This is a genomic window from Variovorax sp. P1_H2, assembly GCF_056405295.1.
Genome location: NZ_JBFUCJ010000025.1, coordinates 1 through 57,671, shown reverse-complemented (window position 1 = coordinate 57,671; position 57,671 = coordinate 1). Strand labels below are relative to the sequence as shown.

At 65.6% G+C, this 57,671-nt stretch carries 50 protein-coding genes and 1 pseudogene (1 of these 51 running past the window's edge); 35 read left to right on the top strand and 16 right to left on the bottom strand.

The features are described 5' to 3' along the window. The 24 genes and pseudogenes from AC1D2E_RS11665 to AC1D2E_RS11550 form a co-directional block, all read left to right on the top strand. Positions 1 to 308 carry the end of an FHA domain-containing protein gene (locus AC1D2E_RS11665; protein ID WP_478197551.1) on the top strand. 346 nt of this gene lie to the left of the window's left edge, so the window shows 308 of its 654 coding nt (coding positions 347-654); the start codon falls outside the window, past its left edge; the stop codon is at positions 306 to 308. 39 nt (positions 309 to 347) lie between these two features. Continuing rightward, entirely contained in the window at positions 348 to 2,615 is a 2,268-nt protein-coding gene (locus AC1D2E_RS11660; RefSeq protein ID WP_478197550.1) for a CHASE2 domain-containing protein, read from the top strand. 36 nt (positions 2,616 to 2,651) lie between these two features. Further along, a complete protein-coding gene (locus AC1D2E_RS11655; protein ID WP_478197549.1) occupies positions 2,652 to 3,464 on the top strand; it encodes a 3',5'-cyclic-nucleotide phosphodiesterase in 813 nt (270 codons plus the stop codon). A 50-nt stretch (positions 3,465 to 3,514) separates the two neighbouring features. Next, positions 3,515 to 3,808: a helix-turn-helix domain-containing protein gene (locus AC1D2E_RS11650; protein WP_478171388.1), complete on the top strand. Its 294-nt coding sequence runs from the start codon at positions 3,515 to 3,517 to the stop codon at positions 3,806 to 3,808. Then, entirely contained in the window at positions 3,805 to 5,079 is a 1,275-nt protein-coding gene (locus tag AC1D2E_RS11645; RefSeq protein ID WP_478197548.1) for a type II toxin-antitoxin system HipA family toxin, read from the top strand. Before AC1D2E_RS11650 ends, AC1D2E_RS11645 begins: the two co-directional genes overlap by 4 nt. 204 nt (positions 5,080 to 5,283) lie before the next feature. Continuing rightward, complete coding sequence (locus AC1D2E_RS11640; protein ID WP_478197547.1) at positions 5,284 to 5,784, top strand: pilin; 501 nt, start codon at positions 5,284 to 5,286, stop codon at positions 5,782 to 5,784. 132 nt (positions 5,785 to 5,916) lie between these two features. Beyond that, complete coding sequence (locus AC1D2E_RS11635; protein WP_478197546.1) at positions 5,917 to 7,617, top strand: PglL family O-oligosaccharyltransferase; 1,701 nt, start codon at positions 5,917 to 5,919, stop codon at positions 7,615 to 7,617. Between the two features lie 59 nt (positions 7,618 to 7,676). Further along, on the top strand, positions 7,677 to 9,647 hold the full coding sequence (locus AC1D2E_RS11630) for a polysaccharide biosynthesis protein (protein ID WP_478197545.1): 1,971 nt from the start codon (positions 7,677 to 7,679) through the stop codon (positions 9,645 to 9,647). 17 nt (positions 9,648 to 9,664) lie between these two features. Continuing rightward, a complete protein-coding gene (gene pseB / locus AC1D2E_RS11625) occupies positions 9,665 to 10,663 on the top strand; it encodes a UDP-N-acetylglucosamine 4,6-dehydratase (inverting) (RefSeq protein ID WP_478197544.1) in 999 nt (332 codons plus the stop codon). After that, the gene (gene pseC, locus AC1D2E_RS11620; RefSeq protein WP_478197543.1) at positions 10,663 to 11,817 is read left to right on the top strand and encodes a UDP-4-amino-4,6-dideoxy-N-acetyl-beta-L-altrosamine transaminase; all 1,155 of its coding nucleotides are present in this window, start codon (positions 10,663 to 10,665) and stop codon (positions 11,815 to 11,817) included. The genes pseB and pseC overlap by 1 nt, the downstream gene beginning before the upstream one ends. After that, complete coding sequence (gene pseF, locus AC1D2E_RS11615; protein WP_478197542.1) at positions 11,814 to 12,506, top strand: pseudaminic acid cytidylyltransferase; 693 nt, start codon at positions 11,814 to 11,816, stop codon at positions 12,504 to 12,506. Before pseC ends, pseF begins: the two co-directional genes overlap by 4 nt. Next, entirely contained in the window at positions 12,473 to 13,615 is a 1,143-nt protein-coding gene (gene pseG / locus AC1D2E_RS11610; RefSeq protein WP_478197541.1) for a UDP-2,4-diacetamido-2,4,6-trideoxy-beta-L-altropyranose hydrolase, read from the top strand. Before pseF ends, pseG begins: the two co-directional genes overlap by 34 nt. Beyond that, positions 13,608 to 14,135, top strand: a complete 528-nt coding sequence (gene pseH, locus AC1D2E_RS11605; RefSeq protein WP_478197540.1) for a UDP-4-amino-4,6-dideoxy-N-acetyl-beta-L-altrosamine N-acetyltransferase — start codon at positions 13,608 to 13,610, stop codon at positions 14,133 to 14,135. The genes pseG and pseH overlap by 8 nt, the downstream gene beginning before the upstream one ends. A 4-nt stretch (positions 14,136 to 14,139) precedes the next feature. Next, positions 14,140 to 15,195: a pseudaminic acid synthase gene (pseI, locus tag AC1D2E_RS11600; protein WP_478197539.1), complete on the top strand. Its 1,056-nt coding sequence runs from the start codon at positions 14,140 to 14,142 to the stop codon at positions 15,193 to 15,195. Further along, the gene (locus AC1D2E_RS11595; RefSeq protein WP_478197538.1) at positions 15,192 to 16,772 is read left to right on the top strand and encodes a hypothetical protein; all 1,581 of its coding nucleotides are present in this window, start codon (positions 15,192 to 15,194) and stop codon (positions 16,770 to 16,772) included. The genes pseI and AC1D2E_RS11595 overlap by 4 nt, the downstream gene beginning before the upstream one ends. A gap of 36 nt (positions 16,773 to 16,808) precedes the next feature. Further along, positions 16,809 to 17,594 (top strand): AAC(3) family N-acetyltransferase, encoded by a 786-nt coding sequence (locus tag AC1D2E_RS11590; protein WP_478197537.1) that lies wholly within the window; start codon positions 16,809 to 16,811, stop codon positions 17,592 to 17,594. Continuing rightward, complete coding sequence (locus AC1D2E_RS11585) at positions 17,578 to 18,903, top strand: DUF4910 domain-containing protein (RefSeq protein WP_478197536.1); 1,326 nt, start codon at positions 17,578 to 17,580, stop codon at positions 18,901 to 18,903. Before AC1D2E_RS11590 ends, AC1D2E_RS11585 begins: the two co-directional genes overlap by 17 nt. Before the next feature lie 116 nt (positions 18,904 to 19,019). Then, complete coding sequence (locus tag AC1D2E_RS11580; protein WP_478197535.1) at positions 19,020 to 20,276, top strand: lipopolysaccharide biosynthesis protein; 1,257 nt, start codon at positions 19,020 to 19,022, stop codon at positions 20,274 to 20,276. Positions 20,277 to 20,321: 45 nt separating this feature from the next. Then, positions 20,322 to 21,128 carry a glycosyltransferase family 2 protein gene (locus tag AC1D2E_RS11575; RefSeq protein WP_478197534.1) on the top strand — a complete coding sequence of 269 codons (807 nt, stop codon included), beginning with the start codon at positions 20,322 to 20,324 and terminating at the stop codon, positions 21,126 to 21,128. Between the two features lie 22 nt (positions 21,129 to 21,150). Then, a complete protein-coding gene (locus tag AC1D2E_RS11570; RefSeq protein ID WP_478197533.1) occupies positions 21,151 to 21,873 on the top strand; it encodes a class I SAM-dependent methyltransferase in 723 nt (240 codons plus the stop codon). Positions 21,874 to 21,877: 4 nt separating this feature from the next. Continuing rightward, on the top strand, positions 21,878 to 23,041 hold the full coding sequence (locus AC1D2E_RS11565) for a DegT/DnrJ/EryC1/StrS family aminotransferase (RefSeq protein ID WP_478197532.1): 1,164 nt from the start codon (positions 21,878 to 21,880) through the stop codon (positions 23,039 to 23,041). Further along, the gene (locus tag AC1D2E_RS11560; RefSeq protein ID WP_478197531.1) at positions 23,041 to 23,649 is read left to right on the top strand and encodes a sugar transferase; all 609 of its coding nucleotides are present in this window, start codon (positions 23,041 to 23,043) and stop codon (positions 23,647 to 23,649) included. The genes AC1D2E_RS11565 and AC1D2E_RS11560 overlap by 1 nt, the downstream gene beginning before the upstream one ends. Positions 23,650 to 23,981: 332 nt before the next feature. Further along, a complete protein-coding gene (locus AC1D2E_RS11555) occupies positions 23,982 to 24,314 on the top strand; it encodes a hypothetical protein (RefSeq protein ID WP_478197530.1) in 333 nt (110 codons plus the stop codon). Positions 24,315 to 24,452: 138 nt separating this feature from the next. Next, positions 24,453 to 24,991, top strand: a pseudogene (locus AC1D2E_RS11550) (helix-turn-helix domain-containing protein). A gap of 35 nt (positions 24,992 to 25,026) precedes the next feature. Here AC1D2E_RS11550 and AC1D2E_RS11545 read toward each other — a convergent pair. From AC1D2E_RS11545 to AC1D2E_RS11515, 7 genes are all read right to left on the bottom strand, one after another. Then, positions 25,027 to 25,812 carry an energy transducer TonB gene (locus tag AC1D2E_RS11545; protein ID WP_478197529.1) on the bottom strand — a complete coding sequence of 262 codons (786 nt, stop codon included), beginning with the start codon at positions 25,810 to 25,812 and terminating at the stop codon, positions 25,027 to 25,029. A 13-nt stretch (positions 25,813 to 25,825) separates the two neighbouring features. Continuing rightward, on the bottom strand, positions 25,826 to 29,758 hold the full coding sequence (locus AC1D2E_RS11540; RefSeq protein WP_478197528.1) for a pilus assembly protein: 3,933 nt from the start codon (positions 29,756 to 29,758) through the stop codon (positions 25,826 to 25,828). A 42-nt stretch (positions 29,759 to 29,800) separates the two neighbouring features. Next, positions 29,801 to 30,505, bottom strand: coding sequence for a pilus assembly PilX family protein (locus AC1D2E_RS11535; RefSeq protein ID WP_478197527.1), 705 nt, complete (start codon positions 30,503 to 30,505; stop codon positions 29,801 to 29,803). Next, on the bottom strand, positions 30,506 to 31,636 hold the full coding sequence (locus AC1D2E_RS11530) for a PilW family protein (RefSeq protein ID WP_478197526.1): 1,131 nt from the start codon (positions 31,634 to 31,636) through the stop codon (positions 30,506 to 30,508). A 1-nt stretch (position 31,637) separates the two neighbouring features. After that, on the bottom strand, positions 31,638 to 32,015 hold the full coding sequence (locus AC1D2E_RS11525) for a type IV pilus modification PilV family protein (protein ID WP_478197525.1): 378 nt from the start codon (positions 32,013 to 32,015) through the stop codon (positions 31,638 to 31,640). 98 nt (positions 32,016 to 32,113) lie between these two features. Further along, positions 32,114 to 32,716 carry a GspH/FimT family pseudopilin gene (locus AC1D2E_RS11520; RefSeq protein WP_478197524.1) on the bottom strand — a complete coding sequence of 201 codons (603 nt, stop codon included), beginning with the start codon at positions 32,714 to 32,716 and terminating at the stop codon, positions 32,114 to 32,116. A 16-nt stretch (positions 32,717 to 32,732) separates the two neighbouring features. Further along, entirely contained in the window at positions 32,733 to 33,215 is a 483-nt protein-coding gene (locus AC1D2E_RS11515) for a type IV pilin protein (RefSeq protein WP_478197523.1), read from the bottom strand. A gap of 126 nt (positions 33,216 to 33,341) precedes the next feature. Here AC1D2E_RS11515 and AC1D2E_RS11510 point away from each other — a divergent pair, with 126 nt between their 5' ends. Together AC1D2E_RS11510 and AC1D2E_RS11505 are read left to right on the top strand one after the other, a co-directional pair. Then, the gene (locus AC1D2E_RS11510; protein ID WP_478197522.1) at positions 33,342 to 35,051 is read left to right on the top strand and encodes a PglL family O-oligosaccharyltransferase; all 1,710 of its coding nucleotides are present in this window, start codon (positions 33,342 to 33,344) and stop codon (positions 35,049 to 35,051) included. Positions 35,052 to 35,175: 124 nt separating this feature from the next. After that, positions 35,176 to 36,084, top strand: a complete 909-nt coding sequence (locus AC1D2E_RS11505; RefSeq protein WP_478197521.1) for a hypothetical protein — start codon at positions 35,176 to 35,178, stop codon at positions 36,082 to 36,084. Positions 36,085 to 36,092: 8 nt separating this feature from the next. Here the strand turns inward: AC1D2E_RS11505 and moaC are convergent, their stop codons facing one another. Next, on the bottom strand, positions 36,093 to 36,572 hold the full coding sequence (gene moaC, locus AC1D2E_RS11500) for a cyclic pyranopterin monophosphate synthase MoaC (RefSeq protein WP_478197520.1): 480 nt from the start codon (positions 36,570 to 36,572) through the stop codon (positions 36,093 to 36,095). A gap of 143 nt (positions 36,573 to 36,715) precedes the next feature. Here moaC and AC1D2E_RS11495 point away from each other — a divergent pair, with 143 nt between their 5' ends. Continuing rightward, positions 36,716 to 38,206 (top strand): M48 family metalloprotease, encoded by a 1,491-nt coding sequence (locus AC1D2E_RS11495; RefSeq protein WP_478197559.1) that lies wholly within the window; start codon positions 36,716 to 36,718, stop codon positions 38,204 to 38,206. A gap of 35 nt (positions 38,207 to 38,241) precedes the next feature. On the opposite strand, the gene AC1D2E_RS11490 is transcribed toward AC1D2E_RS11495, so the two are convergent. The 3 genes from AC1D2E_RS11490 to AC1D2E_RS11480 are packed head-to-tail and all read right to left on the bottom strand — an operon-like array spanning position 38,242 to position 39,862. After that, positions 38,242 to 38,598 (bottom strand): phage holin family protein, encoded by a 357-nt coding sequence (locus AC1D2E_RS11490; protein WP_478197519.1) that lies wholly within the window; start codon positions 38,596 to 38,598, stop codon positions 38,242 to 38,244. An 18-nt stretch (positions 38,599 to 38,616) separates the two neighbouring features. After that, a complete protein-coding gene (locus tag AC1D2E_RS11485; RefSeq protein ID WP_478197518.1) occupies positions 38,617 to 39,072 on the bottom strand; it encodes a hypothetical protein in 456 nt (151 codons plus the stop codon). A gap of 52 nt (positions 39,073 to 39,124) precedes the next feature. Continuing rightward, complete coding sequence (locus AC1D2E_RS11480; protein WP_478171420.1) at positions 39,125 to 39,862, bottom strand: TerC family protein; 738 nt, start codon at positions 39,860 to 39,862, stop codon at positions 39,125 to 39,127. Between the two features lie 414 nt (positions 39,863 to 40,276). On the opposite strand from AC1D2E_RS11480, the gene AC1D2E_RS11475 reads away from it, so the two are divergent. After that, positions 40,277 to 40,726: a DUF3717 domain-containing protein gene (locus AC1D2E_RS11475; RefSeq protein WP_478197517.1), complete on the top strand. Its 450-nt coding sequence runs from the start codon at positions 40,277 to 40,279 to the stop codon at positions 40,724 to 40,726. Positions 40,727 to 40,731: 5 nt separating this feature from the next. After that, positions 40,732 to 41,031 (top strand): DUF2007 domain-containing protein, encoded by a 300-nt coding sequence (locus AC1D2E_RS11470; protein ID WP_478171422.1) that lies wholly within the window; start codon positions 40,732 to 40,734, stop codon positions 41,029 to 41,031. 233 nt (positions 41,032 to 41,264) lie between these two features. Here the strand turns inward: AC1D2E_RS11470 and AC1D2E_RS11465 are convergent, their stop codons facing one another. Next, positions 41,265 to 41,825, bottom strand: coding sequence for a YaeQ family protein (locus tag AC1D2E_RS11465; protein ID WP_478171423.1), 561 nt, complete (start codon positions 41,823 to 41,825; stop codon positions 41,265 to 41,267). Positions 41,826 to 41,847: 22 nt separating this feature from the next. Further along, complete coding sequence (gene purB / locus AC1D2E_RS11460) at positions 41,848 to 43,227, bottom strand: adenylosuccinate lyase (protein WP_478197516.1); 1,380 nt, start codon at positions 43,225 to 43,227, stop codon at positions 41,848 to 41,850. Positions 43,228 to 43,349: 122 nt separating this feature from the next. Between purB and AC1D2E_RS11455 the strand changes: the two genes are divergently transcribed. Then, a complete protein-coding gene (locus AC1D2E_RS11455; protein WP_478171425.1) occupies positions 43,350 to 43,961 on the top strand; it encodes a glutathione S-transferase N-terminal domain-containing protein in 612 nt (203 codons plus the stop codon). Positions 43,962 to 44,330: 369 nt separating this feature from the next. Here AC1D2E_RS11455 and AC1D2E_RS11450 read toward each other — a convergent pair whose 3' ends face one another. Beyond that, entirely contained in the window at positions 44,331 to 44,963 is a 633-nt protein-coding gene (locus AC1D2E_RS11450; protein WP_478197558.1) for a glutathione peroxidase, read from the bottom strand. Between the two features lie 130 nt (positions 44,964 to 45,093). Between AC1D2E_RS11450 and AC1D2E_RS11445 the strand changes: the two genes are divergently transcribed. Next, entirely contained in the window at positions 45,094 to 45,951 is an 858-nt protein-coding gene (locus AC1D2E_RS11445; protein ID WP_478171426.1) for a ferritin family protein, read from the top strand. 16 nt (positions 45,952 to 45,967) lie between these two features. On the opposite strand, the gene AC1D2E_RS11440 is transcribed toward AC1D2E_RS11445, so the two are convergent. Next, positions 45,968 to 47,050, bottom strand: a complete 1,083-nt coding sequence (locus AC1D2E_RS11440; protein WP_478197515.1) for a septal ring lytic transglycosylase RlpA family protein — start codon at positions 47,048 to 47,050, stop codon at positions 45,968 to 45,970. A 64-nt stretch (positions 47,051 to 47,114) separates the two neighbouring features. After that, a complete protein-coding gene (gene glnE / locus AC1D2E_RS11435) occupies positions 47,115 to 49,898 on the bottom strand; it encodes a bifunctional [glutamate--ammonia ligase]-adenylyl-L-tyrosine phosphorylase/[glutamate--ammonia-ligase] adenylyltransferase (RefSeq protein ID WP_478197514.1) in 2,784 nt (927 codons plus the stop codon). A 25-nt stretch (positions 49,899 to 49,923) separates the two neighbouring features. On the opposite strand from glnE, the gene AC1D2E_RS11430 reads away from it, so the two are divergent. From AC1D2E_RS11430 to AC1D2E_RS11415, 4 genes are all read left to right on the top strand, one after another. Next, positions 49,924 to 54,024: a YhdP family protein gene (locus AC1D2E_RS11430; protein WP_478197513.1), complete on the top strand. Its 4,101-nt coding sequence runs from the start codon at positions 49,924 to 49,926 to the stop codon at positions 54,022 to 54,024. Between the two features lie 24 nt (positions 54,025 to 54,048). Continuing rightward, positions 54,049 to 54,864 (top strand): carbon-nitrogen hydrolase family protein, encoded by an 816-nt coding sequence (locus AC1D2E_RS11425; RefSeq protein ID WP_478197512.1) that lies wholly within the window; start codon positions 54,049 to 54,051, stop codon positions 54,862 to 54,864. 113 nt (positions 54,865 to 54,977) lie between these two features. After that, the gene (locus AC1D2E_RS11420) at positions 54,978 to 56,915 is read left to right on the top strand and encodes a two-component system sensor histidine kinase NtrB (protein WP_478197557.1); all 1,938 of its coding nucleotides are present in this window, start codon (positions 54,978 to 54,980) and stop codon (positions 56,913 to 56,915) included. Between the two features lie 14 nt (positions 56,916 to 56,929). After that, positions 56,930 to 57,556 carry a response regulator transcription factor gene (locus AC1D2E_RS11415; protein WP_478173875.1) on the top strand — a complete coding sequence of 209 codons (627 nt, stop codon included), beginning with the start codon at positions 56,930 to 56,932 and terminating at the stop codon, positions 57,554 to 57,556. The last annotated feature ends 115 nt before the right edge of the window (positions 57,557 to 57,671 follow it).

The window sequence follows — 57,671 nt, the reverse complement described above, 5'->3', positions numbered from 1 at the left end:
TTTCCCTGTCGTCCGAACCCACGGTCCAGTCGCCGCTCGGCGGCGGCACGGCCGGTGCGGCGGTCATGCGGGTGCTCAGCGGTTCCGCGACCGGGCGAGAGCTGTCGCTGCAGAAGGTCGTCACCACCGTCGGCAAGCCCGGCCTGGCGGTCGCCGCGATCACGCGCCGGCTGCACGGCTACGTGGTGGCGCCGATCGACGGCGAGACGCAGCTCAACGGCGAGCCGCTCGGCAGCGAGGCCGTGGCGCTGCAGGACGGCGACGTGCTCGAACTCGGCGGCACGCGGATGCAGTTCGTCATCAGCTGACCGCGCCCTGAGCCTGCTGCTGGCCCGGAGGCCGGGGCGATGAATGTGTTGCGACGCCATGGCGCCCGCATCGCGATCACGCTGCTGCCCGTGCTGCTGGCCCTGGTGCATGTGCTGGGCGGCTGGCAGCTGCCCTTTCTCGACCGGCTCGACCGCTTCATCTACGACGTGCGGCTGCGCGCGACGCTGCCGGGCACGCTCGACCCGCGCATCGTCATCGTCGACATCGACGACCCGAGCCTGCAGCGACTCGGGCAATGGCCCTGGGGCCGCGACCAGCTAGCCCGACTCACCACCGAGATCATGGAGCGCCAGCAGGCCCGGGTGCTCGGGTTCGACGTGCTGTTCGTCGAGCCCGATGCCGGTTCGGGGCTCGACACGCTGCGCCAGCTCGCGACCGGGCCCTTGCGGGACCGGGCCGGTTTCGCCGAGGAGATCGAGCGGCTCGCGCCCCTGCTCGACCGCGACGCGGCCTTCGCGAAGACGCTCGCCGGCCGGCGGGTGGCGCTCGGCTTCTATTTCACCCAGACCGCGGAGCCCCGCGCCAAGGGCCGGTTGCCGGCCCCGGTGCTGCCGGCCGGCGCCTTCCCCGAGGGCCGGTCGTACACGACCCGCTGGAACGGTTTCGTCGGCAGCCTTCCGCTGCTGGCCGAGGCGGCACCCGCCGGCGGCTTCCTGAACGTGGTGCTCGACGGGAGCGTGGATGGCGTGGTGCGCTCCGTGCCGTTGATCGCGCGCTACGAGGGGAACAACGCGCGGCCCGGCTACTACGAATCGCTGGCGCTGGTGGTCCACCGCCTGGCGCTCGGCGACACGGCGCTGGCGCCGGTGCTCGCCCCGGCCGCGCCGGGAGCCGATCCGCCGCCCCTGGAGGCGCTGGCCTTGTCGGCCGGGGAAATGCGCCTGCGGGTTCCGGTCGATGGCACGGCCAGCGTGCTGGTGCCGTTCCGCGGCCCCGGCGGTCCGCGGGGCGGCTCCTTCCGCCACGTTTCCGCATCGGAAGTGATCCGGGGCGCATTGGCGCCCGGCGAGCTGAAGGACAAGATCGTGCTCGTCGGCTCGACCGCACCGGGCCTGCAGGACCTGCGATCGACCCCGGTCGGGGCCGGCTTCCCAGGTGTCGAAGTGCATGCCAACATCGTCTCCGGGCTCCTGGATTCGAGGATCCTGGCCGTTCCCGACTATTCGCTGGGCTACGAACTGGTCATGCTGCTGGCGGCCGGCCTGGCGCTGGCCTTCGGCCTCTCGCTGAGCGCTGCGCCGCGCGCGGTCGGGGTGGCGCTGCTGATCTGCGCGGTGCTGGTCGGGCTCAACAGCTGGCTCTACCTCGGCGCCGGCCTGGTGCTGCCGCTGGCCGCTTCCCTGGTGATGGTCGCGCTGTCCTTCGTGCTCAACATGAGCTGGGGCTACTTCATCGAGGCCCGTTCGAGCCGCGGGCTGGCCAAGCTCTTCGGCACCTACGTGCCGCCGCAACTGGTGGACGAGATGCGGGCCGACCCGGGGCGCTACAGCATGCGTGCCGAAAGCAAGGAACTCACCGTGATGTTCTGCGACATGCGCGGCTTCACGCGGCTGGCCGAGCAGATGGCGCCGGCCGACTTGCAGGCCTTCCTGAACATCTTCTTCAGCCGGCTGAGCGAGATCATCAGCGCCCACCGCGGCACGGTCGACAAATACATGGGCGACTGCGTGATGGCCTTCTGGGGCGCCCCGGTCGAGGCCGCCGACCACGCCGAACTGGCCGTCCGGGCGGCCGTCGAGATGGTCGCCGCGGTGCAGGAACTGAACGACAGGCGGCAAGCGGGCGGCCTGCCGCGGATCCAGGTCGGCATCGGCATCAACACCGGCGTGATGAGCGTCGGCGACATGGGCTCGGCCGTGCGCCGCAGCTACACCGTGGTCGGCGATGCGGTCAACCTGGCGTCGCGGCTCGAGGGCCTGGGCGTGCACTATGGGGTTGAGATCGTCGCCAGTGCCGCGACCCAGCGCGCGGCGCCCGGCTTCGTCTGGCAGGAGCTCGACGCGGTGCGGGTCCAGGGAAAGGCCCGGACGGTGCGGATCTTTACGCCCGTTGCGAGAATCCAAAGTGCCAGCGCGGCGATCCGGGCGGAACTTCAGCGCTGGGATGGAGTGCTTTCGGCGTACCGCAGACAGGATTGGTTACAAGGACAGACGATGCTGGCGCCTCTTGTCGCCGCGGATGCCAAAAAAGTCCTTTACCAGCTGTACGCGCAGCGTTTAGCCTCGATGTCATTGCAGTCCGAGGACCCTGAGTGGGACGGCGCAACCCGGTTCGATTCGAAGTAGCGGCCTGCGGGCTGGAAAGTCAAAAGGTCTCGCGAAATGCAGGTGCGTGTGTTGGGGTGCTCCGGCGCCATCTCCAAGGGCTGCCGCACGACCTCCTTCCTGGTCGATTGCGACCTGCTGGTCGATGCCGGCACGGGTGTCGGCGACCTCACCCTGGACGAGATGGCCGCGATCGACGATGTGGTGCTGACGCATTCGCACCTCGACCACGTCGCCGCCCTGCCGCTGATGATCGATGCCATCGCCAGCCGCCGCACCCGGCCGCTGCGCGTGCATGCGCTGCGCGCGACCATCGAGGCGCTGCGCGCCCACGTGTTCAACAACGTCATCTGGCCCGATTTCGCGAGCATCCCGAGCCGGGAGGCGCCGTTCGTGAGTTTCCACGACCTGGTCGTCGGCCAGCAACTGCAGCTGGGAACCCGGGCGCTGAAGCACGTCGAGGTCTTGCCGGCCGTGCACACGGTGCCGGCCTGCGGCTTCGCCGTGCGCAGCGCGCAGGGGGGGGCGAACTGGGTGTTCAGCGGCGATACCGAACGCAACGCGCCCTTCTGGGCGCGCGTGAACCAGCTGGATGTGGCGATGCTGGTGATCGAGACGGCCTTCAGCAACCGGGAGCAGGCGCTGGCGCAGCGCAGCCTGCACCTGTCGCCGGCCACGCTGGCGGACGAACTGGCGCAGATCGCGCCGGGGCGCAACTACCCGATCTACATCACCCATACCAAGCCGGCCGAGACGGGCGAGATCATGAGCCAGATCGACGGCATCGCGGACGGGTCGCCCATGGGCAGCGGGGCCCCGGCCGGGTGGGACATTCGCTGGCTGCAGGCGGACGAGGTGCTGCAGATCTAGTTTGCTACCTATGCGTTGCATTTTCTCTCCCATCAGGAATAATGCAACGCATGGATAGCAAAGCCGCCGCGTCAATCTCTTCGCTGTCCGAGGTCGGCGCGACCATTCGCAGCGCGCGCCGCCGCAAGAAGCTTTCCCAGGCCGCCTTGGGCGAGCGTGCCGGCCTTTCGCGCATGCCGGTTTACCGGCTCGAGGCCGGAAAAGATGTCTCCCTGGCCTCGTTGCTCGCCATGCTCGCGCCGCTCGGCCTGGCGCTGAGCCTGGATCCGCGCGAGCCCGGCCCGCTGCGCGCGGCCGACCTGGCGCGGGCCTTCGCTCACCTGCAAGAGCCCGACGAAACATGACGGAGTTGCCCGAAAAACTGCGGGATCTGCAGCTCGCCGTTCATGGCCAGCCGCAGGCCCTGCTCACCAAGCAATCGATCTATTCGCTGGTCTATGAAGCGCAGGCGCGCCACCAGGTCGGCCTGGGCCTTCCGATCGCCGACCGCGTGTTCCAGGACGGCGACCTTTTTGCCGCCCTCGACATGAACCTTCCCGAGGGCTATCTGTTCGAGCGCATCCTGGCGCGTTTCGGCAAGTTCCAGGTCACCAAGATGCACCTGCTGGCCCTGATGGGCGCCGGAGCCATCGGCCGCGTGGCGTACCAGATGCCCGGCGAAGCGCCGCTGGGCGCGGGGGCCGCCGGCCTGGTCTCGCGAGACGACCTGCTCGCCGGCGGGCGCAGCGAAGCCTTGTTCGAGGAGCTGGTCGACGCCTTCATGGGCCCGGGCACCGGCCTGGCCGGCGTCCAGCCCAAGATCATGGTGCCGGTGGCCGACAAGGCCGTGGTGCCCGGCCCCAACGTCATCGTCAAGGCCGAGGGGCCGCGCTACCCCGGCCTCAGCGCCAACGAGTGGCTGTGCCTGGAAGCCGCGCGCCACGCCGGGCTGCCCGTGCCGCGCGCCGACCTCTCGGCCGACGGCAAGCTGCTGGTGCTCGACCGCTTCGACATCCTGCCCGACGGCAGCCGCCTCGGCTTCGAGGACATCGCGGCGGTCATGCAACTGCGCGTGCGGGAGCGCCTGTCCAGCCGCAAGTACATCGGCAGCTACGAGGACGTGGCCGCAGCCCTGCGCCTGGTGTGCAGCGAACCCGCGCCGGCCTTGCACCAGTTCTTCAAGCTGCTGGTGCTGACGGTGCTGCTGCGAAACGGCGACGCCCACCTCAAGAATTTCGCCGTGCTGTACGACGACGACCGGGTCTGGCCCAGCCCGGTGTACGACCAGGTGAGCACCGTGCTCTATGCCTACGAGCGGCCGGGCGGCATCGAGACCGTCGACCACACCCTGGCGCTCAAGTGGCGGCGAGGCGGCCGCAGCGGCGACAAATCCCCGGCCCGCAGCTACCCGAACCGGGCCGAGCTCGAGGCCTTCGGCCGCGATGTCTGCGGCGTCCATCATCCGGGCGCGGTGATCGAGCACAGCTGCGAGGCGATGAGCGCCGCCCTGGCCGCCCCGCATCCGGCGGTGCCGTTGGCGATGCTGGAGCGCATGACCGCCGTGTGGGATGGGGCGCGGGCGTGGATGCGCGTGGACCGGGCAGGGAGTTCGTCGGCCCGGGAGCCGCGGGTATGACGCGGGTTGGCAGGGGGGTGACAAAAATGTCAGCCTCCGTCGGTCTCGCGCAACAGATTTCGTCACGTGTTGTAACTAGAACGTGAACAAATACGCAGGAAATCGGGGTTGCGGAAGGTGAAGCCGGGGTGGCACAGATGCTGCGGTTACATGAGCGCACCGAGGGCCCGCCTCGGGCCCTTCTCAACAACCTGGAGTAAGCAAATGAACCGTCGTTCCATCGGACGCAACGTGCAAAAGGGTTTCACCCTGATTGAATTGATGATCGTCGTGGCGATCATCGGTATCTTGGCTGCTGTGGCGCTGCCGGCGTATCAGGACTACACGATCCGTGCAAAGGTCTCTGAAGGCATTCTGGCGGCGTCGGCTTGCCGTACGAGCATCACGGAAACGGTTCAGAGCACCGCGAGTACCGCACTCCCTGCCGCCGATAAGTGGGGCTGCGAACAGACTACTGCTGGTTCTGGAACCAAGTATGTGAGTACCATCAATACGACCGATGCCGGCCAAATTGTCATCACTTTGTCCGCAGCCGCGGACCTTGGCGGTGCGGCGAGCACCGTCATCAATCTGACGCCTTATACGTCGGACACGGTGGCACTGCTGAATGGCGACGTGGGCAAGACCGTGTTCAAGTGGGTCTGCGGTCCTGCCTCTGCCAGTGGTACGCCTGTGAGGTACCTGCCGGGTTCGTGCCGCGGGTGATAGCCCTCCCCAAAGTCTTGGCTCAATGGGTTCGTTATTGAGCCGAATTGGGGCAAGCGAAAGCGGCGCGTTGTGAGACGCGCCGCTTTCTTCTTTTGGATAGACCGTCGTCGACCTGTGACTGGAGTGAACGTGCGAGAACGGCTGTTCGCCTTTGGAAGTCTTCTGCTGCCGCTGGCGTACCTGCTTCCCAATCACTATCCCCCGTGGGGGTCGTTTCACTCCGACCTGCTAGCAGGGGTGGCGCTGATCCCTTTAATGCTTTGGGCGCTGTGGCAACGCGGGCCGCTCCCCGCAGTGGCCATCGGCGTCGCCATGCTGTCTCTCGTGCCCTTGATGCAGGTCGCCTCGGGGCAGATCACTTTCGCCGGCGACGCCTGGATGGCATGGCTCTACCTGATGGGTTTTTCATTCGCGGTCCTCGCCGGCGCGCGTTTTGTCCGAGCCCGTACTGACGGCTCGGATTCACTGGCTCGGCTCGAGCCCATGTGGACGGCCCTCGTGGTCGTCGCATTGATTTCAGTGGGAATCGCGATTCATCAGTGGCTCGACCTGCAGCTTCTTGGGCTCTTCATCATCGAGTTGAAACCCGGAGACCGACCCTACGCGAACCTCTCCCAACCGAATCAGCTGGCGACCCTTTTGATGCTCGGGCTCGCCGGCGCGGCCTTCCTCTACGAAAGCCGGGCACTTCGTGGCCCCGTTGCCATGGCCTCGGCGCTCGTGCTCGCTTTCGGCATAGGCATGACGCAGTCACGCACGCCGCTGCTGGCGCTTGCCATTGCCTGGCCCGCCTATTGGCTCATGCGTCGGCGCGTGTCTCTCCGAACTACACCGCTGGCACTGTCGGCGATCACCGCTGGGTTTGCATTGACGGTATGGGGCTGGCCGGCGCTGAACAGGATCATGTTGCTTCCCAACGCCTCGTCGATGGCGGAGCGAATGGGTGAAAATCTGCGATTGACTTTGTGGCAATCGATGGCCGAGGCCATGCTCCGATCGCCCTGGGTGGGCTACGGCTGGAACCAGGTCTCGCTGGCTCAACAGGCCACAGCGCTCGAATTTCCCGCTACGCGCTATTACTTCGATTCCGCGCATAACCTGATTCTCGACATTGCGTTGTGGAGCGGGTTGCCCGTCGCTCTTGCCGTGGCCGCCGGCCTGTTCCTGTGGCTCGCGAGGCGGGTTGTGGCATGTCGTGATCCGCTGTCTTGGTGCGTGCTGCTGGCGGTGGCGATCGTCTTCTGTCATGCGATGGTCGAGTACCCCCTTGCCTATGCCTATTTCCTGCTCCCTGTCGGATTCTTCATGGGGGCCGTGAACGGAGTCGCGGGTGTCGAGGGCACCCGGTGGATGCGCTTCAGCCTACCCCGGCCGATCCTGGGCCTCGCCGGTCTGGCCGTGTTGGTGATGTTCGTGACGGTGAGCGCCGAGTACATCCAGTTGGAAGAGGAGTGGCGCCAGATTCGGTTCGAGCAGTCGCGCATCGGCGACGTCAAGGCGGAGCCACCGCCGCACACAATCGTCTTGACTCAACTTCAAGCGCGGGCGCGCTTCGCGCAAACTACACCGACGAGGGGCATGGCGACGGAGCAGTTGGATTGGATGCGCCATGTTGCCGAGCGCTACGGCTGGGCCGGGACCACCTTCAAATATGCGGAAGCATTGGCCCTCAATGGCGAACCCAGGGCGGCAGGCGTCGCGCTTGCGAAGCTTTGCAAGATTCAATTGCCCAACGTGTGCCGCAAGGCGATCGACGAGTGGCGGTCGGACAGCGAGGAAAAGTATCCGGAATTCCGCAATGTCAAATTGCCCGCCATTGGCGGGACGTGAAGCGCACTGATCGCAGCCGAGTGCGAACGTGCCGCCGCCGCGAGTACAGCTGAGTTCAAATGCAAGAAACGATTCTTCACTGGTCCCGATTCCGCAAGCGCCTCGTGGTCGTTTGCCTTGACCTGTGCTTGGCGCTTCTTGCGACCTGGCTTGCGTTCACCATCCGGCTGGACACGTGGCACCAACCCGAGGGCGTGGAATGGGCCGTGTATGTGATCGCGCCATTGCTGGCGATCCCTGTCTTCGTGAAGTTCGGCTTGTACCGGGCCATCTTTCGCTACACGGGCATTGCGGCGATCCTGACCACCGGCAAGGCTGTAAGCGTCTACGGGCTGATGCTTGCACCCTTCGTGTGGTGGCTGTACCACCGTGGCGGTATTCCACGCAGCCTCATCATTCTTCAGCCGCTTATCTTCTTGCTGCTCGTCAGTTCGAGCCGGACGCTGGCCTGGCATTGGCTGGCGGCAAGAACCGATAGCGCGGGCAGTCGTCTGCTCATCTACGGCGCGGGGAGCGCCGGCGCGCAGACCGCCGCGGCCCTTGCCAACACGCGCCAATATGCGCTGTTGGGATTCCTGGATGACGACCCCGGCAAATCCGGAGGGAGCATCAACGGCGTGCCGGTCTTTCCCGCGTCGCAGGCGCCCGATGTCGTCGGGCGGCTCGCGGTCAGCGACATCCTGCTGGCCTTGCCGAGCGCGAGTCGTGAGCGACGCAATCAGATCATCGGGCAGCTGCAGTCCCTGCCGGTTCGGATCCGCTCGCTCCCCGGTCTGGCGGATCTTGCGAGTGGTCGCGTCACGGTCGACGACTTTCGCGACCTCGACGTGGAAGATTTGCTCGGGCGTGAACCCGTAGCGCCACGGCCGGAGCTGCTGGCGCGGACCCTGGCCCGAAAGGTGGTCTTGGTGACCGGCGCCGGCGGCAGCATCGGCAGCGAGCTATGCCGCCAGATCGCGAACATCGGGCCGAGTCAGCTGATTCTGGTCGAACACAGCGAATTCGCGCTCTATCGAATTCACCAGGAACTGGCATCGCTGATCAAGCGCGACGCGGCGGATGTCCATCTGCTGCCGCTGCTGGCCGATGTCTGCAATTTCGAACGCATCTCCGCCATCTGCCGCAAGCACCGGCCTGAAGTCGTCTATCACGCGGCGGCCTACAAGCACGTGCCTTTGGTCGAGGTCAATCCCGGCGCCGGCGTCGTCAACAATGTGCTCGGTACATTGAACATGGCGCGCGCGGCGATCGAGGCGGCCGCCGAGCGCTTTGTGCTGATCTCCACGGACAAGGCCGTTCGACCTACCAATGTCATGGGCGCCAGCAAGCGCGTGGCCGAACTCGTGCTCCAGTCTCTCGCCGCTTGCGACGGACATCCGTTCGGTCAAGGTGCGAGCACGCACGCGACCTGCTTCTCGATGGTGCGCTTCGGCAATGTGCTGGGCTCGAGCGGCAGCGTCGTGCCGTTGTTTCGCTCTCAGATCGCTGAAGGCGGGCCGCTCACCATCACGCATCCGGAAGTTACCCGCTACTTCATGACGATTCCGGAGGCTGCGCAACTGGTCTTGCACGCGGGGGCGATCGCCGAGGGCGGCGACCTCTTTGTGCTGGACATGGGAGCACCGATCAAAATCCTCGACCTGGCCAAGCGGATGATTGCATTGTCGGGGTTGACCGTGCGCGATGAGCAACGCCCGAAAGGAGATATTCACATCAAGATCGCGGGACTGCGCCCCGGGGAGAAGCTGTTCGAGGAACTGCTCATTGGGGAAAACCCACTGCCGACCGACCACCCCCGTATCATTCGCGCGCGTGAAGACTTCATGCCATGGACCGATCTCGAAGGCCATTTGCAGATATTGCTCGGCRCCGCCGGCAGCGACAATGAGGATGCGATGTCAAACATGCTGCAGTTGCTGGTGCCAGGCTACCTCCCGGAACGCAAATCCAATCGTCAGAGCGCATTCTCTCAAACAAAAGAAAGCGCTGGAGATGAGAAGGTTATCGAATGTCTTTTGTCGCGCTCATGATCTGAAGGCAAGAAGAAATGCTCTCCCAAAAATCAATTCTTGTCACTGGTGGCACAGGTTCATTCGGACACAAATTCGTCGCGATGACTCTGGCGAGGTACAACCCAAAAAAAGTAATCATCTACTCCCGCGACGAGATGAAGCAATGGGAGATGGCAAAGAAGTACGAGGGTGATCCCCGGGTTCGATTTTTTATTGGCGACGTGCGTGATCGCGAGCGACTGTATCGTGCGCTGGATGGCGTGGACTATGTCGTGCACGCGGCCGCAACCAAGATAGTTCCCACCGCCGAATACAACCCTTTCGAGTGCGTGAAGACCAATATCAACGGCGCGATGAACGTGATCGATGCCTGCATCGACAAGGGGGTCAAGCGCGCTGTAGCCCTGTCCACCGACAAAGCCAGCAGTCCAATCAACCTTTACGGTGCAACGAAGCTGGCCTCCGACAAGCTGTTTGTGGCGGGGAACTCGTACGCTGGTGCGCACGATACGCGTTTTGCCGTTGTTCGATACGGCAATGTCATGGGCTCGCGTGGCTCTGTCATCCCGTTTTTCATGTCAATCAAGGATAAGGGAGTCCTGCCCATCACGGACGAACGGATGACCCGCTTCATGATTTCCTTGGAGCAGGGGGTCGAACTCGTGTGGCATGCCTTCGCCGACATGGAAGGCGGAGAGATCTACGTCAAGAAAATTCCGTCCATCACTGTCACCGATATCGCCCGGGCAGTCGCTCCGGATGCGAGGCTGGAGGTGATCGGCATCCGTCCTGGCGAGAAACTCCACGAGCAGATGATCAGCGCCGAGGACGCCTTTTACACGTACGAATACACAGAACACTTCAAGGTTCTTCCTGCCATCCACAATTGGAGCATTGATCCGACTCGCATCAAGAATGGCACCAAGGTGGCCGAAGGATTCGTCTACGCGAGTGACAACAATCCGGAGTGGATGACAGTTGACGCGTTGCAATCCTGGATCCGGACCAATCAACACCGGATCGGGAACATCTGATGTCGCATATTCCGTACGGTCGGCAGGACGTCATAGCTGACGACGTCGCGGCTGTCACGTCGGTGTTGCAGTCGGACTGGTTGACGCAGGGCCCGGTCGTGCCGCGCTTCGAGCTTGAACTGGCTAGCGCTTGCGGCGCCAGCCATGCTCTGGCGGTCAACAGCGCGACCTCCGCACTGCATATCGCCTGCCTGGCGCTTGGGTTGGGCCCAGGCGACTGGCTCTGGACTAGCCCGATCACATTTTTGGCGTCCGCCAACTGCGCCCTCTATTGCGGCGCCAAGGTCGACTTCGTGGATATCGACCCGCGCACCTACAACCTTTCGCCAGAGGCGCTTGCCCGCAAGCTGGAGCAGGCCCGAATTGCGAACCGCCTGCCCAAGATCGTCGTTCCCGTTCATCTCGCGGGGCAGAGCTGCGATATGGCCGCGATTCAGGCGCTCAGTCGCGAGTACGGTTTTCGCATCATCGAAGACGCTTCGCATGCAGTAGGTGGCCGCTACCAGGGTCTGCCGATCGGCAATTGCCGTTTCAGCGACATCGTGGTGTTCAGCTTCCATCCAGTGAAGATCATCACCAGCGCCGAAGGCGGAATGGCCCTGACGAACGATGCGCAGCTCGCCGAGCGCATGGCGCTGTTCCGAAGCCATGGCATGACGCGCGACCCGGCGCGGATGAGCCGCGAGCCGGACGGTCCCTGGTATTACGAGCAGATCGAGCTGGGCTTCAATTACCGCATGACCGAATTGCAGGCGGCACTCGGCCTCAGCCAGGCGACGCGGTTGCACGACTATGTACGCCGGCGCCACGAATTGGCGCGCCGCTACGACGAGCGACTCGCTGAACTGCCGCTGACGACGCCGTGGCAGCATCCGGACTGCTATTCGGGACTGCACCTGTACGTGGTTCGTGTCGATGCGACTCGGCGTCGGGGCGTGTTCGACGCTCTTCGCGCTCAGGATATCGGCGTCAACGTGCACTACATCCCCGTGTACAGGCAACCGTACTACCAGCGGCTTGGCTGCGTGAACGGTACCTTTTCCGAGGCCGAGCGCTACTACGCCGAGGCGATCAGCCTGCCGATGTACGCGACCCTCATCGAGGACCAGCAGGATCAAGTGGTCGATGCGTTGCACGAGGCCTTGCACCCATGAGATTGGCCGTCATTCCCGCGCGCGGTGGCAGCAAGCGAATCCCGCGCAAGAACATCAAGCTGTTCTGCGGCAAGCCGATCATTGCCTGGTCGATCGCTGCGGCGCGCGACAGCGGCTGCTTCGACCGCGTGATCGTCTCCACCGACGATGCCGAGATCGCGCGGGTCGCCCGTGATGCGGGCGCCGAGGTGCCATTCGTGCGCCCGCCGGAGCTATCCGACGACCATGCCGGCACGATCCCGGTCGTGTGCCACGCGGTCGACTGGCAGTCAGCCACGGGCGAGACCCCCACCCTTGTGTGCTGCATCTACGCGACGGCGCCATTTCTCATGGCCGACGACGTCAAGCGCGGCCTCGACGTGCTCGAGCGTCGCGGCAGTGAGTTCGCCTTCTCGGTCGCGAAGTACCCGGCTCCGATCCAGCGCGCGATTCGTATCGACGGCGCAGGCCGTGTATCGATGTTCAACCCCGAGCATTTCAAGACCCGCTCGCAGGATCTCGAGGAGGCCTACTACGACGCCGGCCAGTTCTACTGGGGGTTGGCGTCAGCGTGGCGTTCGGCTGAGACGCTATTCGGTCCGGACTCCGCGGCAGTGGTACTGGCCCCGCACCGGGTGCAGGACATCGACACGCCGGACGACTGGATGCGTGCCGAATGGATGTTCAAGGCCCTGAAGGCGGCGACATGAAGGGACTCGCTGGCGCAACCGTCGTCTTCCGTGCCGACGCATCGCTGCAGATCGGCAACGGTCATGTGATGCGATGCCTGGCGTTGGCGGCGGCGCTGAAAGAGCAGGGGGCGCATTGCCGCTTTGTCTGCCGTGCCCACCCCGGAAACCTTCTGGAGCACATTGACCGCCAAGGGCACGAAGTCGCAACCCTGCCGTTGGACCCGTTGACATCGGCGGCGCTGTCCGGTGGGGCGACGTACGCGGGGTGGCTGGGCTGTGACTGGCAGACTGACGCGCGGCAAACCATCGTTGCGCTGGGGGGCCATCGACCCGACTGGATCGTTGTCGACCACTACGCGCTCGATGCGGGCTGGGAAGCAGAGCTGCACGCCAATGCCGCACGCATGCTGGCGATCGACGACCTTGCCGACAGAGCGCACCGTTGCGAACTACTGCTCGACCAGAACCTCGGTCGCCAAGCCTCGGACTATGAGAGGTGGGTGCCGCCGGAGTGTCGCGTCCTTGCGGGGCCTCGATTCGCCCTGCTGCGTCAGGAATTCGCCGCGCTTCGCGAAACTAGCCTGCCGCGCCGCGCCGAGCCGGTGCTCAGGCATCTACTGATCACGATGGGCGGAGTTGACCAACTGAACGCCACCGGATCAGTGCTTCACGCGCTGCAGCGTTGCGACCTGCCGCCGGCGTGCCGGATCAGCGTCGTCATGGGGCCTTTTGCGCCCTGGCTCGAGAGTGTGCGCAAGCAGGCTGCGCGCATGCCTTGGCCGACCGAAGTGTTCGTCGATGTCGACGACATGGCGCAGCGTATGGCCGATAGCGACCTGGCGATCGGCGCCGCTGGTGGCACGGCGTGGGAGCGCTGCTGTCTTGGGTTGCCCGCACTGCTGGTGGTGCTGGCCGATAATCAGATCCCAGGCGCGCGGGCGCTCGAGGCCAGCGGTGCCGCCGCGCTGCTCGGTGATGCGAATTCGGTAGAGCACAGCCTTCACGGCGTCTTGAGTCGACTCATCCGTGGTGCTGAATTCGGCGAGGTGGCTGATGCGGCGAGCCGGATCACCGACGGCCGTGGCGTCGCGCGCGTGATAGCGGAAATGGTGGCTCTCGATGTCTGACAACAATCCCACAATGGGGCGTATCCGTCCGATGACCGGCTCGGACGTGACCATGGTGCTTGAGTGGCGCAACCACCCCGATGTTCGACGCAACATGTTTACGCAGCACGAAATCGGTCTAGAGGAGCACATGGAGTGGTTCGAACGCAGCGCGCGTGATCCAAGCCGTCATCTGCTGATTTACGAAAAGGATGGTCTGGCGCTGGGCTTCGTCGGCCTGACCGCTAGCGACCATCCGACCGTCGCCGACTGGGGCTTCTATGTTGCCCCTGAAGCACCTAAGGGCACCGGTCGCGCCATGGGTCGCCGTGCGCTCGACCATGCCTTTGACGCCCTCGCGTTGCACAAGGTTTGCGGACGCGCGCTTGCCTACAACCAGCGCTCCATCGGCTTCCACGCGGCCATGGGCTTCCGTCAGGAGGGAGTCCTCCGCGATCAGCATTTCGACGGCCAGCGCTACCACGCGGTGGTGTGCTTCGGCTTGCTCGAACATGAATGGTCTTCGGCTTGGGGAGGGTGACGCCATGTCTCAAAATCCAAGCATAGCCATCGCTGGCAGGCGCATCGCGATCGACGCGCGGCCCTACGTCATCGCCGAGCTTTCGGCCAATCACAACGGCAAGCTGGAGACCGCGCTGCGAATCATCGATGCGGCGAAGGCGGCCGGGGCCTCCGCGGTCAAGCTGCAGACTTACCGGCCCGACACAATCACATTGAGCAGTGACGCAGAGCAGTTCAAGATTCGAGGCGGCCTGTGGGATGGCCGTACGCTATACGACCTGTACGAAGAGGCGCACATGCCGTGGGACTGGCATGCCGCGTTGTTCGAGCACGCACGCAAGCGCGACATCACGATCTTCAGCTCGCCATTCGATACGACTGCGGTCGATCTGCTCGAGAGCCTGGGTGCGCCAGCCTACAAGATTGCCTCGTTCGAAGCAGTAGATTTGGCTCTGATCCGATACGTCGCAAGCACCGGCAAGCCGATGATCATCTCGACCGGCATGGCAGACGTCGATGAGATTGGAGAGGCCGTCGAAGCCGCTCGATCAGGCGGCAGCAGGGAGATTGCTCTGCTTCATTGCGTCAGTGGCTATCCAGCGCCCGCGGCAGACTACAACCTCCACACGCTCACCGACATGCGAAAGCGCTTCGGGGTGGTCGTCGGGCTATCCGACCACACATTGGACAACGCCACGGCAGTAGCGAGCATCGCGTTGGGCGCAGCGATCGTCGAGAAGCACTTCACGCTGGACCGAAGCGGCGGCGGTCCCGACGACAGCTTCTCGCTTGAGCCGTCTGAACTGCAGGCACTGTGCCGCGACAGCCGCACCGCGTGGGAGGCACTCGGCCGCGTCGACTATGGCCGCAAGACCAGTGAGGAGGCCAACGTGAAGTTCCGACGCTCGCTGTATTTCGTCAAGGCGCTCAAGGCTGGCGAGACGGTGACCGCTGACTGCGTGCGCAGCGTGCGACCTGGGTATGGCCTCGCGCCGAAGTTCCTGGAACAGGTCGTCGGCCGAGTCGTTGGCAAGGACGTCGACTATGCGACACCGGTGTCGTGGGATTTGCTGGCATGAAACCGCTGCGCATTGGCTTCGCGACGATCTACTCGTGGCGCCCACATGTCGAACATGCGTACTTCCTGGCCCGGCTTGCCGAGAAGGCGGGACACAAAGCCTTCTTTCTGACCTGTGATGGCGACCTTCCCACTTGCTACACCCGCGAGCTGCGCGACCGGCCCGCGTGGCAAGAGTGCCTGCAATGCCGGGCTGGAGGCATTCGTTCGTACACGCGGAGCAACGTCACTTCGATCGGCGAGAGTGCATCGCGCGACTCTGCGCCGGCGCAGCCCGAGTGGACGCACTCGAGTGCTAGCACGCTGGGCCGCTTCGAGTCCGATGCTGACTACGGCAGCCCTGAATTCAGGGCCATCGCGGATCGCCTTCACCCGGCGGTGCAATTGAGCTATCAGGCAGCGCGGGCCTGGATATGCGACCAGCGACTCGACGCCGTCTGCGTATTCAACGGCCGGATGGACGCGACTCGCGCCATCTACGAAGCCGCGAGATCGCTCGGCGTGCGCGTTGTCAGCCTCGAGCGTACCTGGTTCGGCGATGGGCTTCAGCTCTATCCCGAGGAGACCTGCCTTGGGCTCGGTAGCGTGCACCGCTTGATCGGGCGCTGGCGCGAACTGCCGCTGAGCCGTCGACAGGCGGTGCAGGCCGCGTCTTATGTGGCCCGGCGCTTCCTGCGTCAGAACGCCAAGGAATGGCGGGCCTACAACGTCGGCGCCACCTCGGCGGCATGGCCAGTGCCAGGTGGGCTGCACAAGATCTTGCTCGTCCCGAGCAGCCGCAACGAGGTCTGGGGTCATCCTGACTGGGAGACAGGCTGGACCGACCCGCTGGTGGCGTACGACGCACTGATCGATCACCTGGGCCTGGAGCCGCGCGATCTGGTGCTGCGATGCCACCCGAACTGGGGTGAGAAGATCGGTCGAAAGGGCGGTGAGTACTCAGAGCGTCACTATACGGAGTGGGCTGGGCGCCGCGGCATTCACGCGATCTCCAGCACCGATGCCACGAGTACGCTCGGCCTGATAGAGCAATGTGATGCGATCATCGTGGCCAACGGAAGTGCCGCACTGGAGGCCGGTGCGCTCGGCAAGCAAGTGATTGGAATCGCGCCCTCGATCTATCAGGAGGCCGGTTTCCGCGACGCCGTCGTGTTGCCACAGCAACTGGCTGACCTTCGACTGCATGCTGAACTCGAAGGGACCGAGCGGGCTCGGCGGCGGGAATCCATCTCGCGCCTGACGCTTCGATTTGCCTACGCGATGGTGAATCGCGTGCCCCAATACACCCGGTTCGTCCGCGCCGAGGCGACAACTCGTTTCAGGTATGACATGAGCGCCGATCCGCAGCGCTTCATCGACATGTTGAGCGGGGGTGAACTCCGCGCAGATGATGAGGAATACGCTGATGACACAGATGCCGAAGACGAGGTGCTGCGCCGAATCGAATTGCGTGACTGGCAAGGCCTGATCGATGCGCTGGAGCCTGACACAGTGGCGTCGCGTGAGCAGATGCGGCGCAGGTTGATGTTTCGCCATCTCGATGACATCCGTCGTTGGATGCCCGTTGGCGACCGTTGATCCAACTAAGAGATGCGACTCAGGAATCCCTTCATCATGAACGACAGAGTCATTAGTCAACTTGCTCGAGATTGGCGTGCAGCAGGTGTGGATGAGGGAGATACGCTCTTAATTCACAGCAACATCTCTCGACTTCTTCGAAGATTTGCAAGGTTGGGTGAGGAGGTGAATCCGCGTCTCGTTTTGGAAAGCTTTCTGCGCGCGCTGGGAGAGTCCGGAACTCTCTTGTTGCCACTGTTCAATTTTGATTTTACAAAGGGTATCGCCTTTGATATTCGAAATTCAGCAAGCCACATGGGGGCGATTACAGAATTAGGTCGCCTTTGGCCAGGCTCGATTCGCACCGGACATCCTATATATTCATTTGCAGTGATAGGAGGCAATGCTGCGTTATTCAAGGGATTAAACAATTTCAGCGGCTACGGATACGACTCGCCATTTGGGCTTCTTCATCGTCTGAGAGGAAAGATTGGAGTGATTGATCTTCCGGACCAGAATAGCATGACCTTCTATCACTATGTCGAAGAATCCATGAATGCGTCATATCGCTATCACAAGAAATTCACTGGTCCATATATCGACGAAAAAGGAGTCGAGACCACTCAAACCTACGGCGTCTTTGTGCGCGACATCGCGGCTGGCGTGAACACTTACGTAGAACCCATGGCTAAGATTTTGTGGGAAAAAAGGCTTTACACGGGTTTTCGGCCAATGGAGGGGGCTGGCCTCCGAGTTATTTCAGCCCCGAGACTCTTTGATGAGGTTTCAGCAGTGTTGAGGGAAGGTGAGGCTGAAGGAGTTCTGTATGAAATTAGAAATTGATCCTCTTCCTCACATTCGAGCCGACTCGGATGTTGGCGAGTTTTGCTATGAGCTTGCAGCTCTCCTATTTCCTATTTGCCGGAGCTTGACTGGAGCAGGCGTTCGAGAAACGCTAGCATGCCTCGGCAATTTTATGCCGGGCTTCACTGTTCACGAAGTTCCATCAGGAATGCAGTGCTTTGATTGGACCGTTCCCGACGAATGGGTGATTCGTGATGCATATATCGCGGACGAGTCTGGTCGAAGAATTGTAGATTTCAGAGAAAACAATTTGCATGTAATTGGATATTCCGAAGCGGTAGATGGGTGGTTTGAATTGGACGAACTCGATGTCCACCTCCATTCTTTGCCTGACCAGCCAGATGCCATTCCCTATATCACATCTTACTATGCTCGCCGCTGGGGTTTCTGTTTGAGCCATGATCAGCGAAAGCGCCTCAATCGTGGCCGTTACAAAGCAGTAATCGATTCTGAATTAAAGCCGGGAGTCCTCAACTACGCCGAATTAGTCCTTCCAGGTCGTAGCGCTCAAGAAGTCTTGCTGTCGACTTACATTTGCCATCCCTCCATGGCCAACAATGAGCTTTCGGGTCCGGTTGTGACAACGGCGCTAGCTCGGTGGCTATTGTTGCTAGAAAATCGAAAGTACACCTATCGAATAATTTTCATTCCGGAGACCATAGGATCAATCGTATATCTAAGTCGAAATATTGATCACCTGAGGCAAAATGTGATTGCGGGATTTAACATAACGTGCATCGGCGATGATCGATCCTATTCATATTTGCCTTCGCGCGCGGGGAACACATTGTCAGATCGCGCGGCCAAGCATGTGCTTGGGCACATTGACTCATCGTTTAAACGATACACATGGCTTGATCGAGGAAGCGACGAGCGACAATATTGTGCGCCTGGTGTGGATTTGCCAATAGCGACGATCATGCGAACTAAATACGGCGAATACCCCGAATATCATACTTCTCTGGACAATCTAAGCGTGGTGACTCCTGGCGGACTGGCTGGAGGTTTCGCCGCGCTTCAGAAGGCCGTTCAAGCAATTGAAAATAATGATCGAAGATTTAAGGTAAAGGTACGCGGGGAGCCTCAATTGGGCAAGCGAGGACTCTATCCGACGCTAAGCACAAAGGAAACCAAAGATCAGGTCAAAGCCATGATGAATTTCCTATCGTATTGCGATGGAGAAAGTACCCTACTGGAGATTGCCGATCTCATTCAAGAGCCGATTTCGAAGTTGATTGAGATTGCTGAATCGCTGCTGGCGCATGATCTGCTTTCAGAGACTGTTTGATGTCTCAGCGGAAATATATGGGGCCGAGCCTTCTTGCAAAAGAGATCGTTGAGGACTGCGCAACTTCTTTACGACTGAACTTGTCACGCATGGGGCGCTGGTAAAGCGATTCCCAAATGCTGACTCTGACTCCCCGACGTCTGCGGCAACTCTGGTATGTGCCGTTGCTTGCCTTGGCCATGGGCTTGATGATGCTGCGCTTGCTCTTGATGGCGCGGGTGCTGGATGTTCGGGCGTTCTCCGAATTCGCCGCCGGCAGTCTAGTCTCGAGTACGTTCTGCATGCTTGGGTGCTTGGGGCTGCAGCCAATGCTTCAGCGAGAGTGGCCGGTCAACATGGTGCGGCGCCAGGAGATGCGTGGACTCGTCCGAGCGGCCCAGTGCAACGTAATAGCGCTTCTCTGCTGTCTCGCAGGCTTGCTGGGTGCCTCACTCGGTTTATCGCTCGCCGGTATGACACCTGCTGTCCTTTCCGTTGGCTTGTTGCACGGCTTGGCGCATCAATTGTTCCTCGTCGCGACGGTCGAAAGTCGTAGCCGCGGTGAGGCTCGGCGCTTTGCCGGCCAGAATCTTGTTCGCGCGGCTGGAGCCTTAAGCCTGAGTGTCGTCGCGGCCGTGTGCACCGGTTCGGGTGTAGTGGCACTCGCGATCGATTCGCTGCTCACGATCGCGCTGGCGCTGGGCTTCTTCCAAAGCGCACTCAGACGCGTTGGTGCGGCGCTCATTTATTCGCTCGCAATACGTCGCTTGAACCGGGTGCGATGGAAATCCGCGCTGACGCTCATGGGCGTCATGATTGTCGGATTCAGTATGCTGAATGTTGATCGCTGGGTAGCGTCCGATCGCCTCAGTGCGAGAGGCTTCGCTTACTACTCTTTCGCCTGGATTGTGCTATCCATTTCGCAATCGGTTCAGACTGTCATCAACGCCTCACTCTATCCGCTGGTGGCCCGTAGATTTGCGCAGTACGGTCGCGGCGTCGCCTTGGACTTGTGTTTACGAACGTCGCTCGTAAGCCTGGTTGTCTTCGCCCTAGCAGCCGTTCCGATGGGCTATCTTTTGGATTATGGCGTCCAACGCTGGTATCCGGAATATGCCGAAGCGTTGGTGGTGCTGCCGTTGTTTCTAGCGATTGCGGTTTTGCGGATTTCCGACTTTTGGTCCACCTTCCTGCATATCGCGGGGTTCGAAGCGCGCCTGCTCAAACTGAATCTCGGTGCGGCAGCGCTCGCCATATTGGTCTGGATCAGCCTGGCTCACCCGTTTGCTGGCGAGCCGGCGACGCTCCGGCAACTTGCATGGCTGGCCGCCTTGCTGACATCGTTCGCCTACGTGGCGCTCGCAGTTGCATCTCGGCGGACGACAAATCCCTGAGCTCATTGCAAGTTTGTCAATCGACTTTTCCTCAAGACAATATCTGTGTCTACGCCGTCAGCCCGTGTCTCAATCATAGTTCCGTGCTTCAACGCGGCCCGGTTCATAGGCAAGACCATGGATTCCGTCCTAGCGCAGACGTATTCGAACTTCGAGTTGATTGTTGTCGACGACAAATCGACGGATGAGTCTGCCGCGATCGTCGAAACTTATGGACAGGTCGACCCTCGCGTCAGGCTTATCCGGATGCCGATCAATGCCGGCGCGCCCGCAGCGCCGCGGAATGCGGGCGTTGTCGCGGCGCATGGCGAGTGGGTCGCCTTCCTGGATGCCGACGATCTTTGGCATCCACGCAAGCTTGAATCGCAGATGCAGGCATTGACTGCGCACGGCGCCTTGATGTGCAGCACCCAGATGAGGGATTTTCGCTGTGACGACCAGATCGTTTTCGATCCTGCGCCACCGGAACCGCTCGTCGAACGCATCACCTTGAAGCAACAGCTGTTGAAGTACCGCACGCCGACCTCGAGCATCGTGGCGCACCGAGAATTCATGCTGCGGCACCCCTTCAACGAAGACCCGGCCTACAAGGCGCGCGAGGACACCGATTGCTTCATCCGTGTCCACGAGGACATGCCGTTCAGCATCAAGATCGTTCATCCCCTGGTTTTCTATCGACAGCAGGCCAGTCAGATTTCAGGAAACAAATGGAAGATGATCGGACGGCACCTGGCGATGTTGAAGAAGTACCGCCTCAAGTCGGGCAAGGGCCTGGGCGCGATGGCCTATGTCTACACCTTTACTCACTTCCTTGCATCGATTTATCTGCGCTTGATCCGCAGAATGCTGTAGCGCCACAGTGAGACAACAAGCAATGGAAAGCATGCCGACGGAATCCGAGCAGAAGCGAGAACCGCAGGCGGTGGCGGAGCGCTATGCGCGCCGAAATGTGGGCAGCCTGTACAGCATCCTGCGTCCGGAAGTCGTGTTGAGCACCCAGGAATGGCAAAGAGAGATGCTCTTTCTCTTCCGCTCCGTTTGTGGCTATACGGATGCGGACCTGCGCCACCTGAAGCTCGTGGACGTCGGCTGCGGCTACGGGGGGCACCTGCTCGACTTCCTTCGCTTCGGCTTCGCACCGGAAAATCTTCACGGCATTGAGCTTCTGCCGGATCGCGTTTCCAGCGCACGGACTCGGTTGCCCGCGTCGCTCAAGGTGCACGAAGGCGACGCCAGTACAGCGGCGTTGGAACCGGCCAGTCAAGACGTGGTGTTCCAGTCCGTCGTGTTCTCGTCGTTGCTGGACGATGTCTTCCAGCAGGAACTTGCCGACCAAATGTGGTCGTGGGTGCGTCCTGGGGGTGGCATCCTCTGGTATGACTTTGTCTACGACAACCCATCCAACAGCGATGTGCGCGGAGTGTCCGTCCGCCGGTTGAAGGCGCTGTTTCCTGAAGGGCGTATGACGGCACGTCGCGTGACCCTCGCGCCACCCATCAGCCGCCGCGTTTGCCGGTTTCACCCGGCCGCATACCATCTTTTCAACCTCATGCCTTTCCTGCGCACCCACGCGCTGTGCTGGATTGCCAAGGATTGACCCCATGTCAGAGAAGCCTGCATTCCTCCCATTCGCACTGCCCGATATCGGCGACGAAGAAATTGCCGAGATGGCCGATACGATGCGTTCGGGCTGGATCACGACGGGCCCCAAGACGAAACGCTTCGAAGACGACTTCGCGGCTTTCCTCGGCGATCCCGCGCTGCTGTGCATGGCCGTCAATTCGGCCACCGCCGGCCTGCATCTGGCACTCGAGGCCCTCGGGATCGGCCCCGGTGACGAGGTGATCACGACCACCCACACCTTCACTGCGAGCGCCGAAGTCGTTCGCTATCTCGGCGCAGACGTCGTTCTCGTCGACGTCGATCCCGTGACGCTGTGCATCGACGTGCGCGGGATCGAAGCTGCGATCACGCCGCGCACGAAGGCCATCATTCCTGTGCACTACGGTGGGCTGGCTGCCGACATGGAGGCGCTGCTCGCACTTGCTCGGAAGCGCGGCCTGAAAGTGGTCGAAGACGCCGCCCATGCACTGCCCACTACCTGCGGAGGGCAACTGATCGGCACGCTGCAGTCCGACGTCACCGTCTTCAGCTTCTACGCCAACAAGACCATGACGACCGGCGAGGGCGGCATGGTGGTCACGCGCGACGCCGAACTGGCCAAGCGCATCAAGGTGATGCGCCTGCACGGCATCAGCCGCGATGCGTTCGACCGGTTCCAGTCAACGACGCCCGCCTGGTACTACGAGATCGTTGCGCCCGGCTTCAAGTACAACCTGACAGACGTTGCCGCGGCAATGGGCCTGCATCAACTGGTGAAGCTGCCGCGTTTCCTGGAGCGTCGCCAGTACCTTGCAGGGCGCTACCGTGAGCACCTGTCGCGCTTGCCGTTGATACTCCCAGCGGAAGCCCCGGCCGGCGATGTGCATGCCTGGCATCTGTATGTCATTCGCCTTGATGCTTCCGCCAAGGTGACGCGCGACGAGGTCATCCAGGGCCTGTCGGACCGCGGGATCGGCACCAGTGTCCACTACGTGCCGCTGCATCGGCAGCCCTATTGGCGGGACCGCTATGGCCTCGAACCCGGAATGTTTCCGCATTCGGAGGCCGCCTATCAAGCCATGCTCAGCATTCCGCTGTTCACCGCGATGAGCGACGCCGATCAGGATCGGGTGATCTCGGCGCTGCGCCAGATCCTGATGTGATGCTCAAGCGGGCGTTCGACCTGTTGATCGCATCCTGCGCATTGCTGGTGCTGGCGCCGCTGCTGCCGATCATTGCCGTTTGGATCAAGCTGGATTCGCCAGGCCCTGTCCTGTTCTGCCAGGACCGCGTCGGCCTGCGCGGCCGGGTGTTCTCCATATACAAGTTCAGAACCATGTCCGCAGGTTCCGCGGCAGCCGGCGGCGCGCAGATCACCGTCGGCGCCGATCCGCGCGTCACCCGGGCCGGTCAATTCCTGCGCCGTCACAAGTTCGATGAGCTGCCGCAGTTCATCAATGTGCTGAAAGGCGAGATGAGCATGGTCGGGCCTCGGCCCGAGGTGCCGCGTTACGTGGCGCTTTATCCGCCGGAGGCGCGAGAGCTGGTGTTGAGCGTGCGCCCCGGAATCACCGATCTCGCCTCCATCGCGTACAGGGATGAAAACCTCCTGCTCGCGACGGCCGACGATCCCGAGGCGTTCTATGTGGAGGTCGTGCTTCCTGCAAAGCTCGAGTACGGCGTTCAGTATGTTCGGGCACGCAGCTTGTGGTCAGACCTGGTCATCGTGGGGAGAACCATCGCGGCTCTGATCGGTCCGTCTGATCGCTAGCGGGCCAGTGGGGGACCAACTGCACGCGCGTTGAAGCTGGCGCTGGCATGGCTCCGCTGTTCGCATCGCCCAAACCTTGTCGCTATACTGCGGCGGTCACGTCAAAAAAAGGCGTGATCGGGATTGGCGTCCCAAAGCACCGCTGCGACACAAGCCGCAGCCTTTACCGCAGAGGGTCTGCGGCTTTGTCGTTCGTGCCTCCATTTTTTGGCGGCTCGGACGGGGAGCCGCAAGGCTCGCCGGTTCGCGCAAGCGGTGCCCGGTACGCCAACCTGTTCGAGTCGCCGCCTCCAATTGGCGTTGGGCGCGGCGGTTGTAGCAAACCGCACTGCTTGGAGGCCATCATGGCTAAATCCTCTCGCGCATCCGCGCACTCCCCCGCAACTCCCGCCCAAAGCCGCGCCCTCGACGTCGCCGAMCGATTGGGCGACCTGAAAGACGTGTACCGCGCCTGCGTCTGCATCGAACGTTTCATCCGCCCCTTTCACCTGCGCGAGCACGACGAGTTCAGCGCCACGCCGGCCGAACTGGGCGCCCTCGTGGCGGCGGTCAATGCGGAGTTCGAGCGCTGCATGCAAGCCATGGACGCCGCCGGCGATGCGCTGCAAAAGGCGCTGCGCAAGGCGGCGCGCAAGACCCTGAAAGCAAAGGCGAAAGCGCGATAGACGCGCTGCTGAATTGCGCCGGTCCCCGGCATCTGATCCCAGTACCGTGAAGATTGGCTGCTCGGCGCAGCCAAGTCGCCCGGCTCGGCGCCGCCCAAGCCCGCGCGCAGCGAGGTTGCCTCGCGGCTCGGCACCCAGGTGCGCGCACTGCGCATCGCGAGCGGCGCCTTTGGCGGCGAGCTGGCCCGGCGCTCAGATGTTTCGCGTTCCTTGCTCTCGCGCATCGAGCACGGGGGCTGGTCTCGCCCTCGGTCGAGACGCTGGCGCGAATCGCGAACGGCCTCGACGTCCCGATGTCGCGCTTCTTCTCCGATCAGGCCACGCGCTCCGACTTCTGCCACGTGCCGGCGGGCAAGGGCATCGTGGTGGATCGCGTCGGCGCGATTGCCGGTTACCGATACGAGTTGCTCGGCCATCTGCTCTCCGGCAACCTCTACGCTGAGCCGTACTTGGTGACGCTGCTGCCGAGCGCCGAACCCTACGTGACGTTCCAGCATCCGGGGCTGAAGTTCGTCTACCTGCTGGCGGGCAGCGTCGACTACCGATACGGCTGCAGGGTGGTGAGGCTGTGCGTGGGGGATTCGCTGTTGTTCGATGCAACGGCGCTTCACGGAATAGAAGAAATCGGAACGGAGCCGGTGTCCTACCTGTCGGTGGTGTTCACGTTTCGCATGTAGCAGGTGTAGGTCGCAGGTCCATCCGATCCCTCCCCTCAGTCCAGGCGCCCACTTCTCACGATAGACAGTTGGCGCTCCTCCCGCGGCGCGTCGTCGAACACCACCTCCACCCGCACCCTCGACTTGACGGCGTGGCCGTCGACCTCGCCGGGAGAAAATCGCGCAGCCATGAACGCATCGCGGGCCGCCCGCTCCAAGGGCTCGGGCAAGAGCGGCTCGTTGGCCTCGATCCACTGCACCTGACCCGTTTCGTCAATGAACAGCGCAAGGATGCCGGCATGTCGCCCGCCATCGTCCTCGCCGGCCGGCTCGGCAATGACCACGGGCGTCTGCGCCACTGGCGCAATCGTCAGCAGGGGGCGCGGCACATAGTCGTCCTGGATCGCCGCTCCCTCTGGTTTCGCAATCGTCGGCGCCTCCGCGTCGAGCGCGGGCTGTGGCGCGTCGTCGGACGCCCTCGTCGTCGGCGCCGACCTCGAGGGCTCGGGCGGCGGAGCCGGGCGAGCGGGGGCGGGCGGCCTGCTGGGAACGGATGTCTCTGCCGCCGGCTTCGACCCGGCATGCGCCATCGGACGCACGCTCGTCGTGATGTCCGGTCGCGCATTCGGCTCGCTCGGCAGCAGTCGCGCTTGAATCTTGCTGGACGCGCCATGGGGCGTCTGCGCCGCCTGCCGGGGCGGCCACGGAGGCGCGCGCATCGCAAGCAGCAGGAGGTGCGCCGCCAGCGACACGGCAATGCACAGCGGCAGCGCACTGCGCGCGCCTGGCAGCCAGGATGACGCGCGAGGAGGCCCGCCTGCTGCCGCGTCCATCGCCGTCATGGTCGTCGCAGCATCAATCCGTCAGTTCTCGCCACGACGTCCGGTGCGCGCTGCCGGTGCCGGTGTTCGACTTGATCGGCGGAATCTCGCTCTTGATGCTGCCATCGCTGTTCTGGTAGATGATGCGCACGTTGCCATTGCTGTCCTTGATCCAGCTCATGCCGACGATCAAGGCATTGCTGTTCCACAGCTCGCCCGCGGGATTGGTGTTGATCACGCCGCCATTGGCGACGTTGAGGTAGTAGCGCCATGACGCACCGCCCGAGTCGCAGGCGTTGCCGCTCGGAATGGTCGTGCCGATCGACAGCGTGCTGAACTGCAGGCCCAGGTTGCTCGACACACGCTCGCCCGTCTGCGGCAGATCCACTCGCCAGCCACCCTTCGTGGCCCAGTCGACCTTGTTGTCGGTGACCGCGGCGGACACCGGCTTGCCGTTCGCATCATTGGTCAGGGTGAAGGTCTGGATGACGAAGTCGGTGGTGTTTGCGCGCACATCCCCCCAGCCCGAATTGGTGAGCGTGTCTCTCACGCCGTAGATGCTTTGCTGCGTGGTGTTCTCGATGTCGCTGACACCCAGGTAGCGTCCGGTCGCCACGACGACCACCGGGTGGCCCGACACGTCCACCGTCTCGGGCTTGATCGTGATGGGCTGCGGTGTATTGGCGTCGATCTGGAACTTGGCGAGCAGCAGGGCGCTCTCGTTCGGTTGCACCAGGTCGTCGATGTCGAAGCGCCAGAGATTGCCCAGCAGGTCGCCGCCGTAGAAGCGGGCGGCGGTGTTGTCGCTCGGGCTGTCGATCCATGCGTTGATCTTCGCCAGGCCGCTCGGACTGCTCGTGCTGCCGGCGGTCGTGGGGACATCCATCAGCTTGGCGCCGGTGTTCGCATCGAGCACGAAGAGCCGGCCCTTGCCATCGGCGGTGTTGTTGTAGCCGGAAGCAAAGACCACCACCCAGGTGCCGTCCTTTCTCTTGGTGATGACGGGGTTGCCGAAGCTCAGGCCCAGGTTGCTGTCGGTGAACTCCCACAGCGCCTTCGGACTGCTGGGGTCGGTGATGTCGAGGGCGTAGTAGCTGTTGCCGCCGCTGTTGAGACCGCCCACGAGGATGGTCTTCCAGACACCGCCCGCCTTGATATCGGCCATCACCGGCGCGCCATCGACGAAGTACTGGTGCTTCGCCGCGTAGCCGCTGTCGGCCAGCTTGTACATGTTGGCCATCACGCTGCCCGGCACGTAAGCCCAGAGCTCGGTGCCGCCGTTGGTGCTGTCGGCCGAGAACGCATGCAGCATGCCGTCGTTGGCGCCGACATACACCACGGGTGCCCGCGTCGCGTGACTGGTCACGAAGTCCGCGTAGCCTGCATCGGCATAGCTGAATGGCGGCTTGCTCACGTGCACCGGGGCGCCATTGACGATGTCGCCCAGCACATGGTCCCGCTTGCGGTAAAGCGCTGCGACCGTGTTGCTGGACGCGTCGATGCTGCTGCTCTCGTAGGTGCGTGTCCCGCGCAGGTAGTTGACCAGGTTGGCGCCGGTCTCCGCCAGTGCCTTGTCGCTCACCGGGCGGCTCGTCGACGTGGCAGTCGAGAGAGAAGCGCATTGCGACGGCACCACGGTCCGGGTCAGGGCGCAGAAGCTGTCGAAATACGCCTTTTGCGCGGTGCTGAGGTTCGCGTACTCGAAACTCTGCAGCGTGCTGCCATTGCTGAAGTAGATCTTGCGGCCGGAGGCCGAGGTCGTGTCCAGCTTTTCTTGTGCAGACCAGATCGGCGTCACGCTGAGCGAAGCATCCTGGCCCGTCAGCTTGTAGGCTTGCAGGTCGCCAGTCCACAGGCTGGTCGTGTAGCTGGCCTTGTACAGCTGGTTGTTGTCGCCTGCCACCAGTTCGAGCGAACTGGTCGAGGCCGCGGAAGCCGAGCCGGCCACCTGCTGGACCGAGGTGACCACGCCGTTGATGGCCTCGCTGAGCGCACTCGAGCTCAGCGCCGAGTAGTACTGGCCGCGGCCATTGACCGCTGCATGCCAGAGATCGTCGACTCGTGTGGCGCCCTCCTTGAGGGTCGGATCGGGCCAGTTCAGTGCGCCGCTCTTCAGGTCTGCGTAGGAGCCCGCCGTCTGGACCAGATAGTCCCGGTCGTAGGTCAGCGTGCCGCTCACGCCCAACCCGATGGTGAAGGTGTTCATGTGCTGCCACTTGGCCTTGTCGCTGCCCACCTCGGGGACCAGGTTGCCGCATACATCCTGGCTGGAGCCCGAACTGCTCGACGCGCAATTGCCCAGGTCGCTGGTGCGCAGGTCGGTGGCGTAGTAGAACTCGGCCACGTCGGCCAGGGTGTTGGAGTCGCCTCCCACCGAGCCAACCGTGCGGGTGGTGGGGCCGGCCACGAAATCGCTCGACGATGGCGGCGTCGGCGTGCTGTCCACGACGACGGGCGTCGCATAGCTGCTCCAGGCGCCTTGCGTGGCTGTGGAATACGTCGTGCCGTCGTTGCCCGCGGTGGATTGGTTCTTGACCGATGTCGACGTGGCATTGCCGCTGTCGGTGAATGTGCTGGTCCCCGTCGGGGCGCCGGTCTCCGTGTCCGTCACCGTGACTTGAGCGGTGTTCACCCAGCCGGAATAGCTGATGGCGCTGGTCGTCGTGGTTGCCGTGCCTCCGTCAGGGGTGATGACCGTCGTGGTCCGGGTCGCCGTGCCGACCTGGACCGTCACCGACGTGTGGGTCTGAGTCTGCGTGAATACCTGGTTCTGCGTCGTTGTCGTGACCGTGTAGTTGTTTCTTGACTGCCTCTTGGACGAAACCGTGATCTCTTGCCGAGTCCAGGTGGAAGTGCGCGTTTGCGTGCTGGTCTCGTTGCGATAAGCCTTTGCCGTCGAGGTCGTGACGTCGATGGTCGCCTTCGTGGCACCGTCGCGCATCGGGCGGTCTTCGGCGCCGTCTTGCTCATCGACGGTGGAGGTGCCGTCGAGCTTGAACGGCCCGTAGGTCGATGATTCGGTGTTCGTGTTCCAGTAGCCGTCGGTCGACAGGAGCGTGTAGTTGCGCTGGCACGAGTACTGCACGGGGTCGTAGGTCTGGCCGGATGCCTTGTTGGCGTAGTACCGGCCGGCCTTGGACAATGCGCCGCGCAGTGGCGTCCAGCTGCTGGGGGTGGCGCCATAGAGGCTGCTGTAGAAGTTCGCCTTCTGGGTCTTGTCGAAGTCCTTCACATCCCGAAAGTAGTTCTTGCCATCCTGGACGCCGGTGTCGCTGATGGTGCTGAACCCCACGCGGTAGCTCGAATCGAGCTTGGCGATCGCCTGGCCCATGGCCGTGCGCATCAGCAGATAGCGCTTTCGATAGTACGAATACCAGTTGGCGTACTTTTGCGCGTCGGCGGATGCGCTGGTCATCGTCACCTTGGTGAAGAGGGTGCTGGCGGTCCCGGTGCCCAGCATGCACTCGTTGTAGAAGGTGTTCTTGACGACGCCGTTGGTGTCGTAGACCCAACCCATCTTCGCCTCGGTCCCGTTGTACGTGTAGTAGTACTTGTTGGCGAGGTCGGTGGTGGTGCTGTTGCTGTCGTAGCCATCGTCCAGCGCCTTGGCGAAACTGGCGTTGGGATAGGAGGTGCCGTCGGCGTACAGCGGCGGCACATAGGTCTGCGAAGGATCGAAGGCCACCCCATTGCACTGGGAGGTCCAGTAGCCGTAGCGGCCACTCGAGCTCATGTCGTCCGGCATATAGGCCGAATCCATGCTGCCCGAGTCGTCCAGAATGAACATCAGGTTCGGCTTGGCCTGCACGGTCGGCAGCGTCGCCAGCGGCTGGTTCGACAGGTCGGTGGCGGCCTGGAGGCCCGGCGCGAACGCTGCCGCCACGGCGGTGGCCGCCGTCAGAAGGAGGATGCGGCAGACGCTGAGGCTGCGCTCGGTCCGGGATGCGACGGCTGTTTGTTGTGTCATGGCCTGGGGTTCCTCTGCGGGCGCCGGGACGGCGCTCCCTCTTCAGAAATGCACGATGGTTTCGGTGAAGCTGGTGGTGTTGCGCGCGCCGAGCACGCGCACCACGATGCGGTAGTAGGGGCCGGAGGTGCCGGCGAAGCGGGCCGGGTCGGTGTAGTTCAACTCCCCTCTCTTTGCCGCGGTACCGCCGGTACTGGAGATCGGCTTGGCGCAACTGATGGTGTTGTCGGTGGTGAAGTCGCCGGGCTTGGAGCAAAGGCGAAAGATCACGTAGCTCGCGCTGTTGCCGTTGATGGTCCCCGCGCTTGCCGTGAGAACGCTGCAAGTTCCGCCCGTCATGTACTTGCAGCCGTCGCCGTCCCAGTCGACCAGTTGCCGACTGGCGTTGCTTGCCTGCTGCCGGCCCGTGACGTCCACCGGCTGCTGGACCGTCGTTCCGTCATCCGCCAGTTCCAAGGTGCTCGCGTAGTACCCGCTCTTGCTCACGCTCAGGTTCAGGCTGGCACTGTTCAGGGTCAGCCAGTCGATGGCCTTTCGGGTGGCCTGGTCGGCACTGGACGTGGCGTCCTGCTTGAAGCCGAGGTTGCCCATCAGCAGCGTACTGGTGTCGACCGACCGGATCAGCGCCAGGGTGGCGAGCAACAGCGCCACCAGCGTGATCAGCGCGAATATCAGCGATACGCCGCGCTGGCCCGCGCGACGAGGGGCCGCATGCCTGCGGGACAGTGGAGGGCTGGTGGGGCTCATTCAGGAGTTCCAGAGCATGTTGCGCAGGGGGATCACCGTGTCGTAGACCTTGTAGCGGTAGTGCTGCCAGTCGGTGAGCGGGTCCACCTTGAGCGCGATGCACTTGCTGGCGCCGTGGCAGGTGGTCGTGGTCGCATCATTGATGGTGCTGGTGGCGCCCACGTCCCATTGCGGCGCGGTCAAGGTGATGGCGTCCTTCTCGTACTGGTTGCTGCGCGCCACCACCGCCACGCGGATCGAAAGCACCTGCAACCAGCCGGCGTTGGTGGTCGGTGTCGTGTTGTCGTAGGTATCGACCACGCCGTCGTTGTTGGTGTCCTTGCCGTACATCGCCTGCAGGTTGACGATCTGCGGATAGAGTTCCTGCGTGCTCGTCCCGCCCGTGGTTGGCGACAGTTCGGTGACCGAGAGGTTGTGCGCACTGTCGATCGCATAAGTGCGGTAGACCAGCGACCCCATGTTCAGCACGTAGCTGCCCGACAGATAGCCCGAGGAAGGAAAGATTCCGCTCTGGTTCCATTTGCCGGCAGTTCCGGCGGCATGCGGCAAGCGCGTGGTGCTGAGCGTCGTCTCGGCGGCCCCGAGGTCGTTGGTCACATTGAACAKCGTGCACCAGTTGCTCGGGCCCTGCACCTTGGGAACGGCGATCATCATGTTGCTCGGCACTGCGCCCAAGGTCGAGGCGACGACGAAATACGGCGTGGTCTGGGGATGGTCCTCCGTCAAGATCATCGGCGCCGAGAACCCGGCCGTACGGCCCTGCAGTACGGTAATGGTGTCGGGCGCGCCGCTCGCGCCATCGCCGATGACAACGGGCGCCAGCGTGAATGTGAAGGGGGTACCCGCGGCGTCGAACTGGCGTTTGACGAGGCAGCCCAGCGCATCGGGGCTGGCGGTCGCCCCATAGCCAGCCATCTGGATGTCGCTCTGGAGCGTGTACAGCGAGAGTGCGCCATTGACCTGCGCATCGCTGCCCATGGTGACTGAGCGCTTCTTGCCTTCGGCCAGTGCGAGCACCTGGCTGATCACCAGCACGGTGAGCAGGCCCAGCAACAGGCCGACCATGAGTTCGACCAGCGTGAAGCCGCGTTGCCTGTTCGTCGAGAAGGTTGGCGGAGTGATGCGCGGCATTTCAGCTCCCTGCCTTGGCGACCGTGGTGGAGGTCACGTATTTGTGCGTTTCACCACTCGGCAGGGTCCAGTCGATTTCGACGGTCACATCGCCGGTGGGGACGTCCAGGGTGATCGTCCCGCTGCCGCCTGGCAGACCGCTGGCCACCTTGCTTTGCCACTCCTTGCAGCGATCGAGCGATGCACAGCTGCTGCCGTGGTAACTCGCGAGGTTGTTCAGGTCCGACCACATGCGTCCGACGACCTCGCTGGCAAGATAAGTCGCGTCGRCGCGGAGCTTGGATTCGGTCTGGGCCCGAGTCATCGAACCCTGAAGTCCCACCAGCCCGAGCACACCGAGCATGAAGATCAGCAAGGCCACCAACACTTCGATCAGCACGATGCCGCTCTCGCTTCGGCGGCCGACACGCCGGCGTGCTGGAGTCCGGGGTGTTCCGCGTGCGGTGCGTTGGAGTCGTTGAGGAGCTTGCATCGCGGTCACTCCGTGGGGCACTTGCGCGGGTCGTTGGCGTCGCTCACGCCGGGGTCGCACATCCGAACCTGGCCTGCCGACGTGATCGCGATGCGCAGATTGCGGTAGTTGACGTCGGAGCCGGTGCCGGTCACGTCGATCTTCTGGATCGGGTCGGTATTCGCGATGCGCCCGAAGCCGTTGAAGGTGACGCTGATGGCCGCGGTGCCGTCCGACTGAACGGCGGTCACCGAGACCCTGCCTCCGCTGTCTCCGACGGCCCGGCCGGTGACGATCATCGGCGACGAGATGATGGAGGGGGGATCCGCGCAATGGGAGAGCGGCGAGTTCACGCTCACGACCCAGGAGCCGCTGCTGCTCGAAAGTGTGCAGTCGTTGCTCAGTGTGCTCGGATTGTCGAGCGCAACCAGCCAGAACGAGATGCTCTGATTGCGGCGGACCGCTTCGCCACGCGCGATCTGAAGCCCGTTCTGCAGCGAGTCGGCGACGCCGCGAATGCGCGTGTTGTCGATCCAGGTGCCGATGCTCGGCATGGTCGCGAAAAGGAGCATCGCCAGCACCGCGATGGTGACGACGATTTCGACCAGTGAGAAGCCGCGTTGTCTCATGGTGTGCCCGGCGCGTTCAGCAGTCGGCGCTCTTGGTGAGCCAGCAGCCTGCGGCCACGGTGCCACCCTTGAACTTGGTGGTGCTGCGGTCGCCGTTCTGATTGATGGTGTAGTCGTAGCCGACCGCGCGTCCCGCAACACCCGTCGCAGTGATGATGTAGCTTTGCTGCTTCGAGTCGCCCGCGACGGTGTTGGCGCGGCAATCGAAACTGAAATACTTGATGGTCTTGGGAAAGGTGTTCCAGGTATCGGCCGCTGCGTTGTCGGCGCAAGCAGTGGCCGAAGAGCCGTAGTTGCGGTTGTCCTGGTAGTACTGCTCCATCTTCGTCCGGTAGTCGGACAGCGCGTTGAATGCTTCCGGAAGCTGTCCGCGCCGCACATAGTCGACGTAAGAAGGAAGCGCAACGGCCGCCAGGATCCCGATGATCGCGACGGTGATCATGACTTCGATGAGCGTGAAGCCTCCCGAGCGAGAACGAGGCGGGGAAACGTTGTGCACAGTAGCGACCTTTGACCACTTGATTTAAGTCACAAATTGTCACTGGATGGCTTTTTTCGCCGGTGCCGCCTGTCCGCGCCTCGATTCCTTTCGTCGCCAGCCCGCCGAGAATCTGTGAACTTTTGCATGAACGAATCCTTCTTTGGCTCTCGCTTCCAATCCGCGAGCGACGGTGCCGCCGCCTCTCGGTCGGCGCGAAGCGCCGCGCTGAGCGTGGCGCTGGCCCTGCCTTTTCTCTTTCCCCTCGCGGTCGGTCCGTCGGTCAGCGTCCTGCAGCAGCTGGCGGCATGGAGTTGTCTCGCCGTGGCCGTGGCGCTCGGACCGATCGCGCGGCCTTCTTCGGTGCTGCTGGGTTGGTTGGGCGTGGTGGCCTTGGCCGTGCTGCTCGGCCGCGGCAGCCAGCTGGCGTTCGATCTGTCGACCCTGCTCGCGGTGGCGGCGGTCGGCCTGGCAGCCGCCGTGGGGGCGCGGATGGCGGATTCGCGCTCGCCCGCCCCGCTGGCTTGGGCCCTCCTCGCCGCCGGTCTGGCCAGTGCCCTGCTGGGTCTGCTGCAGTACTTCGGCCTCGCCGCCCCCCTGGTCCCCTGGACCACGGCCCCCGAACTCGGCCAAGCCTACGGCAACCTGCGCCAGCGCAACCAGTTCGCCACCCTGATCAGCATGGCGCTGATCGCGGCGCTGTGGCTGCACGCGGTTTCCGGCCGCCGGGTGCGCCTGGCGCTGCTGCCGGCCGGCGTGCTGCTGGTCGTCGCCGCAGCCGCGGCGACCTCCCGGACCGGCTTGCTCCAGCTGCTGTCGATCGTCGGCATCTCGGCCTTCCTGGCTTGGCGGGAGCGCTCCCGCGCGCCCGTCCAGTCTTTGCGTCTCCCCGATCCGTGGCTGATCTTGGCCGCAGTGCCTGCTTACTTCGTCGCATCCTGGGTACTGCCGCAACTCACCCCTTCGGAGGTCGAAGGCATGATGGCCCGTCTGCGCGACGGCGCCCCCGACGCCCACAGCCGGCTGCTGCTCTGGCGCAACGTCATCGACCTGATCGCCCAGCACCCCTGGGCCGGCTGGGGCTGGGGCGAGCTGAAGTTCGCGCACTTCAGCACGCTCTACGCCGGCCCGCGCTTCGCCGAGATCCTCGACAACGCCCACAACCTGCCGCTGCATCTGGCGGTCGAGCTCGGCGTCCCCGCGGCGCTGCTGGTCTGCGCCGGCTTCGGCGGCCTGGTGCTCGCCGCCCGTCCCTGGCGCGAGACCGACCCGGCGCGGCTGATGGCCTGGGGCCTGCTCGGCGTGATCGTGCTGCACAGCCTGCTCGAGTACCCGCTCTGGTACGGCCCGTTCCAGCTGGTCTTCGGCCTGTGCCTGGGCTGCCTGTGGCCCGCGTCGCCCACGGCGGCTCGCTCGCCCCGACCCGCACGGCTGGCGGCCCGCGCATGGCCGGCCGTCGCGGCATCCATCCTGTTGGCGGCGGTCGGCTTTGCCGCCTGGGACTACACCCGCATCAGCCAGGTCTACCTGGCGCGCGACCAGCGCCTTGCGGCCTACCGGGACCGCCCGCTCGAGCAGGCGCAGCGCTCCTGGCTGTTCGAGGCGCCGGTCGCCTTCGCCAGGTTGACGCTGACGCCGGTCACGCGCGCCAATGCCGCCGAGGTGCATGCGCTGGCGCAGCAGGTGCTGCATTTCTCCCCGGAGCCGGCCGTGGTCGTCAAGCTGATCGACAGCGCGAAGCTGCTGGGCAACGAGGACGAGGCCCGCGCCCAGGCGGCACGCTTCAGCGCAGCCTTTCCGGCCGACCACGCGCGCTGGGCCGTTGGCAAGGCGGTGGACGAGGATCCCGCCGAGTAGGCCCGACGCCTGCCTGCTTCGCCCGGAGCCTGTACCTGTATGTAGTTGTTTCGAGTTATATTTCGCCCAGTCCGCCCCTGTAGCGGTAGCCGCAGCCTAGCGGGCCAGATCCAATGGACCCATCATGACCCACTACAGTTTCGTACACCTCGAGTTCGGCAGTGCGAGCCGGGAGCCTTCCATCGAGCTGCTGGCCCGGTTTCGCGATGCTTTCATGAGGCCCGGCGACCGCGTCACGCTGGTCATCGTCGACACCGCCAGGACGGTCGGCGAAGAGCCCTACACCGGCTTCGGCTTCGAGGCGGCACAGGTCATCCCGGGGGACAACTCGAATCGCGAGTTCTCCGGCTGGGATTCAGGCGTGGCGGCCATCCTGTCCCACAGCGACGAGCCCGACGTCTGGATCTTCACGAACGATACCGTGGCGCAGCGCCACGGCTGGAGCCCCCAGCGAGCGGTGCGATTCGGCCAGGAGATCGAGAGGCTCAGCACCCATTCGGGCCCCTGGATCCTGGGCGAGGTCAACGACTATGTGCGCTCGGTCAACACCCCTCTGGGGCCGCAGCTCGAGTACATCGTGACCTACGGTTTCGCGATGAACAAGGCGCTGCGCAGGGGGCTGGTGACGCTCTCTCCCGGCAACGAATTCCTGGATTCGCTGGTGCACGACAGCTACGAGCCGGCCCGCAAGCTGTTTCGCGACCACGTCGATCCCGCGTACGCCGAAACGCGCCTGATCTTCATGGTGGCCGATCCGGACCAGATGGCGGAGACCAAGCGCAAGTACAAATGGAAAAGCGGCTGGTACAAGGCCAGTCCGCTGAGCGCCGAAAACTTCGAGGACATGCGCATGAAGCTGCGCTGCGTGCTCTCCGAGACCCTGCTCAGCGTGCGTGCGAGACAACTGGGCGCAGACATCCGATCGCCCTACGACGCCCGCAACGGTCGCGAACGCGTTCGTCGGACCCTCCAGTTCTTTGCGGACAAGCTCTGGGAGCGACGCACCTCCATGCGCCGATTGGAAAAGACCTAGCCGCTACGCTAGCGGGCCACCCAGCTCCCCGACTTCCCCCCGTGCTTCTCCAGCACGTGGACGTCGGTGATGCGCATTCCCCGATCCACCGCCTTGCACATGTCGTAGATCGTGAGCAATGCCACCTGGACGGCGGTCAGGGCTTCCATCTCGACCCCGGTCGGCCCGACGGTCTCGACTGTTGCGGTGCAGGCCACCTGCGGCATGCCGCCATCGGCCAGCGCGAAAGCCACCGCCACGCGCGTCAGCGCCAGCGGGTGGCACAGCGGGATCAGGTCGCTGGTCTTCTTGGCCGCCTGGATGCCGGCGATGCGGGCGACGCCCAGCACGTCGCCCTTCTTGGCGTTGCCGGACTCGATCAGGGCCAGGGTCGAGGCCTGCATCTCGATCCGGCCGGTCGCCACCGCCACCCGGTGGGTCGCCGGCTTGGCGGCCACGTCGACCATGTGCGCCTGGCCCTGGGCATCGAAATGGGTGAGTGAGCTCATTTGTGAACGTTCCGTGGAGTGAAGCATCATACGGGGCCGAGCCTTGGACAGGAATTCCACGCTTGACTGCCATCGACCGACCCCTTTCCCCCGCGCCGCGGCGCGGCGCACGCCTGCTGCGCGGCCTGTGCGCCGGGCTGCTGATGGCCGCACAGATCGCGCTGCCTTTCCGCGCGCAGGCCCAATTGCTGCCCGGCATGGGCGACGGCGGCGAGATGACCGCCAGCGCCGAGCGGCACCTGGGCGACCAGATCGCCCGCGAGCTCTACCGCGACCCGGACTACATCGACGACCCGGTGCTGGCCGAGTACGTGCAGGGCATCTGGCAGCGCCTGCTGGCGGCGGCGCGGCTGCGCGGCGAGCTCACGCCCGAACTCGACGAGCGCTTCGCCTGGACCGTCCTGCTGGGCCGCGACCGCAACATCAATGCCTTCGCGCTGCCCGGCGGCTACCTCGGGCTCAACCTGGGGCTGGTGGCGGTGGTYGGCAGCCGGGACGAACTGGCCACCGTGCTCGGCCACGAGTTGTCCCACGTCACGCAGCGCCACATCGCGCGCATCATGACCAAGCAGAGCCAGCAGATGCCGCTGATGCTGGCCGCGATGGTGCTCGGCGTGATCGCCGCCAGCAAGAGCCGCAGCAGCGATGCCGGCCAGGCGATGATCATGGGCGGCCAGGCGATGTTCATGCAGAACCAGCTGAGCTTCTCGCGCGACATGGAGCGCGAGGCCGACCGCGTCGGCTTCGGCGTGATGACCCAGGCCGGCTTCGCGCCGCAGGGCGCGGCGGCGATGTTCGAAAAGCTGCAGTACGCCGCGCGGCTCAACGACAACGGCTCCTACCCCTACCTGCGCAGCCACCCGCTCAACAGCGAGCGGATCGCCGACATGCAGGGCCGCTTCCAGTTCAAGCCCGGCACTGCGGCGACGCTGCCGCTGGTGACGGACCACGCGATGATCACCGCCCGCGCGCGGGTGCTCACCCGTCCCGGCGTCGACGTGCTGCGCCAATGGGCCGATGCGCCCGGTGGCAGCGAGTTCGCGCGCAGTTCGCCGGCGCAGCAGGCGGGCATGCTCTATGCGGCGGCGCTGTCGGCCATCGAGCTGCGTGATTTCAAGGCGGCCCGCGCGCTGGTCCAGCAGCTGATCGCGCGCACCGCGGGCGATCCACCTTCGGCGCGGCTGGCCCGGCTGCTGTCGGCCGAGATCGAACTGGCGGCCGGTGCGGCACCGGCCGCGGCGGCCCTGCTCAACCCGAAGGCCAAGGATCGTCCCGAGATGCTGCTGTCGGCGCAGGCCGCAGTCGCCAGCCGCAGCCCGGCGCCGATGATTCCGACGCTGCGCGATTGGGTCGCCACCCATCCGCGCGATGCCACCGCCTGGCGCACGCTCGGCAACCTGTACGGCGCCAACAACGAGCCGGTCAGCGCCATCCGCGCCGATGCCGAGGCCAACGTCGCCATCCTCGACTTCATGGCGGCCCGCGACCGCTTCAAGGCCGCGCAGGACCTGATCCGCAAGCCCGGCTCGGTGCCGATCGACCACTACGAGGCATCGATCATCGACACCCGCGCCCGTGCCATCGACGCGCTCGTCAGGGAGCAGGCCGCCGAGGCCAGGCAGCAGCAGCGGTAGAAGGGGAGGCGTTCAGACCGGCGCCGGGCCGCCCCTCAGCGAGGCCTCGAGAACAGCCCGCCGAGCGCCGACTCGATCAGCACGCCGAGCAGCGAATAGATCAGCGAGCCGAGCAGCGCGGCGAGGAAGCTGTCGACGTGGAAGCCCGACAGCAGCCCGGAGGCGGCCCAGAAGAGCAGGGCGTTGATCACGAACAGGAACAGGCCCAGCGTGACGATGGTGACCGGCAGGGTCAGCACCACCAGCACCGGCCGCACGAACATGTTGAGCAGGCCGATCACGGCGGCTGCCAGCAGCGCCGAGGCGTAGGTGGTGACCTGGACGCCGCTGTAGAGATAGGCCACCGCCAACAGCGCGAACGCGCTGAGCAGCCACTTGAACAGAAGTCGCATCCGGCGCGTGCCGCCAGATTACTCGGACAGCTCGTTGGCGAGCACCAGCAGCGCGCCCATGCCGATCACCGCGCCGGGCAGCGCCCATCCCGAATGGCCGGCCGGCGGCACGTCGGGGGCCACGGGTTCGAGGTCGACGCCGACCTTCGGCCGGCGGGCATCGACCACCCGCGCGGCCCCATGCTCCAGCTTCAGGCGCTGCGTCAGCTCGGTCAGCGGCCCCTTGGCCAGCACCGGCGTCACTTGCGCATCGCCGACCGCCAGCAGGGGCAGCAGCTGCTCCTGCACCTTGGCGAACCACTTGGCACGCCAGTTCTCGCGCGCGCTGTGGCTGACCCACTTGCTGATGTGGCGGGTCATGCGCGGTGCGCAAGCCACCAGCACCCACTGGCGCACGCCGGCGTCGGCCGGCGCCCGGGCGAGAAACTCGCGCGCGTAGGCCGCGTCGTCCACGTACAGAATGACCTTTTCCATGATTGCTCCTTGGGTTGGTTGGAGTGGCAGAGACATCGACGGATCGAAGGGGTCAGGCGGTGACCGTGTCGGCGGACTTCGGACGGCGCGACGCCACCCATCTGCCGATCACCAGCACCAGGACCGCGCCAATGACGCCCGCTGCGTAGCGCACCACGTCRCTCTGCGGCAGCTTGGGTACCCAGGTCCAGGCGGCCGGGTTGGCCACCGACGGATCGGACACCGCCATGGTGCCGGCGATCCAGCCCAGCAGCATGCCGCCCAGCGTGATGATCAGCGGGAAGCGGTCCATCAGCTTGATGACCAGCTGGCTGCCCCAGACGATGATCGGGATGCTGACCAGCAGGCCGAAGATCACGAGCGGCATCTGGTGGCCTTCGCCGGCGCCCTGCGCGGCGCCCGCGATCGCGATCACGTTGTCGACGCTCATCACCAGGTCGGCCACGATGACGGTCTTGACCGCGGCCCAGAGCTTGTCGCTGGCCGCGATGTTGCCGTGCGCATCGTCATGCTCGGGGGCCAGCAGCTTGACGCCGATCCACAGCAGCAGGATGGCGCCGGCCAGTTTCAGGAACGGAATCGCCAGCAGCGTCAGCGCGAAGAAGATCAGGACCACGCGCAGCACGATGGCGCCGGCGGTGCCCCACAGGATGCCCTTGGTGCGCTGGGCCGGCGGCAGCTTGCGGCAGGCCAGCGCGATCACGACCGCGTTGTCGCCACCCAGCAGGATGTCGATCATGATGATCTGGCCGACGGCGACCCAGAATTCGGGGGTTAGGAATAGCTCCATGAAGTTCTCTCTGTTTTCGTTTCACTCCCGCTCGCGTGGATCGGATGAGGCGTTGATGAGAGAACGGAGTCTCGGGGGATTGCAACGCTTCGATCAAACCCGCGAGGGCTTATATCGAAGGTCTTGCATGACAGCACACGGCTGCCCGACAGGCCGGAAGTGTTTGGCTTCGTATTGACGACCTGGCGAACCCACTCTCTCGAGAGCGAGTGGGAGCTACTCCCCTTCGTGGACGGAATTAGAGCATCGAGGGCGGGGTGTTGCAACCGGAATCGTCCAGCTTCTTAAAGAGAAAGATCTTGGATTCCCCGTGAATTAAGGCGTTGCTGCTATCGATTCAATAGCAGTCAATTCCTTCAACGGGTGCGGGACATTGCTCGGACTATGATGCGCGCTCGCTTTTTTTCGTCCCCCATGGCCGCCATTCACATCACCGACATCGAGGCCGCCATCAACTTCTGGCGCGACCGGAAGCCTTCGCCCGATGGCATCACGCTGGCCCCCGAGCTGCGGGCGCTGGCCGAGGTCTACGCGCTGATGGTGTTCCACCACGAGGACGAGGTCGACGAGGTCGGCTTTCCCGCCGCGGCCTGGGCCGCCTGGCTGGCCTGGTACCAGAGCACGCCCGACACGCCCTGCATCGCCATCTGCTCCACCAGCCAGGGCGACGACGAGTGCAAGGGCTGCGGGCGCAGTTTCGACGAGGTGCAGCTTTGGCCCGCGATGACGCCGGCCGAGAAGCGCTCGACCTGGCGCCGCATCACGATGCAGGACAGCGCCTGGCGCTTCAACAAGTATGCCGAGCGCGCGCGCGAGGCCGGCCAGGTCCGGCCGGAGGACGCACTGCCCGATCCGGCCGGCTGAATGCGATGCGGCGCCTGGCCCAAGCTCCGAACCTCGCGATCGCGACGCTGTGGGTGCAGATGCTGCGCGACGACGGCATCGGCGCCTCGGTGCAGCGCGAGTACCTCGGGGCCGCGGCCGGCCAGCTGCCGCCCGACCAGTGCCTGCCGGAGATCTGGATCGAGAACGAGGCCCAGTTCGCGCTCGCCGAGCGGCTGCTGCATGACCTGCGCCATCGCCCCCAGCGCCGCTGGGAATGCAGCTGCGGGGAGCTGGTGGAGGGCGGGTTCGAGCAGTGCTGGCGCTGCGGCGCGATGATGCCGTAGGGGTGGCTGGCCCCCACGCTCCCTCACTTCGTGTGGTCGCTGCCCCCCGAGGGGGCCGCAGGCCGCCTTGGGGCGGCCCGGCGCCGGCCTGGCTGGCCCCCACGCTCCCTCACTTCGTGTGGTCGCTGCCCCCCGAGGGGGCCGCGGGCCGCCTTGGGGCGGCCCGGCGCCGGCCTGGCCGGCCCCCACGTGCCGTCACTGCGTGTACTTGCTGCCCCCGAGGGGGCGCCGGCCTACCGCAGCCTGACCGGCTCGATGTCGATGCTGTGCTTGCCGTCGCCCAGCATCAGCGTGCCTTCCTGGATCGTGGCCTGCAGCTGCATCGAGCGTTGCGCCAGCGCCGCCAGCGACTGCGAGGCCGCCGTCGGAACCCTGAACACGCTGAGGTTCTGCGGCCGGGTCAGCTTGTTCTCGATGCCGCGCCACCAGATCTCGGCGGCGTGGTTGAAGCAGTAGACGATCACCTCGTCGGCCTTGCCGCAGGCCTTGATCACCGGCTTGTCCTCCGGCTGGCCGACCTCGATCCAGAGCTTCACCTGGCCGGTGAAATCACGCAGCCAGACATCGGGCTCGTCCGGATTCGACAGGCCGGCACCGAAGGCCAGCGTGCCGTCGCCGTTGCACACGTCCTGCAGCTTGTGGGCGTTGAGGGCCAGCGCGACCAGCCGGATCATCATCCGCTCGTCGGTCTCGCTGGGGTGGCGCGCCAGGGTCAGCGCGTGGTCGGCGTAGTAGTTGTGGTCGATGTCGGCGACCGCGAGACTGGCCTTGAAGATGGTCGATTTGAGCGCCATCAGATCCGCCGCGTGGGGGCGTTCATGCCCGCCGGGCCAGTTCGGCTGCCTTGCCGATGTAGCTGGCCGGCGTCATGGCCAGCAGGCGCTCTTTCTCGGCCTCGGGGATATCCAGCGAGCGGATCAGCCCTTGCAGCGCCTCGGCGGTCACGGTCTTGCCGCGCGTGACTTCCTTCAGCTGCTCGTAGGCGCCCTGGACGCCGAAACGCCGCATCACGGTCTGGATCGGCTCGGCCAGTACTTCCCACGCGGCGTCGAGGTCGTCGGCCAGCGCTTCCTCGTTGAGTTCGAGCTTGCCCATCCCGGTCGCCAGGCTGGCGTAGGCCAGGGTGGCGTAGCCGAAGGCGACACCGATATTGCGCAGCACGGTGCTGTCGGTCAGGTCGCGCTGCCAGCGGCTGATCGGCAGCTTCTCGCTCAGGTGGCGCAGCACCGCGTTGGCCAGGCCCAGGTTGCCCTCGGCATTCTCGAAATCGATCGGATTGACCTTGTGTGGCATGGTCGAGGAGCCGATCTCGCCCGGCTTGAGCCGCTGCTTGAAATAGCCCAGGCTGACGTAGCCCCAGATGTCGCGCGAGAAGTCGAGCAGGATGGTGTTGGCGCGTGCCACGGCATCGAACAGTTCGGCCATGTAGTCGTGCGGCTCGATCTGGATGCTGTAGGGCTGGAAGCTCAGGCCCAGGCCGAGCGGCGCGGGCGTCTCGACCACCTTGCGGCTGAAGGCCTCCCAGTCGAATTCGGGCCACGCCGCCATGTGGGCGTTGTAGTTGCCGACGGCGCCGTTCATCTTGCCCAGCAGCTGCACGCCGGCGATCTGCTCGCGCGCCTTGGCCAGGCGCACCGCGACGTTCGCGAGTTCCTTGCCGACCGTGGTCGGGCTCGCGGTCTGGCCATGGGTGCGCGAGAGCATCGACACGCCGGCGAACTTGTGGGCCATGTCGCGCAGGGTGGCGATCAGGCCATCGATGGCCGGCAGCATGACTTTTTCGCGCGCGGCCTGGATCTGCAGCGCGTGGCTGGTGTTGTTGATGTCCTCGCTGGTGCAGGCGAAATGGACGAACTCGGAGGCGGCCAGCAGTTCCGGACGGGCCTCGAACTTCGACTTGATCCAGTACTCGACCGCTTTCACATCGTGGTTGGTGGTCTTCTCGATCTGCTTGATCGCGACGGCGTCGGCCTCCGAGAAATTGGAGACCAGGCCGAGCAGGTATTTGCGGGCCCCGCCCGTGAGCGGCTTGAATTCGGCGAAGCCGCAGTCCGAGAGGGCGATGAACCACGCCACCTCGACCTGCACGCGCCGGTGCATGTAGCCCTGTTCGCTCATCAGCGGACGCAGCGCCGAGAGCTTGGCCGCATAACGGCCGTCGAGGGGGGAAAGGGCGGAGACGGTGGAGAAACTCATGGGCCAATTTTAGGTTGCGCCACGGCCGAAGCAATTTCGCCGCCATCGGCGCAATATTCCGTGACTCGCATTCCCCTAGAATCAAAGCGCTACAACGATGACCCAGATGGGGGAGTGACTGCATGAAACTGATCGGATCCGCTGCCAGCCCGTACGTGCGCAAGGTGCGCGTGGTCATGGCCGAGAAGCGGCTCGATTACCAGTTCGTGATCGAAGACGTCTGGTCTGCCGACACCACGATTTCCAGTTCCAACCCGCTTGGCAAGGTGCCTTGCCTGATCATGGACGGCAGCGAGGCGATGTTCGATTCGCGCGTGATCGTCGAATACCTCGACACCCTGTCGCCGGTCGGCAAGCTGATCCCGCAGCAGAGCCGCGAGCGCGCGGAGGTCAAGACCTGGGAGGCGCTGGCCGATGGCGTGATGGACGCCGGCCTGCTGCTGCGCATGGAGGCCACCTGGGTGCACCGCGCCGACAGCGAGCGCAGCCAGGCCTGGATGGACCGCCAGCGCGGCAAGATCAATGCCGGCATCGCGGCGATGGCCAAGGGCCTGGCCGACAAGCCCTTCTGCAGCGGCATTCACCTGAGCCTGTCCGACATCGCCGTCGGCTGCGTGCTGGGCTGGCTCGACTACCGCTTCCCCGAGATCGACTGGCGCGCCGACCGCTCCAACCTGGTCCGCCTCTACGACAAGCTGATGCTCCGCCCCAGCTTCGCCGAAACGAAACCCTGAGCCAAACCCGTCGCCAATTGAAAAAGCCCCGCACGCGGGGCTTTTTGCTTCTCGAGGCCGGCGTAGCCAGGCCCGTTGGTGAAACACCGCGGAACCGGCTTCGCCGGGCCGCTGGTGTTGCCCCCGGCAGGGGGTGGGCGCCCGGACACGCAGTGCCGGGCAACCTGGGGGCGAGATAAAGATGTTACGAGGCGCCCCGACGCGAAGGAGGGAGGGAGGGAGGAGGAGAAGAATCGCCTCGGGATTTCAACCTGGCGGCAGGCGCCAGGAAGACCTCGCAACATGAAAACCGACCGGACCCTTCGTGCCCGGAAACGGTATGAGCGCAGGTTGGCGAGCCGGTTCCTGGCGATAGGTAAGCGTTTGTGACTAGTTCGAGAGTGCTGCAGAAGTGGGTTTCGCCGCCGCCAGCGGTGCGGCGTCCAACTGCTTCTCGATCTCCCGCACGAACGCGCGGTCGTCCGGTGCCGTCATGCTCGAGTAGGCGTCCACCACCTTGCCGTCGCGGCCGATCAGGTACTTGTAGAAGTTCCATTTCGGGGTGGTCCCGGAGCGCTGGGCCAGTTGCTTGAAAAGCGGGCTGGCGTCGGGCCCGCGAACCGAGGATTTCGCGAACATCGGAAATTTGACGCCGAAGGTGTTTTCGCAGAATTCGGCGATCTCCTTGTTCGAGCCGGCCTCCTGGGCGAAATCGTTCGACGGAAAGCCGAGCACCACGAGCCCTCGGGCGCGGTATTTGCCGTCGAGCGCCTCGAGGCCCTTGTACTGGGGCGTGAAGCCGCAGAAGCTGGCGGTATTGACCACCAGCACGACCTTGCCCGCGTACTGGCACAAGGACTGGGGCTTTTCATCCTGGAGCCGTGGGAAGGTGTGCTGCAGGATGGCCGGGCAGCCGGATGAGGCAGCGGCTGCGGCCTGGGCGCTGGCCTCGGACGGGAGCAGGCAGAACGCCAGCGCCATGGCCGGGAACAATGGCATTAGGGTTCCGAAGGGTATTCGCATGGGGGTCTTCCCGAGTGAAAAAGGAGCTCGAATTCGCCGCGTCCGGGCCGCGCGGATTTGCATCGTCGCGCGCCTGTCACGTGCTCGCCGATCCGGCCGACTAAAATCCGGCGGCTTAAGAAAGACATTGATGCTTTATCCGGAACTCTTCAGACAACTCGAATCTGTCCGCTGGGACATGGACAAGGATATTCCTTGGCAGTCTTTCGACGCAACCCTGCTCACCGAAGAACAGGCCCAGACCATCAAGATGAACGCGATCACGGAATGGGCGGCACTGCCGGCCACCGAGATGTTCCTGCGCGACAACCGCCATGACAGCGACTTCTCGGCCTTCATGTCGATCTGGTTCTTCGAGGAGCAGAAGCATTCGCTGGTGCTGATGGAATACCTGAAGCGCTTCAGCCCGCAGCATGCACCGACCGAGCAGGAACTGCACGACGTGCGCTTCGATTTCGACCCGGCCCCGCCGCTCGAGACCCTGATGCTGCATTTTTGCGGCGAGATCCGCCTGAACCACTGGTATCGCCGTGCGGCCGAATGGCATACCGAGCCGGTCATCAAGCACATCTACACCACGCTGAGCCAGGACGAGGCGCGCCACGGTGGCGCCTACCTGCGCTACATGAAGCGCGCCATGGAGAAGTTCGGTGACGAGGCGCGTTCGGCCTTCACCAAGGTCGGCGTGCTGATGGCCAGCGCGCGCCGCACCGCGCAGGCGCTGCATCCGACCAACCTGCACGTCAACAAGGCGCTGTTCCCGAACGACACGATCCAGAGCCGCGTGCCCGATCCCGACTGGCTCGAGCATTGGCTCGACAAGCAGATCAAGTTCGATGCCGTCTGGGAAAGCAAGGTCGGCGAGCGGATCCTGCACAACCTGAGCCTGCTGATGAACCGCAGCTTCAAGACGGTGCAGGAGCTCAACCGCTACCGCAAGGAACTGGCCGCCTCGCTCGGCCCGAAGCCCGAATACCAGGGCGCCTGATCCCGTCGCGGCGCTTTCAGCGCCGCTCGACGATCACCGGGGCCAACTGCAATCCATTGCGGACCTGTTCGGCCGTGTCGCGCGCCAGGTCACGCGATGCGAAGGGCCCGGCTTGCAGGCGGTGGGTTCCGCTTTCGCTGAAGACGTTGAGGCTGCCCGCCAGCGGCGGCATTTCGCGCGCCACCCGCTGCAGGAAGCGCAGCGCGCCGTCGCGCTGGCTGAAGGCGCCGAGTTGCACCCAGTAACCAGGTCCAGGTCCGGCGGCGGACGCACGCGGAGCCGGCGGCGCATCCTGCATCTGGGCCGGTGCTGCGGCCGGCGGCGCGGCGAGCGGCGCCATCGGCGGCAGTGCCGTGATCTCCATGGCGTCGTAGCGCGACGTGGCCACTACCGGCGCGGTCAGCGCGGCAGGCACCGCGACGCTTTCCGCGGACGCTACGGGTGCCATCGCCGCCGCGGAGGCGACGGTGACCGGGCCCGGTATCGCCTGCTGCTGCGCCAGCACCGGCGCATCGCCGCGCCGCCAGGCGCCGGTGCGGATGTCCTCGTTGGTGATGCGCTCGATCTCGACCGGCGCGACGCCGCGCAGCAGATCGAGCTTGAGCGCGGCGGTGTAGCTCAGGTCGATCACCCGGTCGTCGTGGAACGGGCCGCGGTCGTTGACCCGCACGATCACCTCGCGCCCGTTGGCCGGATTGCGCACCCGCACATAGCTCGGCAGCGGCAGCGTCTTGTGCGCCGCCGTCATCGCGTACATGTCGTAGGGCTCGCCGCTGGCGGTCGACTGGGCGTGGAACTTGGTGCCGTACCACGAGGCGAGCCCGCTTTCGCGAAACGGCCGGTCGTCGACGATGGGCGTGTACGACCGACCGAGCGCCACATACGGCTTGCTGGTGCCGCCGCTGCCGCGGATCGGCTCGACGCGGGGTTCGGCGTCGGGCACCTGGCTCAGGCCGGAGGGCGGACTGGCCGCGGCACCGTCGCGTCCGCCGCGCGGCCCGCTGGCGCAGCCCGCCAGAAGGATCAGCGTCGCCGTCGCGATCCCGAAGGCGACCCGCGACGCCATCACGTGGACCAGGCCGACGCCGGGCCGCCCCAAGGCGGCCTGCGGCCCCCTCGGGGGGCAGCGACCCACACGCAGTGGGGGAGCGTGGGGGCCAAGTTCAGCCAAATACGGCCTTCCACAGGGCCAGCATGGCCTCGCGCTCGGCCACCAGCGCGTCCATCGGCACCTGGGTCGGTTMCTCGTTGAGCCGGGCCCGGTGCTGCACGCGGCGCAACTCGCGGTAGGCCGACGCGGCGGCCTGGCCAACCCCCGCGGGCAGCAGGCCAGCGGCCTCGGCCCGCTGCAGCAGCGCGATGTTGCCGACGTTGGGCACCAGTTCGGGATGCGCCTTGGCTTCGGACAGCACCAGGAACTGCACTGCGAACTCGGCATCGACCATGCCGCCGGGGCTGTGCTTGACATCGAAGCGCTCGGGCTTGACCGGGCGCGCGGCGCGCACCTTCTCGCGCATCGCGACGATCTCGGCCTTGAGGGCCTCGCGGTCGCGCGGCGCCGTGATCACGGCCTCGCGGATGCGGTCGAAGCGCTCGCCGAGCGCCGGCGCGCCCAGCACGAAGCGCGCGCGCGTCATGGCCTGGTGCTCCCAGGTCCAGGCGGTGTTGCTGCCGCGGCCGAGCTGGTATTTCTCGTAGGCCTCGAAGCTGGTAGTGAGCAGGCCCGAGTTGCCATTGGGACGCAGCGCTGTGTCGATCTCGAACAGGTCGCCTTCGCGGGTCTTGACCGTGAGCCAGTTGATCAGCTTGCGCACATAGGCCGCATAGACCTCGCCGGCGCGCTCGTCCTCGTCGTCGTAGACGAACACGATGTCGAGGTCGCTGCCGTAGCCCAGCTCCTTGCCGCCGAGCTTGCCGTAGCCGATGATCGCGAAGCGCGGCTGCTCGCGGTGCGGATTCCGAACCTGCGGCCAGCACCAGCGCGCGGTCGCGCGCAGCACAGCCTCGGCCAGGGCGCTCAGGTCGTCGGCCACCTGCTCGACCGTGATGCGGCCGTCGACGTCGCGCGCCAGGGTGCGGAACAGCTCCGCATGGTGGGCGTGGCGCAGCAGGTTCAGCAGGCGCTCCTCGTCGGCCTCGCCGGTCTGGGTCAGCGAGCGATGGCGGTCTTCGAGCTCGCGCTCGAACTCGGCCGCGACGAAGCGCCCCGACAGCATCGCGTTGCTGGCCAATTCGTCGATCACGCCGGGATGCTGCAGCAGGTATCGCGCCGGCCACTTGGCCGAGCCGAGCAGGCGCAGCAGCCGCTCCTGCACGGCGGGCCGCTCGACCAGCAGCGCGATGTAGCTGTCGCGCCGCAAGAGCGGCTCGATCCAGTCGGCCCAGCGCAGCGCGGCGTCGACATGGTGGCTGATCTGGCCCTGGGCGTCGCTGTCGGGTTCGCGCAGCCATTGGCCGGTACGCTGCACCAGCTGGCGCAGCCGGGCTCGGGTGTCGTCGCGCAGCGCCAGCATCCGCGGGTTCTGGGTCCAGGCCTCGATGCGCTCGGCGAAGGGCGCGGGCAGCGTCTCGATCAGGTCGCTCAGGTCGACCGGCGCCACGGCCGGCGCGCCGCCCTTGCAGCCGGAGCACGGCTTCTTGCCGCCCAGCAGCGTGTCGAACTCCTGGGCGACGAATTCGCGGTGGGTGTCGAGCTGGGCCAGGAAGGCGCAGCAATCGGCGTAGCCGAGCGTGCGCGCGATCCAGCGCAGGTCGTCGTCGTTGACCGGCAGCACGTGGGTCTGCTGGTCGTCCAGGTACTGGATGCGGTGCTCGACCCGGCGCAGGAACTCGTAGGCGGCGGCGAGCGCATCGGCGGTCTCCTGCGGCATCAGGCCGGCGCGTGCCAGGCGCTGCAGCGCATCGAGCGTGGGCCGGGTCCGCAGTTCGGGGAACCGGCCGCCGCGCACCACCTGCAGCAACTGCACGGTGAACTCGATCTCGCGGATGCCGCCGCGCGACAGCTTGACGTCGTTGGCGCGCTCGGGCCGGCCGGCGCTGCGGCGCGCCGCCTGCTCGCGGATCTGCCGGTGCAGCGTGCGCAGCGAGTCGAACACGCTGTAGTCGAGGTAGCGGCGGAAGACGAAGGGCAGCACCACGCCGCGCAGCGCCTGCGCCGAGCCGTCGGCCACCACCGCCGTGGGCGCCACCACGCGGCTCTTGAGCCAGGCGAAGCGCTCCCATTCGCGGCCCTGGACCTGGAAATACTCTTCGAGGGCGTCGAGCGAGACCACGCTCGGCCCGGAATTCCCGTTGGGCCGCAACGCCAGGTCGACCCGGAACACGAAGCCGTGCTCGGTGGTGTCGCCGACCAGCGCGTAGATCCGCTTGACCGCGCGTCCGAAGTACTCGTGGTTGGACAGCTGCGCGCGGCCCTCGGCATTGCCGGCGGTCTCGCCGTCCTGGTCGTAGAGGTAGATCAGGTCGATGTCGCTCGAGACGTTGAGCTCGCGGGCGCCGAGCTTGCCCATGCCGACCACCCACAGCTGGGCCCGCTGGCCGTCGGCCGCGAGCGGCGCGCCGTGGGCCTCGTCGAGCTCGGCGCAGGCCTCGCGGCAGGCGACGTCGAGCGCGAATTCGGCCAGCTCGGTGACCGCGGTCGTGACCACCGCCAGCGGCGCCTGCCGGTCGCAGTCGAGCGTGACCAGCCGCTCCATCACCATTTGGCGCACGATGCGCAGCGCGTCGGCGGCGTTGTCGCCGCGACCGCGCAGGGCCCGATAGGCCTCTGCCATGTGGGGGCGCAGGGGTTCGCCCGGCGGCAGCAGCGACAGCTCGCCGGCATAGCGGCGGCGCAATCGCTGAACGAAGCGGGAAGATGCCGACAAGGGCGGCGAATCGGATGATGGCGGCGACCGAAGCACGGCGGCATCGGCGGCGGTGGAACCCGGCTGGGAGCTGGCGGTCATAATTCCTGACACAGCGCGATCCTCAATGAACGACACGACGTCTTCCCCTTCACGTCTGCTCAAGATCACCGCTGCGACGGCGCGCTGGTTGTTGGGTTTGCTGATCGGTGCATGGCTCCTGCTTGCGCTGTCAGTCGTTGTCCTACATCTCTGGATTGTGCCGCGAATCGGTAACTACCGTGGCGCGCTGGAGGCGCAGGCCACGCGGGCCATCGGCGTTCCCGTTCGCATCGGTTCGATCAGCGCTCGCTCGGGCGGCTTCTTTCCCACGGTCGAGCTGCGCGATCTGGTGCTGATGGACAAGCGCAGCCAGGAGGCGTTGCGGCTCGAGCGGGTGGTGGCCAGCGTGTCGCCGCGCTCGCTCTGGAACCTGAGCTTCGAGCAGCTCTACATCGAGCGGCCGCAGGTCGAGGTCCGGCGCGATGCGCTCGGCAAGCTCCATATCGCCGGGCTCGACATGTCGAGCGACACCAGCGGCGGCGGCGACGGCGCCGACTGGTTCTTCGCCCAGCGCGAGGTGGTGGTGCAGGGCGGCACCGTGCGCTGGACCGACGAACAGCGCAAGACGGCGCCGCTGCTGCTGACCGAGGTGCAGTTCGTGGCCCGCAACGGGGCCCGCAGCCACGCCATGCGCCTGGACGCCACGCCGCCGGCCGGCTGGGGCGAGCGCATCACGCTGCGCGGCCAGTTCCGCCAGCCGCTGCTGTCGGTGCGCAGCGGCAACTGGCGCACCTGGGACGGACAGGTCTACGCCGACCTGCCTTATATCGATGTCACGCGGCTCGGCCGCTATGTCGACCTCGATGGCCGGATCCGCGAAGCCGCCGGCGGCCTGCGCATCTGGGCCGACGTCAACGACGGCGAATTCACGGGCGGCGCGGCCGACCTGGCGCTGACCCGCATCGACGCTTCGCTGGGCAAGGCGCTCGAGCCGCTGGTGCTGCGCGACGTGACCGGACGCCTGACCGGCAGGCGCGGCGACGGCACGCTGGAGTTCGCCACCAGCCGGCTGCAGTTCGATACCGCCGACAACATGCGCTGGCCCGGCGGCAATCTGTGGTTCCAGCACTCGGAGGCCAAGGGCCGGACCGTCGAACGCAGCGCCTTGCGTGCCGACCGGCTCGACCTCGCGGCACTGGCGCTGATCGCCGACCGGCTGCCGCTGGGCGATGCGACCCGCGAGCAGATCGAGGCCTTGCAGCCGCGCGGCCTGGTCGAACGCATCGAGGCCAGCTGGCAAGGCGCGGCGGACCAGCCTCAGAGCTACCAGGTGAAAGGGCGCATGAGCGCATTCAGCGTCGCGTCGCGGCCCGGCGAGGCGGTGGCCCCTGCGCCGGTGCCTGCGGGTGCGACCGCGCCGCCGCCGCCGCACGAGCCGGCCGGAAGGCCCGGCGTGCGCGGCGCCACGGTCGACTTCGATGCCAGCCAGGCCGGCGGCAGTGCCACCCTGTCGATCGCCAACGGCGCGCTCGACCTGCCCGGCGTGTTCGAGGAGCCGGTGGTGCCGATCGAGCGGCTGTCGACGCAGCTGCAATGGAAGCTCGATCGCGGTGCGATGCAAGTGCAGGTCTCGAACCTGCGTTTCGCGAATGCCGATGCCGAGGGCGAGGCCCAGGCCAGCTGGCGCACCAGCGACCCCGCGGTCTCGCGCGGCGCCGAGCGCTATCCCGGCATTCTCGACCTGCAGGGCCGGCTGACGCGTGCCGACGGCACCCGCGTCTGGCGCTACCTGCCGCTCCACATCCCCAAGCACACGCGCGACTACGTGCGCGACGCGGTCACCAAGGGCACTGCCAGCTCGGTCGACTTCAAGGTCCGGGGCGACCTCTGGGACATGCCCTTCATGGACCCGAAGCACGGCGATTTCCGCATCGCCGCGAAGGTCGCCGACGTCAGCTATGCCTATGTGCCGCCGACCCCGGGCTCGACCACCGACTGGCCGGCGCTCACGGGCCTGTCGGGTGAACTGGTGTTCGAGCGCGCCGGCATGCTGGTGCGCAATGCCCGCGGCCGGATCGCCGGCGCCCAGGGGATCGAAGTCACCCGGGCCGAGGCGCAGATCGCCGACATGTCGCACCATGCGCCGCTGCTCAAGGTCGATGCGCAGGCCAAGGGCCCGCTCGGCGAACTGCTGCGGGCCGGCGGGCCGCTGGCCGGCGAGGTCGGCGGCACGCTGGCGGAGATGCGCGCGACCGGCAATGCCGACTACAAGCTGCGGCTCGAACTGCCTCTGGAGGCGATGGACAAGACCAAGGTGCAGGCCAGCATCGTGCTGGCCGACAACGATCTGCAGCTGGCGGCCGCCGCGCCGGCCCTGAGCCAGGCGCGCKGCACCTTGACTTTCACCGAGAACGGGTTCGCACTGGCCGGCGTGCAGGCCCGCGGGCTCGGCGGGGCGATGCGCATCGAAGGCAGCGGCCGCTTCAACGGCAAGCAGGCGCTGGACATCCGGGTCCAGGGCACCGCGAGCGCCGACGGCCTGCGCGCGGCGCGCGAGGTCGACTGGCTGGCCCGGCTGGCGAAGAACGCGACCGGCAGCACGCCCTATGCGGCCAGCTTCTCGGTGCGCGAAGGCGTCCCCGAGTTCCTGCTCACCAGCAGCCTGCAGGGCCTGGGGCTGCAGTTGCCGGCCCCGATGGCCAAGGCGGCAGAGGATCCGATGGCGCTGCGGGTCGAGAAGAAGGTGGTGCTGCGCGAAGCCCGCGGTACCGGCGCCGCGCCGCTGGTCCACGACCAGATCTCGGTCGAGCTCGGCAAGGTCGGGATGGCCAGCTATGTGCGCGACATCTCGGGCCGCGAGGCACGGGTGCTGCGCGGTGCCATCGGCATCGGGCTGGAGTCCAGCGAGGCCGCGCCGCTGCAGGAGCGCGGCGTGTTCGCCAACATGCGCTTCGCGCGGCTCGACCTGGGCGCCTGGCAGTCGCTGTTCAGCGCCGCCACCGGCAAGGCGCCCGAAGCGGTGGCCAACGTCGAGAGCGGCGACGATGCGCTGGCCTACCTGCCGACGGTCATCGCGTTGCGCGCGCAGGAACTGGTCTTCGGCGGCCGCACGCTGCACGACGTGGTGCTCGGCGGCACGCGCGACGGCCAGCTCTGGCGCGCCAACGTCGACGCCGTGGAATTGAGCGGCTATGCCGAATACCGCCATGCGCAGGCCGGGCGCCTCTACGCGCGCCTGGCCCGTCTCAAGATCGCCCCCAGCGACTCGACCGCGGTCGAGTCGCTGCTGGACGAGCAGCCGAGCACCCTGCCGGCACTCGACATCGTGGTCGACGACTTCGAGCTGCTGGGCCGCCGGCTCGGACGGGCCGAGATCGACGCCGTCAATCGCGGCGGGGCCGGGCGCGAATGGCGGCTCAACAAGCTGACCCTCGGCAATCCGGATGCGACCTTCAATGCCCAGGGCAGCTGGGCGGCGCCACCCGGTGGCGCCGCCGGACGCGAGCAGCGGCGCACCACGATGGATTTCAAGCTCGACATCGCGGATGCCGGCGCCCTGCTCAACCGCTTCGGCATGAAGGACGTGGTGCTGCGCGGCCGCGGCCGGCTCGAGGGCGAGATGAACTGGACCGGCTCGCCGTTCTCGATCGACTACCCCAGCCTGGGCGGCAAACTGCAGATCGACGTCGAATCGGGGCAGTTCCTGAAGGCCGACCCGGGCATCGCCAAGCTGCTCGGCGTGCTGAGCCTGCAGGCCCTGCCGCGGCGCCTCACACTCGACTTCCGCGACATCTTCAGCGCCGGCTTCGCCTTCGACTTCCTGCGCGGCGATGCCAAGATCGTCAAAGGCGTGGCCACCACCAACAACCTGCAGATGAAGGGCGTCAACGCCGCCGTGCTGATGGACGGCTCGGCCGACATCGCCCGCGAGACCCAGAGCATCCGCGTGGTGGTGGTGCCGGAGATCAGCGCCGGCACGGCCGCCCTGGTGGCGACCGCGATCAATCCGGCGATCGGGCTCGGGACCTTCCTGGCACAGATGGTGCTCAGCCGGCCGCTGATCGCCGCCGCCACCCAGGAGTTCCAGATCGACGGCACCTGGGCCGACCCCAAGATCACCCGCGTGCCGCGGCGCTCGCCCCCCGAAGCCCTGGGCGCGCCGGCCACGTCGTCGGTCCCTCGATAGAACAAGCAAGAAGGAGACGCCGCCATGAAAGTTGCAGCCATCCAGATGGTGTCGGCCATCGCCCGCGAGGCCAATCTGGCACGCGCCCACGACCTGCTGGCCGAGGCCGCGGCCGCGGGCGCCGAACTCGTGGTGCTGCCCGAATACTTCTGCATGATGGGCCGGCGCGACACCGACAAGCTGGCAATGCGCGAGACCGCCGGCGCCGGCACGGTGCAGAGCTTCCTGGCCGATGCGGCGCGCGAGTTCGGACTCTGGATCGTCGGCGGCACGCTGCCGATCGAGACCGACGACGACCAGCATGTCTTCAACAGCTCGCTGGTCTACGGGCCCGATGGCGCCTGCGTCGCGCGCTACGACAAGATCCACTTGTTCTACTTCGACAACGGCCGCGAGCGCTACGACGAGCGCCGCGTGATCGCGCCGGGCACGCAACCCGTCTGCTTCGACCTGCCCTCGCGCGACGGCCATGCCTGGCGCATCGGCATGAGCGTTTGCTACGACCTGCGCTTTCCGGAGCTCTACCGTGCACTGTCCCGCCTGGGCGCCGAGCTGCTGCTGGTGCCCAGCGCCTTCACGCGCACCACCGGCGCCGCCCATTGGGAGGTGCTGCTGCGCGCGCGGGCGATCGAGAACCTGGCCTGGGTGGTCGCGCCGGCGCAAGGCGGCACCCACGAGAACGGGCGCCAGACCTGGGGCCAGTCGATGGTGGTCGACCCCTGGGGCTCGGTCGCGGCCCAGCATGCCGAGGGCGAGGCCGTGGTGTTGTTCGACATCGATGTCGCCCGGCTCGAAGCCGCGCGCGCCCAACTGCCTGCGCTGTCCCACAGCGTGATCTGAAACCGGTGTCCGCGCCTCCGCTCCCCGTTGCCCGCGTCCTGCGCCCGGCCTTCGCGCGGCTGCGCTTCCTGCGCTCGGTCTGGCGCCGCTGGTTCCTCTGGGTGCTGCTGGCCATGCTGGTGCTGGCGCTGCTGGTCACGGTGGTCTGGCTGGCCGGGCGGCACGAGGTCGAGCAGACCCAGATCGTGCTCGACCGCGACGCCGCCGATGCGGTAGCCGACCTGCGCGACGGCCTGCAGCGCAACGTGCAGACCTTGCGTGCCTCGAAGGCCGGCGGCATCGACCGCGAGCAGTGGGAGAACCGCGCCGCGAGCCTGTTGCGGGACCATCGGGAATGGCTGCGCCTCGAGTGGCGCGACCCGGCGCTGCGAACACTCGGCGCGGTCGATACGCCCTACCGCCGGCGGGTCTTCGGCGACAACGAACGGGGCCCCGACCAGATCGACATCGAACTGGCCTGCGCGACCGCGCGCAAGCTGGGCTCGCCGGCCTATTCGCCGAGCCACTATGTGCCCGCGGTGCAGGGCAGCGGCCTCGAGGTGCTCGAACTGTGCGTGCCGATCGAGGGCGGCGGCTACCTGGTGGCCGCCTTCTCGCTGCGCGACACGCTGACCGAACTGCTGGCGCCGATGCTGAGCCGCGGCCAGGAGGTCGCCTTCACCGAGGCCGACGGCACCCGACTGGTGGCGATCGGCGCGCCGCGGCGCATCGGCACGCGGGTCTTCACCGCGCAGCAGCTGATCGACCTGCCGGGCGTCACGCTGATGCTGCGCATCGATGGCTGGCGCGCCGTGCCCGACCTGTTCCCCAACATGCTGACCGCGCTGGTCACGGGCATCTCGATCGCGCTGGTGTCGGTGCTGGTGCTGCTGGCGCGCGATACGCGGCGGCGGCTGCGGGCCGAGCGCGATCTGGCCGATGCGCTGGCCTTCCGCAAGGCGATGGAGGACTCGGTGATCACGGGCCTGCGCGCACGCGACCTGAAGGGCCGGATCACCTATGTCAATCCGGCCTTCTGCGAGATGGTGGGCTTCAGCGCCGAGGAGCTGATGCACAGCGACGTCGAGGCTCCCTACTGGCCGACCGAGCTGGCGCACGAGTACCAGCGCCGGCAGGCGGTGCGCCTGGCGGGCGCGACGCCGCCGCGCGAAGGTTTCGAGTCGGTCTTCATGCGCAAGGACGGCAGCCGTTTCCCGGTGCTGATCTTCGAGGCGCCGTTGATCAACGCACAAGGTTCCCAGACCGGCTGGATGAGCGCCTTCATCGACATCAGCGAGCAGCGCCGCATCGAGGAGCTGTCGCGCGCCAGCCAGGAGCGGCTGCAGGCCAGCGCCCGGCTGGCCACCGTCGGCGAGATGGCCTCGCTGCTGAGCCATGAGTTGACGCAGCCGCTGGCGGCGATCGCCAGCTATGCCAGCGGCTCGCTCAACCTGCTGAACGCCGAGGGCCTGCCGCGCGCCGGCGAACACCAGGAAGTCGCGATGGCGGTGCGCCGCATCGCCGAGCAGGCCGATCGCGCCGGCCAGGTGATCCGCAGCGTGCACGACTTCGTGCGCCGGCGCGACCGGACGCGCGARTCGGTGACGCCCCAGGCGCTGGTCGACGCGGTGCTGCCGCTGGTGCGGCTGCAGGCCCGCAAGCTGGGCGTGCGCGTCGAGCTCGCGTTCGAGGATCACCTGCCGGCGGTGGTCTGCGACCGCACGCTGGTCGAGCAGGTGCTGCTGAACCTGGCGCGCAACGGCATGCAGGCGATGGACATGCCCGACCTGATCGAACGCGTGCTGCGGTTGCGGGTGGTGCGCGCCAGCGGCAGCCCGGGGCCGGATGCGCGCCGCTGGCTCGAGTTCTCGGTCGCCGATGTCGGCTGCGGCATCAGCGACGAGGTGGCGTCGTGCCTCTTCACGCCCTTCTTCACGACAAGGCCCGACGGCATGGGCCTCGGCCTGAGCCTGTGCCGCACGGTGGTCGAGCAGCACGGCGGCGTGCTGATGCACGAGCCGCATCGGCCGCGCGGCACCATCTTCCGTTTCACGCTGGCGACCGCTCCCTGACATTCACTCACCTCATGCAACCCTTGATCGATTCACTGATCTTCATCGTCGACGACGACGCCAGCGTGCGCGAGGCGCTGGCCTGGCTGCTGCGGTCGCGCCGGCTGGTGAGCGAGCATTTCGCCAGCGCCGAAGCCTTCGAGGCCCGCCTGGCCGAGCAGCCGCTGACGGACCATCCGCATTGCCTGCTGCTCGACGTCCGCATGCCTGGCACCAGCGGTCTGGTGCTGTTCGACCGGCTGGCCGAACGCGGCCTGCTCGACACGCTGCCGGTGATCTTCCTGACCGGCCATGCCGATGTGCCGACCGCGGTCGATGCGGTCAAGCGCGGCGCCTTCGATTTCTGCGAGAAGCCTTTCTCGGACAACGCCCTGGTCGACCGCATCGAGCATGCGCTCGGCGCGTCGCTGCGCGCCATCGAGGCCCGGCGCACGCGCCAGCTGCTCAAGCGCCGCATCGACGAGCTGACCGAGCGCGAGCGCGACGTGATGCGCTGCGTGGTCGAGGGGCTGCCGAACAAGCTGATCGCCGATCAGCTGGCGATCAGCGTGCGCACGGTGGAGGTCCACCGCGCGCGCGTGTTCGAGAAGATGGAAGTGAAGTCGGCCGTCGAACTGGCCAACCTGCTGCGCGGGGTCTGATGTCTGCGTCGAGGACGAAAGCGGCTCCTGATACCGGCGAGCACGAATGCCAGAACACCGCGGAACCGGCTTTGCCGGGCCGCTGGTGTTGCCCCCGGCAGGGGGTGGGCGGGCT

Coding starts and splice junctions, on each gene's coding strand:
- AC1D2E_RS11475 (WP_478197517.1), top strand. CDS start 40,277: ATGGCCGCCATTCACATCACCGACATCGAGGCCGCCATCAACTTCTGG.
- AC1D2E_RS11465 (WP_478171423.1), bottom strand. CDS start 41,825: ATGGCGCTCAAATCGACCATCTTCAAGGCCAGTCTCGCGGTCGCCGAC.
- AC1D2E_RS11490 (WP_478197519.1), bottom strand. CDS start 38,598: ATGCGACTTCTGTTCAAGTGGCTGCTCAGCGCGTTCGCGCTGTTGGCG.
- AC1D2E_RS11560 (WP_478197531.1), top strand. CDS start 23,041: ATGCTCAAGCGGGCGTTCGACCTGTTGATCGCATCCTGCGCATTGCTG.
- AC1D2E_RS11580 (WP_478197535.1), top strand. CDS start 19,020: ATGCTGACTCTGACTCCCCGACGTCTGCGGCAACTCTGGTATGTGCCG.
- pseG (WP_478197541.1), top strand. CDS start 12,473: ATGGATGTTCAAGGCCCTGAAGGCGGCGACATGAAGGGACTCGCTGGC.
- AC1D2E_RS11415 (WP_478173875.1), top strand. CDS start 56,930: ATGCAACCCTTGATCGATTCACTGATCTTCATCGTCGACGACGACGCC.
- moaC (WP_478197520.1), bottom strand. CDS start 36,572: ATGAGCTCACTCACCCATTTCGATGCCCAGGGCCAGGCGCACATGGTC.
- AC1D2E_RS11640 (WP_478197547.1), top strand. CDS start 5,284: ATGAACCGTCGTTCCATCGGACGCAACGTGCAAAAGGGTTTCACCCTG.
- pseB (WP_478197544.1), top strand. CDS start 9,665: ATGCTCTCCCAAAAATCAATTCTTGTCACTGGTGGCACAGGTTCATTC.
- AC1D2E_RS11425 (WP_478197512.1), top strand. CDS start 54,049: ATGAAAGTTGCAGCCATCCAGATGGTGTCGGCCATCGCCCGCGAGGCC.
- pseC (WP_478197543.1), top strand. CDS start 10,663: ATGTCGCATATTCCGTACGGTCGGCAGGACGTCATAGCTGACGACGTC.
- AC1D2E_RS11510 (WP_478197522.1), top strand. CDS start 33,342: ATGAACGAATCCTTCTTTGGCTCTCGCTTCCAATCCGCGAGCGACGGT.
- pseF (WP_478197542.1), top strand. CDS start 11,814: ATGAGATTGGCCGTCATTCCCGCGCGCGGTGGCAGCAAGCGAATCCCG.
- AC1D2E_RS11470 (WP_478171422.1), top strand. CDS start 40,732: ATGCGGCGCCTGGCCCAAGCTCCGAACCTCGCGATCGCGACGCTGTGG.
- AC1D2E_RS11455 (WP_478171425.1), top strand. CDS start 43,350: ATGAAACTGATCGGATCCGCTGCCAGCCCGTACGTGCGCAAGGTGCGC.
- AC1D2E_RS11650 (WP_478171388.1), top strand. CDS start 3,515: ATGGATAGCAAAGCCGCCGCGTCAATCTCTTCGCTGTCCGAGGTCGGC.
- AC1D2E_RS11520 (WP_478197524.1), bottom strand. CDS start 32,716: ATGAGACAACGCGGCTTCTCACTGGTCGAAATCGTCGTCACCATCGCG.
- AC1D2E_RS11505 (WP_478197521.1), top strand. CDS start 35,176: ATGACCCACTACAGTTTCGTACACCTCGAGTTCGGCAGTGCGAGCCGG.
- AC1D2E_RS11585 (WP_478197536.1), top strand. CDS start 17,578: ATGAAATTAGAAATTGATCCTCTTCCTCACATTCGAGCCGACTCGGAT.
- AC1D2E_RS11535 (WP_478197527.1), bottom strand. CDS start 30,505: ATGAGCCCCACCAGCCCTCCACTGTCCCGCAGGCATGCGGCCCCTCGT.
- AC1D2E_RS11565 (WP_478197532.1), top strand. CDS start 21,878: ATGTCAGAGAAGCCTGCATTCCTCCCATTCGCACTGCCCGATATCGGC.
- AC1D2E_RS11655 (WP_478197549.1), top strand. CDS start 2,652: ATGCAGGTGCGTGTGTTGGGGTGCTCCGGCGCCATCTCCAAGGGCTGC.
- AC1D2E_RS11545 (WP_478197529.1), bottom strand. CDS start 25,812: ATGACGGCGATGGACGCGGCAGCAGGCGGGCCTCCTCGCGCGTCATCC.
- purB (WP_478197516.1), bottom strand. CDS start 43,227: ATGAGTTTCTCCACCGTCTCCGCCCTTTCCCCCCTCGACGGCCGTTAT.
- AC1D2E_RS11595 (WP_478197538.1), top strand. CDS start 15,192: ATGAAACCGCTGCGCATTGGCTTCGCGACGATCTACTCGTGGCGCCCA.
- AC1D2E_RS11540 (WP_478197528.1), bottom strand. CDS start 29,758: ATGACACAACAAACAGCCGTCGCATCCCGGACCGAGCGCAGCCTCAGC.
- AC1D2E_RS11660 (WP_478197550.1), top strand. CDS start 348: ATGAATGTGTTGCGACGCCATGGCGCCCGCATCGCGATCACGCTGCTG.
- pseI (WP_478197539.1), top strand. CDS start 14,140: ATGTCTCAAAATCCAAGCATAGCCATCGCTGGCAGGCGCATCGCGATC.
- pseH (WP_478197540.1), top strand. CDS start 13,608: ATGTCTGACAACAATCCCACAATGGGGCGTATCCGTCCGATGACCGGC.
- AC1D2E_RS11590 (WP_478197537.1), top strand. CDS start 16,809: ATGAACGACAGAGTCATTAGTCAACTTGCTCGAGATTGGCGTGCAGCA.
- AC1D2E_RS11485 (WP_478197518.1), bottom strand. CDS start 39,072: ATGGAAAAGGTCATTCTGTACGTGGACGACGCGGCCTACGCGCGCGAG.
- AC1D2E_RS11450 (WP_478197558.1), bottom strand. CDS start 44,963: ATGCGAATACCCTTCGGAACCCTAATGCCATTGTTCCCGGCCATGGCG.
- AC1D2E_RS11445 (WP_478171426.1), top strand. CDS start 45,094: ATGCTTTATCCGGAACTCTTCAGACAACTCGAATCTGTCCGCTGGGAC.
- AC1D2E_RS11645 (WP_478197548.1), top strand. CDS start 3,805: ATGACGGAGTTGCCCGAAAAACTGCGGGATCTGCAGCTCGCCGTTCAT.
- AC1D2E_RS11570 (WP_478197533.1), top strand. CDS start 21,151: ATGGAAAGCATGCCGACGGAATCCGAGCAGAAGCGAGAACCGCAGGCG.